At 68.6% G+C, this 54,638-nt stretch carries 57 protein-coding genes and 1 tRNA gene (2 of these 58 running past the window's edge); 35 read left to right on the plus strand and 23 right to left on the minus strand.

All coding sequences use genetic code 11. The features are described from left to right. The 4 genes from QTI45_RS06780 to QTI45_RS06795 all read right to left on the minus strand — a co-directional run. Positions 1–546: the 5' portion of a DMT family transporter gene (locus QTI45_RS06780; protein WP_286370971.1), read on the minus strand. 300 nt of this gene lie to the left of the window's left edge; only the first 546 of its 846 coding nucleotides appear in the window; its start codon is at positions 544–546; the stop codon falls past the left edge of the window. A 70-nt stretch (positions 547–616) separates the two neighbouring features. Continuing rightward, positions 617–1,324 carry an AraC family transcriptional regulator gene (locus QTI45_RS06785; RefSeq protein WP_286653851.1) on the minus strand — a complete coding sequence of 236 codons (708 nt, stop codon included), beginning with the start codon at positions 1,322–1,324 and terminating at the stop codon, positions 617–619. A gap of 36 nt (positions 1,325–1,360) precedes the next feature. Next, positions 1,361–2,491, minus strand: coding sequence for an SLC13 family permease (locus tag QTI45_RS06790; protein WP_286653852.1), 1,131 nt, complete (start codon positions 2,489–2,491; stop codon positions 1,361–1,363). After that, on the minus strand, positions 2,472–4,016 hold the full coding sequence (locus QTI45_RS06795) for a class I adenylate-forming enzyme family protein (protein ID WP_286653853.1): 1,545 nt from the start codon (positions 4,014–4,016) through the stop codon (positions 2,472–2,474). The genes QTI45_RS06790 and QTI45_RS06795 overlap by 20 nt, the downstream gene beginning before the upstream one ends. Before the next feature lie 172 nt (positions 4,017–4,188). Here QTI45_RS06795 and QTI45_RS06800 point away from each other — a divergent pair, with 172 nt between their 5' ends. Further along, entirely contained in the window at positions 4,189–5,268 is a 1,080-nt protein-coding gene (locus QTI45_RS06800; protein WP_286653854.1) for a hypothetical protein, read from the plus strand. A 59-nt stretch (positions 5,269–5,327) separates the two neighbouring features. Next, positions 5,328–5,897, plus strand: a complete 570-nt coding sequence (locus QTI45_RS06805) for a hypothetical protein (protein WP_286653855.1) — start codon at positions 5,328–5,330, stop codon at positions 5,895–5,897. 49 nt (positions 5,898–5,946) lie between these two features. Here the strand turns inward: QTI45_RS06805 and lipA are convergent, their stop codons facing one another. Genes lipA through QTI45_RS06825 form a run of 4 tightly spaced genes read right to left on the minus strand, consistent with a single transcriptional unit; the run spans position 5,947 to position 8,818 of the window. Beyond that, on the minus strand, positions 5,947–6,927 hold the full coding sequence (lipA, locus tag QTI45_RS06810) for a lipoyl synthase (RefSeq protein ID WP_286370977.1): 981 nt from the start codon (positions 6,925–6,927) through the stop codon (positions 5,947–5,949). 18 nt (positions 6,928–6,945) lie between these two features. Further along, complete coding sequence (lipB, locus tag QTI45_RS06815; RefSeq protein ID WP_286654305.1) at positions 6,946–7,626, minus strand: lipoyl(octanoyl) transferase LipB; 681 nt, start codon at positions 7,624–7,626, stop codon at positions 6,946–6,948. Beyond that, positions 7,623–7,916, minus strand: a complete 294-nt coding sequence (locus QTI45_RS06820) for a YbeD family protein (RefSeq protein WP_286653856.1) — start codon at positions 7,914–7,916, stop codon at positions 7,623–7,625. The genes lipB and QTI45_RS06820 overlap by 4 nt, the downstream gene beginning before the upstream one ends. Further along, a complete protein-coding gene (locus tag QTI45_RS06825) occupies positions 7,913–8,818 on the minus strand; it encodes an aminotransferase class IV (protein WP_286653857.1) in 906 nt (301 codons plus the stop codon). Before QTI45_RS06825 ends, QTI45_RS06820 begins: the two co-directional genes overlap by 4 nt. Positions 8,819–8,988: 170 nt before the next feature. Here QTI45_RS06825 and QTI45_RS06830 point away from each other — a divergent pair, with 170 nt between their 5' ends. From QTI45_RS06830 to pdeM, 18 genes are all read left to right on the plus strand, one after another. After that, a complete protein-coding gene (locus QTI45_RS06830; protein ID WP_286370980.1) occupies positions 8,989–9,477 on the plus strand; it encodes an ATP synthase subunit I in 489 nt (162 codons plus the stop codon). A gap of 12 nt (positions 9,478–9,489) precedes the next feature. Further along, on the plus strand, positions 9,490–10,347 hold the full coding sequence (gene atpB, locus QTI45_RS06835; protein ID WP_286370981.1) for a F0F1 ATP synthase subunit A: 858 nt from the start codon (positions 9,490–9,492) through the stop codon (positions 10,345–10,347). Positions 10,348–10,401: 54 nt separating this feature from the next. Then, complete coding sequence (atpE, locus tag QTI45_RS06840) at positions 10,402–10,665, plus strand: F0F1 ATP synthase subunit C (protein WP_007830191.1); 264 nt, start codon at positions 10,402–10,404, stop codon at positions 10,663–10,665. Between the two features lie 80 nt (positions 10,666–10,745). Beyond that, positions 10,746–11,216 (plus strand): F0F1 ATP synthase subunit B, encoded by a 471-nt coding sequence (locus QTI45_RS06845; protein WP_286370982.1) that lies wholly within the window; start codon positions 10,746–10,748, stop codon positions 11,214–11,216. Positions 11,217–11,223: 7 nt separating this feature from the next. Further along, complete coding sequence (locus QTI45_RS06850; protein ID WP_286370983.1) at positions 11,224–11,754, plus strand: F0F1 ATP synthase subunit delta; 531 nt, start codon at positions 11,224–11,226, stop codon at positions 11,752–11,754. 38 nt (positions 11,755–11,792) lie between these two features. Then, positions 11,793–13,346 (plus strand): F0F1 ATP synthase subunit alpha, encoded by a 1,554-nt coding sequence (atpA, locus tag QTI45_RS06855; RefSeq protein ID WP_286370984.1) that lies wholly within the window; start codon positions 11,793–11,795, stop codon positions 13,344–13,346. 24 nt (positions 13,347–13,370) lie between these two features. Continuing rightward, on the plus strand, positions 13,371–14,246 hold the full coding sequence (gene atpG, locus QTI45_RS06860) for a F0F1 ATP synthase subunit gamma (protein ID WP_286370985.1): 876 nt from the start codon (positions 13,371–13,373) through the stop codon (positions 14,244–14,246). A 43-nt stretch (positions 14,247–14,289) separates the two neighbouring features. Next, entirely contained in the window at positions 14,290–15,705 is a 1,416-nt protein-coding gene (atpD, locus tag QTI45_RS06865; RefSeq protein ID WP_286370986.1) for a F0F1 ATP synthase subunit beta, read from the plus strand. Between the two features lie 9 nt (positions 15,706–15,714). Next, on the plus strand, positions 15,715–16,134 hold the full coding sequence (locus tag QTI45_RS06870) for a F0F1 ATP synthase subunit epsilon (protein ID WP_286653858.1): 420 nt from the start codon (positions 15,715–15,717) through the stop codon (positions 16,132–16,134). Positions 16,135–16,355: 221 nt separating this feature from the next. Continuing rightward, positions 16,356–17,525 carry an ROK family protein gene (locus QTI45_RS06875; RefSeq protein ID WP_286371180.1) on the plus strand — a complete coding sequence of 390 codons (1,170 nt, stop codon included), beginning with the start codon at positions 16,356–16,358 and terminating at the stop codon, positions 17,523–17,525. Next, entirely contained in the window at positions 17,522–19,027 is a 1,506-nt protein-coding gene (locus QTI45_RS06880) for a sugar ABC transporter ATP-binding protein (protein ID WP_286653859.1), read from the plus strand. The genes QTI45_RS06875 and QTI45_RS06880 overlap by 4 nt, the downstream gene beginning before the upstream one ends. After that, complete coding sequence (locus tag QTI45_RS06885) at positions 18,996–20,021, plus strand: ABC transporter permease (RefSeq protein ID WP_444813253.1); 1,026 nt, start codon at positions 18,996–18,998, stop codon at positions 20,019–20,021. Before QTI45_RS06880 ends, QTI45_RS06885 begins: the two co-directional genes overlap by 32 nt. Positions 20,022–20,076: 55 nt before the next feature. Continuing rightward, positions 20,077–21,039, plus strand: coding sequence for a substrate-binding domain-containing protein (locus QTI45_RS06890; RefSeq protein WP_286653861.1), 963 nt, complete (start codon positions 20,077–20,079; stop codon positions 21,037–21,039). 210 nt (positions 21,040–21,249) lie between these two features. Beyond that, a complete protein-coding gene (locus tag QTI45_RS06895; RefSeq protein ID WP_286653862.1) occupies positions 21,250–22,416 on the plus strand; it encodes a Gfo/Idh/MocA family protein in 1,167 nt (388 codons plus the stop codon). Positions 22,417–22,508: 92 nt separating this feature from the next. Then, positions 22,509–23,558, plus strand: coding sequence for a ligase-associated DNA damage response exonuclease (locus tag QTI45_RS06900; protein ID WP_286653863.1), 1,050 nt, complete (start codon positions 22,509–22,511; stop codon positions 23,556–23,558). After that, the gene (locus tag QTI45_RS06905) at positions 23,555–25,201 is read left to right on the plus strand and encodes an ATP-dependent DNA ligase (protein WP_286653864.1); all 1,647 of its coding nucleotides are present in this window, start codon (positions 23,555–23,557) and stop codon (positions 25,199–25,201) included. The genes QTI45_RS06900 and QTI45_RS06905 overlap by 4 nt, the downstream gene beginning before the upstream one ends. Further along, positions 25,201–27,729, plus strand: coding sequence for a ligase-associated DNA damage response DEXH box helicase (locus QTI45_RS06910; RefSeq protein WP_286653865.1), 2,529 nt, complete (start codon positions 25,201–25,203; stop codon positions 27,727–27,729). The genes QTI45_RS06905 and QTI45_RS06910 overlap by 1 nt, the downstream gene beginning before the upstream one ends. Next, positions 27,726–28,403, plus strand: coding sequence for a ligase-associated DNA damage response endonuclease PdeM (gene pdeM / locus QTI45_RS06915; protein WP_286653866.1), 678 nt, complete (start codon positions 27,726–27,728; stop codon positions 28,401–28,403). Before QTI45_RS06910 ends, pdeM begins: the two co-directional genes overlap by 4 nt. 7 nt (positions 28,404–28,410) lie before the next feature. On the opposite strand, the gene QTI45_RS06920 is transcribed toward pdeM, so the two are convergent. Genes QTI45_RS06920 through QTI45_RS06930 form a run of 3 tightly spaced genes read right to left on the minus strand, consistent with a single transcriptional unit; the run spans position 28,411 to position 30,535 of the window. Then, entirely contained in the window at positions 28,411–28,950 is a 540-nt protein-coding gene (locus QTI45_RS06920; protein WP_286653867.1) for a TPM domain-containing protein, read from the minus strand. A gap of 2 nt (positions 28,951–28,952) precedes the next feature. Next, entirely contained in the window at positions 28,953–29,921 is a 969-nt protein-coding gene (locus QTI45_RS06925; RefSeq protein ID WP_286653868.1) for a TPM domain-containing protein, read from the minus strand. A gap of 17 nt (positions 29,922–29,938) precedes the next feature. Then, complete coding sequence (locus tag QTI45_RS06930) at positions 29,939–30,535, minus strand: LemA family protein (protein ID WP_444813162.1); 597 nt, start codon at positions 30,533–30,535, stop codon at positions 29,939–29,941. 45 nt (positions 30,536–30,580) lie between these two features. Between QTI45_RS06930 and QTI45_RS06935 the strand changes: the two genes are divergently transcribed. From QTI45_RS06935 to QTI45_RS06950, 4 genes are read left to right on the plus strand one after another with little or no spacing between them, the layout of a single operon-like run. Further along, positions 30,581–31,336 carry a hypothetical protein gene (locus QTI45_RS06935; RefSeq protein WP_286370998.1) on the plus strand — a complete coding sequence of 252 codons (756 nt, stop codon included), beginning with the start codon at positions 30,581–30,583 and terminating at the stop codon, positions 31,334–31,336. 47 nt (positions 31,337–31,383) lie between these two features. Then, complete coding sequence (locus tag QTI45_RS06940) at positions 31,384–31,836, plus strand: YybH family protein (RefSeq protein WP_286370999.1); 453 nt, start codon at positions 31,384–31,386, stop codon at positions 31,834–31,836. Between the two features lie 4 nt (positions 31,837–31,840). Further along, complete coding sequence (locus QTI45_RS06945) at positions 31,841–32,815, plus strand: YheT family hydrolase (protein ID WP_286653869.1); 975 nt, start codon at positions 31,841–31,843, stop codon at positions 32,813–32,815. 22 nt (positions 32,816–32,837) lie between these two features. Continuing rightward, on the plus strand, positions 32,838–33,383 hold the full coding sequence (locus QTI45_RS06950) for a DUF2946 family protein (protein WP_286653870.1): 546 nt from the start codon (positions 32,838–32,840) through the stop codon (positions 33,381–33,383). Between the two features lie 48 nt (positions 33,384–33,431). On the opposite strand, the gene QTI45_RS06955 is transcribed toward QTI45_RS06950, so the two are convergent. The 4 genes from QTI45_RS06955 to QTI45_RS06970 all read right to left on the minus strand — a co-directional run bounded on the left by QTI45_RS06955 (position 33,432) and on the right by QTI45_RS06970 (position 39,983). Beyond that, positions 33,432–34,040, minus strand: coding sequence for a c-type cytochrome (locus tag QTI45_RS06955; protein WP_286371002.1), 609 nt, complete (start codon positions 34,038–34,040; stop codon positions 33,432–33,434). A gap of 106 nt (positions 34,041–34,146) precedes the next feature. Then, positions 34,147–35,556 carry an efflux transporter outer membrane subunit gene (locus tag QTI45_RS06960; protein WP_286371003.1) on the minus strand — a complete coding sequence of 470 codons (1,410 nt, stop codon included), beginning with the start codon at positions 35,554–35,556 and terminating at the stop codon, positions 34,147–34,149. Continuing rightward, the gene (locus QTI45_RS06965) at positions 35,549–38,710 is read right to left on the minus strand and encodes an efflux RND transporter permease subunit (RefSeq protein ID WP_286371004.1); all 3,162 of its coding nucleotides are present in this window, start codon (positions 38,708–38,710) and stop codon (positions 35,549–35,551) included. The genes QTI45_RS06960 and QTI45_RS06965 overlap by 8 nt, the downstream gene beginning before the upstream one ends. Positions 38,711–38,723: 13 nt before the next feature. Beyond that, positions 38,724–39,983: an efflux RND transporter periplasmic adaptor subunit gene (locus QTI45_RS06970; protein ID WP_286371005.1), complete on the minus strand. Its 1,260-nt coding sequence runs from the start codon at positions 39,981–39,983 to the stop codon at positions 38,724–38,726. 167 nt (positions 39,984–40,150) lie between these two features. Between QTI45_RS06970 and QTI45_RS06975 the strand changes: the two genes are divergently transcribed. Together QTI45_RS06975 and QTI45_RS06980 are read left to right on the plus strand one after the other, a co-directional pair. After that, positions 40,151–40,789: a TetR family transcriptional regulator gene (locus QTI45_RS06975; protein WP_286371006.1), complete on the plus strand. Its 639-nt coding sequence runs from the start codon at positions 40,151–40,153 to the stop codon at positions 40,787–40,789. A gap of 40 nt (positions 40,790–40,829) precedes the next feature. Continuing rightward, a tRNA-Arg gene (locus tag QTI45_RS06980) sits at positions 40,830–40,904 on the plus strand. A gap of 87 nt (positions 40,905–40,991) precedes the next feature. Here QTI45_RS06980 and QTI45_RS06985 read toward each other — a convergent pair. Both QTI45_RS06985 and QTI45_RS06990 read right to left on the minus strand, forming a co-directional pair. Next, a complete protein-coding gene (locus tag QTI45_RS06985) occupies positions 40,992–41,792 on the minus strand; it encodes a DUF3943 domain-containing protein (protein ID WP_286653871.1) in 801 nt (266 codons plus the stop codon). 72 nt (positions 41,793–41,864) lie between these two features. After that, entirely contained in the window at positions 41,865–43,538 is a 1,674-nt protein-coding gene (locus QTI45_RS06990) for a hypothetical protein (RefSeq protein WP_286653872.1), read from the minus strand. 332 nt (positions 43,539–43,870) lie between these two features. Between QTI45_RS06990 and QTI45_RS06995 the strand changes: the two genes are divergently transcribed. From QTI45_RS06995 to QTI45_RS07010, 4 genes are all read left to right on the plus strand, one after another. Continuing rightward, entirely contained in the window at positions 43,871–44,245 is a 375-nt protein-coding gene (locus QTI45_RS06995) for a DMT family transporter (protein WP_286371010.1), read from the plus strand. A 43-nt stretch (positions 44,246–44,288) separates the two neighbouring features. Beyond that, positions 44,289–45,713 carry a UbiA family prenyltransferase gene (locus tag QTI45_RS07000; RefSeq protein WP_286653873.1) on the plus strand — a complete coding sequence of 475 codons (1,425 nt, stop codon included), beginning with the start codon at positions 44,289–44,291 and terminating at the stop codon, positions 45,711–45,713. A gap of 87 nt (positions 45,714–45,800) precedes the next feature. Then, positions 45,801–46,406 carry a hypothetical protein gene (locus tag QTI45_RS07005; protein ID WP_286653874.1) on the plus strand — a complete coding sequence of 202 codons (606 nt, stop codon included), beginning with the start codon at positions 45,801–45,803 and terminating at the stop codon, positions 46,404–46,406. A gap of 119 nt (positions 46,407–46,525) precedes the next feature. Continuing rightward, positions 46,526–47,431 (plus strand): LysR family transcriptional regulator, encoded by a 906-nt coding sequence (locus QTI45_RS07010; RefSeq protein ID WP_286653875.1) that lies wholly within the window; start codon positions 46,526–46,528, stop codon positions 47,429–47,431. Here the strand turns inward: QTI45_RS07010 and QTI45_RS07015 are convergent. Continuing rightward, positions 47,391–47,822, minus strand: coding sequence for a VOC family protein (locus tag QTI45_RS07015; RefSeq protein ID WP_444813254.1), 432 nt, complete (start codon positions 47,820–47,822; stop codon positions 47,391–47,393). The two genes, QTI45_RS07010 and QTI45_RS07015, sit on opposite strands and share 41 nt — an antisense overlap. Before the next feature lie 156 nt (positions 47,823–47,978). On the opposite strand from QTI45_RS07015, the gene QTI45_RS07020 reads away from it, so the two are divergent. Beyond that, positions 47,979–48,554 carry a flavin reductase family protein gene (locus QTI45_RS07020; RefSeq protein WP_286653877.1) on the plus strand — a complete coding sequence of 192 codons (576 nt, stop codon included), beginning with the start codon at positions 47,979–47,981 and terminating at the stop codon, positions 48,552–48,554. A 14-nt stretch (positions 48,555–48,568) separates the two neighbouring features. Here QTI45_RS07020 and QTI45_RS07025 read toward each other — a convergent pair whose 3' ends face one another. Continuing rightward, positions 48,569–49,411 carry an alpha/beta hydrolase gene (locus QTI45_RS07025; protein WP_286371016.1) on the minus strand — a complete coding sequence of 281 codons (843 nt, stop codon included), beginning with the start codon at positions 49,409–49,411 and terminating at the stop codon, positions 48,569–48,571. Between the two features lie 176 nt (positions 49,412–49,587). Between QTI45_RS07025 and QTI45_RS07030 the strand changes: the two genes are divergently transcribed. After that, positions 49,588–49,962: a hypothetical protein gene (locus QTI45_RS07030; protein ID WP_286653878.1), complete on the plus strand. Its 375-nt coding sequence runs from the start codon at positions 49,588–49,590 to the stop codon at positions 49,960–49,962. A gap of 22 nt (positions 49,963–49,984) precedes the next feature. Here QTI45_RS07030 and QTI45_RS07035 read toward each other — a convergent pair whose 3' ends face one another. Beyond that, positions 49,985–50,851 (minus strand): lipase family protein, encoded by an 867-nt coding sequence (locus QTI45_RS07035; protein ID WP_286653879.1) that lies wholly within the window; start codon positions 50,849–50,851, stop codon positions 49,985–49,987. Between the two features lie 84 nt (positions 50,852–50,935). Beyond that, the gene (locus QTI45_RS07040) at positions 50,936–51,268 is read right to left on the minus strand and encodes a c-type cytochrome (RefSeq protein ID WP_286653880.1); all 333 of its coding nucleotides are present in this window, start codon (positions 51,266–51,268) and stop codon (positions 50,936–50,938) included. A gap of 84 nt (positions 51,269–51,352) precedes the next feature. Here QTI45_RS07040 and QTI45_RS07045 point away from each other — a divergent pair, with 84 nt between their 5' ends. Further along, a complete protein-coding gene (locus tag QTI45_RS07045) occupies positions 51,353–51,721 on the plus strand; it encodes a hypothetical protein (protein ID WP_286653881.1) in 369 nt (122 codons plus the stop codon). A gap of 8 nt (positions 51,722–51,729) precedes the next feature. After that, on the plus strand, positions 51,730–52,119 hold the full coding sequence (locus QTI45_RS07050) for a hypothetical protein (protein WP_286371021.1): 390 nt from the start codon (positions 51,730–51,732) through the stop codon (positions 52,117–52,119). Between the two features lie 19 nt (positions 52,120–52,138). Here QTI45_RS07050 and QTI45_RS07055 read toward each other — a convergent pair whose 3' ends face one another. Further along, positions 52,139–52,759: an N-acetyltransferase gene (locus tag QTI45_RS07055; RefSeq protein WP_286653882.1), complete on the minus strand. Its 621-nt coding sequence runs from the start codon at positions 52,757–52,759 to the stop codon at positions 52,139–52,141. A gap of 329 nt (positions 52,760–53,088) precedes the next feature. Here QTI45_RS07055 and QTI45_RS07060 point away from each other — a divergent pair, with 329 nt between their 5' ends. Further along, positions 53,089–53,817, plus strand: coding sequence for a glutathione S-transferase (locus QTI45_RS07060; RefSeq protein WP_286653883.1), 729 nt, complete (start codon positions 53,089–53,091; stop codon positions 53,815–53,817). Between the two features lie 22 nt (positions 53,818–53,839). Here QTI45_RS07060 and rsmI read toward each other — a convergent pair whose 3' ends face one another. Further along, positions 53,840–54,638, minus strand: partial view of a 16S rRNA (cytidine(1402)-2'-O)-methyltransferase gene (gene rsmI / locus QTI45_RS07065; RefSeq protein ID WP_286371024.1) — the 3' portion only. 155 nt of this gene lie beyond the right edge of the window; only the last 799 of its 954 coding nucleotides appear in the window; the start codon falls outside the window, past its right edge; its stop codon occupies positions 53,840–53,842.

A 54,638-nucleotide genomic window follows, 5' to 3' on the forward strand; every position in this document is an offset into this window, starting at 1 on the left:
CAGGCCGAACAGGCCGATGGCGCTGGTCGGGAAAGCCGGCACGCGCCGGGTCCACAACGAATAGCTGGCCCAGATGAAGGCCGAGCCCAGCGCCGGCAGGAAGCCCCAGTAGCTGCCCGCCGCGGCGCCCGAGTCACCGCCGCGCGCGCCCAGAATCGCGATCGCCGCGCCGGCGAAGCCCAGCAGCGCCGCCACCACGTGCAAGCGCCGCAGCGACATGCCGGGCAGCAGCACCGGCGCCAGCACCACCATGAACAAGGGCCACAGGTAGTTGACCAGGTTGGCCTCGACCGGCGGGGCATGGCGCAGCGCGATGAAGAGCAGGAAGTGGAAGCCGAACAGGCCGTACACGCCCAATGCCAGCGTGCGCGCCGGCACGGCCCAGGCACGCCGGTCGCGCAATGCCAGCGGCCAGCTCAAGACGCTGCCGATGATCAGCGCCAGCCCGGTCAGCAGGAAGGGCGGCAGATGCGCGAGCGACGCCCCCAGAGAGGCGAGGGTGGCCCAGAGGGCGATGGCGGCAAGGGCGTTGAGGGTCGGGGACATGGCCGCCGAGCTTAAGCTGCGCGGTCGTCGCGCAACGCCGGTTACTCGTCGCGCGACGCCGGATCGAGCGTCAGGGTCGGGCGCCGAGGCGACGCAACGCGGCCGTGAGGGCCGAGGGCGAACGGTAGCCGCTGCGGCGGGCCGCCTCGGCGACGCTGAGCCCGCGCTGGCGCAACTGGCGCGCATGCAGCAGGCGCTGCCCGCGCAGCCAGTGCATCGCGCTCATGCCCTGCTCGTCGCGGCAGCGCTGCGCGAACTGGCTCGGGCTCAGGCAGGCGAAGGCGGCGAGGTCGGCGACGCAGAGGGGCAGATGCCAGCGCGCCCGGGCCCAGTCCGCGAGGCCGGGCCAGTCGATCGCGCGACCCCGGGCGTTCGGCACGGCCGGCCCCCAGGCCTCGAGCAGCAGGTCCGGCGCGTGGTGCAGCGCGGCCTGCGGAGGGGCGGGCTGCTCCAGGCACAGCGCGAGGTGACGGGCCAGCGACAACGACAGCGGCGCCAGCGGCGAGCGGCCGGCGCACTGCGCCCACAAGGCCTGCGCGGTGTCGAGCACCAGGCAGCGGCTGCCGGTCCTCGATTCGAAGTCGTGCCGGTCGCCGGGCGCGACGACCCAGCCGTCACCGGCAGCGATGCGGCGGCCGCGCCCCTCGACCTCGAGTTCGAGCACGCCGTCGAGCCCCACGAGCACCTGGAAATGCGCATGCGAATGGCTGCCGCGCGAGGCGCCGTAGCGGCGCAGGGAGAGGCCGTTCACAGGAGGCGAAGACGCTTCAGGTCGCATGGAGGACGCCGATTCTGCTCGTCCCGCGGTCCACTGTCACGCCAGCCGCAGCAGCAGCGCCGACGCGCCGCACACCAGCAGGAACGGGATGCTCAGGCGGTGGAACTCGCGCAGTCCGTTCGGCACCTTCGCCAGCCGCAGCGCGATCAGGTTGGCGAGCGAGCCCAGCACGCAGCCGAAGCCGCCGACGCTGACGCCCGCGGCCAGCGCCGGCAGGTCGTGCACGAAGCGGTCGAGCACGATCGTGGCGGGCACGTTGCTGATGACCTGCGACGTGAAGATCGCCGCCAGATAGGCGCGCCAGCCTTCGCCGATCGGCAGGCTGCCGAGCAGGGTCGCCACCGCGGGCAGTTCGGCCAGCTGGCGCAGATCGATGAACATCAGCGCGATGATCGCGAGCAGCGCCCAGTCGACCCCCAGCAGCACCCGCGGGCGCAGCAGCAGGAAGGCGCCGAAGACCACGCCCAGGCCTGCCAGCAACCAGTGGCGGTCGAGCGCGATCACGAAGCCGACGAACAGCAGGCCCGACAGCGCCAGCAGCCGCGGCTGCACCGGCGCCATCTCGCTCGACGGCTTGAGCGCGATCGGGATCCGCGGCACGCCGAGCCAGATCGCAGCGAAGAGCCAGAACAGCATCACCCCCACGGTCGGGCCCATCATGGCCATGAAAGACAGGAAGCTCTCGCCCGAGCGATGCCAGAGGAACAGGTTCTGCGGATTGCCGATCGGCGTCAGCGCCGAGCCGGCGTTGACCGCCAGCGCCTCGATCACCACCAGCCGCGCCAGCGGCAGGTGGGCCTGGGTCGCCAGCACCCGCGTCAGCGGCACCAGCAGGAACAGGCTGACGTCGTTGGTGACCAGCGCCGACAGCACGGCCGCGCTGGCGGCCAGCAGCAGCACCAGGGTGCGCAGGTCGTGGGTGCGTGCCAGCAGCCGCGCTGCGGCGGCCTGCAGCATGCCGCTGCGCTCGACGCCCTGCGTGATGGCCAGGAGGCCGGCCAGCGCCCCGATGGTCTGCCAGTCGACCAGCCGGAGGTAGTCCATCGGTGCCCGCGGCCGGACCAGGGCGAAGAGGATCGCCGCCGCCACCAGCACCCAGAGCAGGCCGTTGCCGCCGCCTTCGTGCGGCGCCCCCTCCGGGGTGGGTTCAGCGCGCGACGAGCTCACGCAGTTCGCGCTTGAGCACCTTGCCGATCGCGCTGCGCGGCAACTCGTCGATGAACTGCAGGCGAGCCAGGCGCTGGGTCTTGCCGAGCTGGTCGTTGGTCCATTGCAGGATCGTGTCGGAGGCGGTGTCGTCGCCGGCGCGGCGGACCACGAAGGCGACCGGCGTCTCGCCCCATTGCTCCGAAGGCACGCCGACCACCGCGACATCGGCCACTGCCGGATGGGCCCGCACCACGGTCTCGAGGTCGCTCGGATAGATGTTGAAGCCGCCGCTGATGATCATGTCCTTCTTGCGGTCGAACAGGGTCAGGAAGCCGTCGTCGTCGAAGCGGCCGACATCGCCGGTGCGGATGAAGCGCTTGCCGCTCGGGTCGAACCATTCGGCCTCGCGCGTCTTGGCGGGCTGGCGGTGGTAGCCGACCATCATGCCGGCCGAGTGCCCGACCACTTCACCCGCTTCGCCGCGCGCCACCTCGCGGCCTTCCTCGTCGATCAGCCGGATGTCGCTGCCCTCGGCCGCCTGGCCGACGGTGTGCAGCTTGTCCGGATGCAGGTGGGCCTCGAGGATGCAGGTGCCGCCGCCTTCGGTCATGCCGTAGAACTCGATCAGGCCGCCGGGCCAGCGCTCGAGCACGTCGGCCTTGAGCGCCGCGTTGAAGGGCGCGCTGGTGCTGAACTTGTACTGGAAGCTCGCGAGATCGTGCGCTCCGAAATCGGGGCGCGCCATCAGGCGCTGGTACTGCACCGGCACCAGCATGGTGTGCGTGACGCGACGGCTTTCGGCGAGCTTCAGATAGGCGGCCGCATCGAACTTCGGCATCAGCAGAACGCAGCCGCCGAAGGCCAGGGTCGGAAAGAACACGACCAGTGTGGTGTTGGAGTAGAGCGGCGTCGACAGCAGGGTGACCGTCTCGGGGCGGTACTCGTACCTGGCGCCGCGCTGCACGTGCGCCCAGCGCATGCCGTGGCCCTGGACGATGCCCTTGGGCTCGCCCGTGGTGCCTGACGAATAGATGATGTTGAAGGGCGACGAGCGCTGCAGCTCGACCGGGGCGGGCCGCACGCCGGCGGCTGCGAGCCAGGCCTCGAAGTCGCCGCCGGCGGCCGAGCCGTCGAGCGCGAGGCGAGGGATGGCGCCCGGCGCCGCCGGACCGATCACCTCGGCCGCCGCCTGGTCGACGAACAGGATGCGTGCGCCCGCGTCCTCGATCATGCGCGCCAGGCTGGCGGGTGTGGAGCCCGGCGCCAGCGGCGCGACCGCGACGCCGGCGCGCAGGGCACCGAGGAACACCGCCGCGTAGTTGACGCTCGATGCGGCGCAGATGGCGATCGCATCGCCGGCCGCCAGGCCGTCGCGCTGCAGGCTGGCCGCGATGCGGTCCATCAGCGCATCGAGCGCGCCGTAGCTCAGTTCATGCGTGGCGTCGGCCAGGGCGGGCCGTTCGGGCGCCTGCTTGGCATGGATGGAGATCAGTTCGGCGATCAGGCCGAAATCGCGCTGGATGGCGGCTTCGAAGTTGCTCATTTTTCGGTGGCTTCAATGGATCAGCAGTGCGGCAAGCGCTGCGCAATCTTACGCGTCGCACCCGTGGAGGGGCGGCGGGTGCGATTGCGACTTTTCTGATTTCCTTGCCTCTCTCCGACCCCTAGCATCCTGCGTTCGGTCGAGTTCATTCAGCTGTTTTTCCAGGAGTTTCATGTCTTCCAAGAAGGTCAGGGTGGTCGTCCAGGGCGGCGACGGCAGGAACGTCGTCCAGGACCTGGCCTTGCATGGCCCAGCCGCCCGGATCAAGGTCCAGTCCAAGGACAAGTACCTGCTCCAGGGCCATGACGATGGGTTCGGGCCCGAAAACGTCACGGCGACCCGGGTCGGCCACGATCTGCACATCGCGCTCGAAGGCGAATCGAGTCCGGGTCTGGTCCTCGAGGGCTACTTCTCCGGGTCGGATGTCGAGGGCCTCTTCGGCAGCGCCGAGGACGGCCAGCTGCACGCCTACGTGCCCACCGATGGCGGCGAGATCTTCGATCTGGCCGAAGGCGAGCCACTGCCGCTGGGCCTGGGCAGCGAATCTCATGGCGCCGGCGCGCCCTATCTGATCGCGGACAGCCAGGACGGCGGCTTCGGCTTCGCGCCGCTGGCGCTGCTCGGCGGGCTGGCGGGGCTCGGCCTGAGCGGGGCTTTCGGTGGCCGCGGCCCCGATGGGGTCGATCTTCCCGCCGGCGAGGCACCGGCGCCGTCGGCGCCGCTGGAACCCGAGGCGGACGCCCCTGCCGCCGAGGACCTCAGCCACCTCGTCACGGAGACCGGCGAATTCGCAGGCCTCGTCTTCGACGTCCAGGCGGGCGACCAGGTGGACGGAGGCTCGGGCGACGATCTGATGAGGATCCGCGCGACCGACTTCGCCCGGCTGGATGGCGGCGGCGGCATCGACATGCTGGTGCTGGATGGCAGCGACATGCATGTCGACCTCTCGGCGCTGGGCTCGAAGGTGCAGCAGATCGAGAAGTTCGACCTCGGTGCGGGCCACAACACGCTGGCGCTGAAGGCGGGCGATGTGCTGGCCAACGGACAGGCCGACATGGTGCTGCAAGACGGCAGGACGCAGATGGTGGTCAACGGCGCGCAAGGAGAGGTGGATCTTCTCGACGGCATGGCCGACGGCTGGAGCAGCCATGGCGCGACCACCGTGGGCGGCGTGACCTACAACGTGTACGCCAACCTGGCAGGCACGGCCGAGCTGCTGGTCGAAGACCGGGTGCAGGTCGCGATCCTGTAGGTGGAACTTCAACCTTCTTGAATCTCGCAGAGGCTCCGTCGAGCTTCCGACGTCTTCTCATGCCATCGAAATCCATTCCTTCTCTCGCGCGCCGGGTCTACGGCCGCCGGTTCCTTGCTTCGGTGCTGTCGCTGCTGTGTCTGGTGGCCGCGCCGGCTGTATCCGCCCGAAGCGGTCCGCGCGACGACGGGCCGGTCTACGTTCCGGTGCCCGCAGTCGCGTCGCACCAAGCCCAGCTGATTCTCTTCCGCGGCGCGGCACCGGATGCCGACGTCGGCAAGCGCGGCCTCGGCGCGCATGTCTACGTGGACGGTGAATTTCATGGTGCCCTGCTGCCCAACGGCTGGACCCGCCTGTGCGTGGCCCCCGGCGACCATTCGATCGAGGCCTACGTGGGCGACGCACCCCTGTACCGGGGCAAGGCGCGGCCGGCGACCCGTGTCAGCCTCGAGGGCGGCAAGACCTATTTCGCGGGCGTCCCGGAGCAAGGCGCGGCGGAGCTCCGGCCCTTCCGTCGCGCCGAAGCCGAGGGGGTGCTGGAGGGCATGCGCGAGCAGCGCCATCTCTTCAGCCGCGCGAGCGCGGTGGTGCCCTGCCAGGACCGGCCTGCATCGGCCTTGCTCCAATGAGTCTGCAGTTCGAGGATCGCGGCGCGAGACCGGACCTTCGTTACTCGCCCTAGACGCCCGCGGCGTGCGCCTGCTGGTCCGCGTGGTAGCTCGAGCGCACCATCGCACCGACCGCCGCGTGGCTGAAGCCCATCTTGTAGGCCTCTTCCTCGAACATCTTGAAGGTGTCGGGATGCACGTAGCGGCGCACCGGCAGGTGGCTGTTGCTGGGCGACAGGTACTGGCCGATGGTCAGCATGTCGATGTCGTGGGCGCGCATGTCGCGCATGACCTGCAGGATCTCTTCGTCGGTCTCGCCGAGGCCGACCATGATGCCGCTCTTGGTCGGCACGTCGGGGTGCAGCGCCTTGAACTTCTTCAGCAGGTTGAGGCTGAACTGGTAGTCGCTGCCCGGCCGCGCTTCCTTGTAGAGGCGCGGCGCGGTCTCCAGGTTGTGGTTCATCACGTCGGGCGGTGCGGCCTTGAGGATCTCGAGCGCGCGGTCGTCGCGGCCGCGGAAGTCGGGCACCAGGATCTCGATCTGCGTCGTCGGCGAGAGCTCGCGGATGTTGCGGATGCAGTCGACGAAATGCTGGCTGCCGCCGTCGCGCAGGTCGTCGCGGTCGACGCTGGTGATCACCACGTACTTGAGGCGCAGCTTGGCGATGGTCTTCGCGAGGTTGAGCGGCTCGTCCTTGTCGAGCGGGTCGGGCCGGCCGTGGCCGACATCGCAGAACGGGCAGCGCCGGGTGCACTTGTCGCCCATGATCATGAAGGTGGCCGTGCCGTTGCCGAAGCACTCGCCGATGTTCGGGCAGGAGGCTTCCTCGCACACCGTGTGCAGGTTGCTCTCGCGCAGGATCTGCTTGATCTCGTAGAAGCGGGTGGTCGGCGAGCCGGCCTTGACCCGGATCCACTCCGGCTTCTTGAGCACTTCGCCCTGCACCACCTTGACCGGGATGCGCGACAGCTTGGCCGCGGCCTTCTGCTTGGCGAGCGGGTTGTATTTTTCGGGGCCTTGGGCGTCGCGGACGACTTCGAGGGTGCTCATGGCTGGTCTTTGGCGGGGTCAGGGCGCGAGGTAGACGCCGAGCTTGTTGCCCAGCACCTGCGCGGCTTCGTCCCAGGTAGTTTGGACCCCGATTGTAGAAAGGTCGACGGTTTCGAGTCCTGCGTAGCCGCAAGGGTTGATTCGCGAGAAGGGTTCCAGGTCCATCGCGACATTGAGCGCCACGCCGTGGTAAGTGCAGTGGCGGCTGACCTTGATGCCCAGCGCGGCGATCTTGCCGAGCCCGCGGAACGGATCGGCCGGGTGCATCGGCCCGGTCAGCGCGGCATGCGAGAACGGGTCGTCCAGGCGCACGTAGATGCCGGGTGCGCCCGGGACCCGATGCCCCGTGACCTCGAAATGCGCCAGCGTGCGGATCACTGCCTCCTCGATCCGGTAGACGTACTCCTTGACGTAATAGCCGGCCCGCCGGAGGTCGAGCAGCGGGTAGGCCACCACCTGGCCGGGCCCGTGGTAGGTCACCTGGCCGCCGCGGTCGGTCTGCACCACCGGGATCGCGCCCGGGTTCAGCACATGGTCGGTCTTGCCGGCCAGGCCCTGGGTGTAGACCGGCGTGTGCTCGCAGACCCAGAGCTGGTCGGGGCTGTCGGGCGTGCGCTCCTGCGTCGCCTGCCGCATGGCGGCGTAGGTCGGCACATAGTCGACGCGGCCGAGCAGCGTCGTCGCGAGCTGGGAGGTCAGAGCACCACTTTCACCATCGGGTGGCTGGACAGCGCCCGGTAGATGTCGTCGAGCTGTTCGCGGCTGGTGGCCGTGACCGTGATGGTCACGCCGAGGTAGTTGCCGGCCTTGCTGTTGCGCAGCTCGATCGTCGTGGCGTCGAACACCGGGTCGAACTGCTCGGCGATCTGCGTCACGGCGTGCACGAAGCCGTCGGCCTTCGCGCCCATCACCTTGATCGGGAACTTGGAGGGGTATTCGATCAGCGATTCCTTGCGGGCGTCGAGCGGGGTGTCGGGTGCGGTGGTCATGCGGTTGCTCCTTGTTCCTGGGTGCTGCGGGCCAAGGCCCGCTGGTAGCCGGCGTAGAGTGCCTGGTAGATCGGGCCGGGCCTGCCGGTGCCGATGGCGCGGCCGTCGAGCGTCACCACCGGCAGCACTTCCTTGCTGGCGGAAGACAGCAGCAGCTCGTCGGCGCCGAAGACCTCGTCGCGCGCGATGCGGCGCAGCGTGAAGGGGATGCCGGCGTCGGCGCAGAGGCGCTCGATCAGGCCGTAGCGGATGCCGGCCAGCACCAGGTGGTCCCTGGGCGGGCCGCTGACGATGCCGTCCTTCACCACCCAGACGTTGCTGGAGGAGGCTTCGCTGAGCCCCTCGTCGCGGAACATGATGGTCTCCGCGACGCGCGCCTCGACGCTGATCTGCCGCGCGAGCACGGCCCCGAGCAGGCTGGTGGCCTTGATGTGGGCCTTCTGCCAGCGGAAGTCGGGTGCGCTCACGCAGGCGACGCCCTGGGCGCGCGCCGAGTCGGCCACCGGCTTCATGGGATTGAGCATCACGAACACCGTGGGCGCGAGGCCCTTCGGCATCGCATGGTCGCGCGGCGCCACGCCGCGCGTCACCTGGATGTAGAGCCCCTGCATGCCCGCCCGCTGGGCCTCGGGCGCGGCATCGATCAGGTGCCGGGCGATCGCGCGCCATTGCGCGGTCGACAGCGGATTGCGGATCTGGAGTTCGGCCAGCGAGCGCTCGAGCCGCGCCATGTGCTCGTCGAAGCAAAAAGGCCAACCGCCATAGATCGGCACCATTTCATAGATGCCGTCGCCGAAGATGAAGCCGCGATCGAGCACGCTGACCTTGGCGTCGCGCAGCGGCGTGTAGCTGCCGTCGAGGTAGCAGAGGGCGTCGGGAAGGGCGTCGGCGATGGGGTGCATGAAGGAATTATGGTGGGGGCGCAACGGCCTTTCCCAAGCGGGGACTAGCATCATCGAGCCGGGCCGGGGAACTTTTCCTCCTCCGCCGTACGGGCTGGCGGAACGCCATGGGTTTTTACTTATAATCAATGGCTTTGTAGAAATTCTGGGTCATCCGGGCTTCATTCGAAATGAAAACAATCGCCCGTCATGGATCGAGTGAAGTCCCTGAGGACATCGCTGGCCCGGAAGACGACTTCAAGCCGCTGACAGCCGAGGAGGCCCAGCGGCTGCGCGAGCTGAAGCCGCTGATCTCGCCCTGGCGGGTGATCGCGGTTCAGGTCGTTGGGGGGCTGCTGGTGGCATTGGCCGCCTGGGGCCTGACAGGGAGGCAAAATCTGGGATGGTCGGCCGGATACGGTGCGCTCGCGGTGGTCATTCCCTCCGCGGTGTTCGCACGGGGCTTGACCGGACGCTTTGCGTCCCTGAATCCGGGCACTGCGGTGTTCGGGTTCTTCTTGTGGGAAATGGTCAAGATGGCCTTGACGGTGGCGATGCTGATCGCCGCGCCAAGGCTGATTACGGCGCTGAGCTGGCCGGCGATGCTGATCGGCTTGGTGGTGACAATGAAGGCGGCTTGGGTGGCGGTGATGCTGGCCCCCAAGCGCCTGAAACTTTGAGACGAGTAACGGATGGCTGCTGAAAACGCTGCGGAACACGGAATGACCGCTGGTGAATACATCGTTCACCACTTGACGCACCTGCAAAGCTCCAAGCCTGGAGGTGTGGCCGATCTCTCCGTCTTCAACTTCGATTCGCTCATTTTCTCGATCGCGCTCGGCGTGTTCGGCTGCTGGCTCCTCTGGCTGGCCGCCCGCAAGGCCACCTCGGGCGTTCCGGGGCGCTTCCAGGCGGCGGTCGAAATCCTGGTCGAAGTCGTCGATCAGCAGGCCAAGGGCATCGTCCACAACGCCGAGAGCCGCAAGTTCGTGGCCCCGCTCGCGCTGACGATCTTCCTGTGGATCTTCCTGCTCAATGCCATGGACTTGCTGCCGGTCGACCTGCTGCCCGCCATCTGGGGCCAGATCCACGGCGATCCGCACCACGCCTACCTGCGTGTCGTTCCGACGGCCGACCTCTCGGTGGCGATGGGCTTCTCGGTCACGGTGCTGCTGATCTGCATCTACTACAACATCAAGATCAAGGGCCTGGGCGGCTGGGTGCACGAGCTCTTCACCGCGCCCTTCGGCAACCACTGGGCGCTGTACCCCTTCAACTTCGCCATGCAGATGATCGAGTTCGTCGCCAAGACGGTCTCGCACGGCATGCGGCTGTTCGGCAACATGTATGCCGGCGAACTGATCTTCCTGCTGATCGCCCTGATGGGCGGCGCATGGACGCTGTCCGCCACCGGCATCTTCCTGGCGCTCGGCCACATCATCGCGGGCACGGCCTGGGCCATCTTCCACATCCTGATCATCACGCTGCAAGCCTTCGTGTTCATGATGTTGACGCTGGTCTATGTCGGCCAGGCGCACGATCACCACTGATCGGCTGTTTTCGTTTTTCTTTTTCTCTTCAACCAAAGTCCTCTAGGAGTCATCATGGAAGTTATCAGCTTTGTCGCACTGGCCGCCGGCCTGATCATCGGTCTGGGCGCTGTCGGCGCATGTATCGGCATCGGCATCATGGGCAGCAAGTACCTCGAATCGGCTGCACGCCAACCCGAGCTGATGGGCGAACTGCAAACCAAGATGTTCCTGCTGGCTGGTCTGATCGACGCCGCGTTCATTATCGGTACCGGTATCGCGCTGTGGTTCGCAACGGCCAACCCCTTCCTCGCGCAAATCGCCAACCTGCCGAAGTAATCGGGTTCAGGCTTTCTCGTCGAACCCATGTCGTTCCGCGTTGAATGGCCTCGGATTCATTCCCAAAGAGAGGGTGAAAAGTGAGCATTACCGGTACCCTGATCATCCAGATGATCGTGTTCCTGATTCTTGTCGGGTTCACGATGAAGTTTGTGTGGCCGCCGATCGCGAAGGCGCTGGACGATCGTGCCCAGAAGATCGCCGAGGGCCTCGCAGCCGCCGACCGCGCCAAGAGCGAACTGTCCGCCGCCAACAAGCGCGTGGAAGTCGAACTCGGCCAGGCGCGCAACGAGTCCGCCCAGCGTCTTGCCGATGCCGAACGTCGTGCGCAGGCCATCGTTGAAGAGGCCAAGGGCCGCGCCACGGAAGAAGGCAACAAGATCGTTGCGGCCGCCCGTGCCGAAGCCGAGCAGCAAGCCGTGAAGGCGCGCGAGGCACTGCGCGAGCAAGTCGCCGCGCTGGCCGTCAAGGGCGCCGAGCAGATCCTGCGCAAGGAAGTGAATCCGGCCGTCCACGCCGATTTGCTGGCCCGCCTGCAGACCGAACTCTGATCACGCCATGGCCGAACTCGCCACCATCGCACGTCCCTACGCCGAAGCGCTGTTCAAGGCGTCGTCGTCCGACCTCGCCGGCACCGGCGCCTGGCTGGACAACGTCGCCGTCATCGCCGGCAGTCCCGATCTGCTGCAGTTCGCGGACAACCCCAAGGCCACGCCCGAGCAGGTGCTCGGGGTTGTCGCCGCCGCGCACGGTTCGCCGCTGCCGCCTGCGGCGAACAACTTCCTGATGGCGCTGCTCGAGAACGGGCGCTTCACCGCGCTGCCCGAGATCGCCAGGCAGTTCCGCGTGCTGGCCAGCGCGCAGAGCGGCACGTCGGATGCCGTGGTGTACAGCGCCTTCCCGATCGACGGCGCCGCCCTGGGCAACATCTCCGCCGCGCTCGAAAAGCGTTTCGGCCGCAAGCTGCAGTTCACGGTCCAACAGGACCCGTCGCTGATCGGCGGCATTCGTGTGGTGGTCGGTGACGAAGTGCTCGACACCTCCGTCAAAGCGCGCCTTGAACAAATGAAAGTTGCGCTGGCAGCCTGAAGGCCGCCAGCCCCTTACAAAGAAAGAAGGAAAGAGTCATGCAACTCAATCCCGCAGAAATTTCCGAACTGATCAAGAGCCGCATCGAGGGCCTTGGCGTCAGCGCGAACATCCGCAACGAAGGCACCGTGGTGTCGGTGACCGACGGCATCGTGCGCGTGCACGGCCTGTCGGACGCGATGCAGGGCGAAATGCTCGAGTTCCCGCCGTCGGCTGACGGCACGCCGTCGTTCGGCCTGGCGCTGAACCTCGAGCGCGACTCGGTCGGCGCCGTGATTCTGGGCGAGTACGAGCACATCTCCGAAGGCGACACCGTCAAGTGCACGGGCCGCATTCTCGAAGTGCCGGTGGGCCCCGAACTGATCGGCCGCGTGGTGAATGCACTGGGCCAGCCGATCGACGGCAAGGGTCCGGTCAACGCCAAGATGACCGACGTGATCGAAAAGGTCGCCCCGGGCGTGATCGCCCGCAAGTCGGTCGACCAGCCCATGCAGACCGGCCTGAAGTCCATCGACTCGATGGTGCCGATCGGCCGCGGCCAGCGCGAGCTGATCATCGGCGACCGCCAGACCGGCAAGACCGCCGTGGCGATCGACGCGATCATCAACCAGAAGGGTCAGAACATGACCTGCGTCTACGTCGCGATCGGCCAGAAGGCTTCGTCGATCAAGAACGTGGTGCGCGCTCTGGAACAAGCCGGCGCGATGGAATACACCATCGTGGTCGCCGCCTCCGCTTCGGAATCGGCCGCCATGCAATACGTCAGCGCCTACTCGGGCTGCACGATGGGCGAATACTTCCGCGACCGCGGCCAGGATGCGCTGATCGTCTATGACGACCTGTCCAAGCAAGCCGTGGCCTATCGCCAGGTCTCGCTGCTGCTGCGCCGCCCGCCAGGCCGCGAAGCCTACCCCGGCGACGTGTTCTATCTCCACAGCCGCCTGCTCGAGCGCGCAGCCCGCGTGAACGCCGACTACGTCGAAGCCTTCACCAAGGGTGAAGTCAAGGGCAAGACCGGCTCGCTGACCGCGCTGCCGATCATCGAGACGCAGGCCGGCGACGTGTCGGCTTTCGTTCCGACCAACGTGATCTCGATCACCGACGGCCAGATCTTCCTGGAAACCAACCTGTTCAACGCCGGCATCCGTCCCGCCATCAACGCCGGTATCTCGGTGTCGCGCGTGGGTTCGTCGGCGCAGACCAAGGTCATCAAGGGCCTGTCCGGCGGTATCCGTACCGACCTGGCGCAGTACCGTGAACTGGCTGCGTTCGCGCAGTTCGCCTCCGACCTCGACGAAGCGACCCGCAAGCAGCTCGACCGCGGCGCCCGCGTGACCGAACTGCTCAAGCAGGCCCAGTACAGCCCGCTGCCCATCTCGCTGATGGGTGCCACGCTGTTCGCGGTCAACAAGGGTTTCATGGACGACATCGAGATCAAGAAGATCCTGCCCTTCGAGCACGGCCTGCACCAGTTCCTGAAGTCCAGCCATGGTCCGCTGCTCGACAAGATCGAGCAGTCCAAGGCCCTCGACAAGGATTCGGAAGCCGAACTGAACACGGCAATCGCCGCGTTCAAGAAGTCGTTCGCCTGATCGACGACCAAGGAAGGAACGCTCATGGCAGCTGGTAAGGAAATCCGCGGCAAGATCAAATCGGTGGAGAACACCAAGAAGATCACCAAGGCCATGGAAATGGTCTCGGTTTCCAAGATGCGCAAGGCGCAGGAACGCATGCGCGCGGCCCGCCCCTACAGCGAGAAGATCCGCGACATCGCGGCCAACCTCGGCCAGGCGAACCCGGAGTACACGCACGCGTTCATGAAGTCGAACGAGGCCAAGGGCGTCGGGTTCATCGTCGTGACCAGCGACAAGGGCCTGTGCGGCGGCTTGAACACCAACCTGCTGCGCGCCGTGACGATCAAGTTGCGCGAGGCGCAGACCGCCGGCAAGACGATCGAATCGGTCGCCATCGGCAGCAAGGGTCTGGGCTTCCTGAATCGCATCGGCGCCCGCGTGGTGTCGCACGTGACCCAACTGGGCGACACGCCGCACCTCGACAAGCTCATCGGCCCGGTGAAGACCCTGCTCGACGCCTATGCCGACGGCAAGATCTCGGCCGTGCATCTCTGCTACACCAAGTTCATCAACACCATCAAGCAAGAGCCGGTGGTCGAGCAGCTGCTGCCTCTGGCGGCCGAAACGCTCCGCACCGAATCGGGCCATCACTCGTGGGACTACATCTACGAGCCGGATGCGCAGAGCGTGATCGATGAACTGCTGGTGCGCTATGTCGAATCGCTGGTGTACCAGGCAGTGGCCGAGAACATGGCGTCCGAGCACTCGGCGCGGATGGTGGCCATGAAGGCCGCGACCGACAACGCGGGCAACGTGATCGACGAACTCAAGCTGGTCTACAACAAGACCCGCCAGGCAGGCATCACCAAAGAGCTGTCGGAAATCGTCTCGGGCGCCGCGGCGGCCGCCGGCGTCTGAGCCTTTCGGCCCTCAACAGATTTAAATTTTTACCGGAGCAGACATGGCTCAAGCAGAAGCAGTTCAAGGCAAGATCGTTCAATGTATCGGCGCCGTGGTCGACGTGGAATTCCCGCGCGACAAGATGCCGAAGATCTACGACGCCCTCAAGTTCGAAGGCAGCGCGCTGACCCTCGAAGTTCAGCAGCAGCTCGGCGACGGCGTGGTCCGCACGATTGCGCTGGGTTCTTCCGACGGCCTGCGCCGCGGCCTGATCGTGACCAACACCGCAGCCCCGATCACCGTGCCCGTGGGCAAGGCGACGCTGGGCCGCATCATGGACGTGCTGGGCGCGCCGATCGACGAGCGCGGCCCGGTCGACCAGACCCTGACCGCCTCGATCCACCGCAAGGCCCCGGCCTACGACGAACTCTCGCCCTCGCAAGACCTGCTTGAAACCGGCATCAAGGTGATCGACCTGGTGTGCCCGTTCGCCAAGGGCGGCAAGGTGGGCCTGTTCGGCGGCGCCGGCGTCGGCAAGACCGTGAACATGATGGAGCTCATCAACAACATCGCCAAGGCGCACTCGGGCCTGTCCGTGTTCGCCGGCGTCGGTGAGCGCACCCGCGAAGGCAACGACTTCTATCACGAGATGGCCGACTCCGGCGTCGTGAACCTGGAGAACCTCGGCGAGTCGAAGGTGGCCATGGTCTACGGCCAGATGAACGAGCCCCCGGGCAACCGTCTGCGCGTGGCGCTGACCGGCCTGACCATCGCCGAGTCGTTCCGCGACGAAGGCCGCGACGTGCTGTTCTTCGTCGACAACATCTACCGCTACACGCTGGCCGGCACCGAAGTGTCGGCACTGCTGGGCCGCATGCCTTCCGCCGTGGGCTACCAGCCGACGCTGGCCGAGGAAATGGGCCGCCTGCAAGAGCGGATCACCTCGACCAAGGTCGGCTCGATCACCTCGATCCAGGCCGTGTACGTGCCGGCCGACGACTTGACCGACCCGTCGCCCGCCACCACCTTCGCCCACTTGGACTCCACCGTGGTGCTGTCGCGCGACATCGCCTCGCTCGGTATCTACCCGGCCGTGGACCCGCTGGACTCGACCTCGCGCCAGCTCGACCCGAACGTGGTCGGCGAAGAGCACTACAACGTGGCCCGCGCCGTGCAAGGCACGCTGCAGCGCTACAAGGAACTGCGCGACATCATCGCCATCCTGGGCATGGACGAACTGGCACCCGAAGACAAGCTGGCCGTGGCCCGCGCCCGGAAGATCCAGCGCTTCCTGTCGCAGCCCTTCCACGTCGCCGAAGTGTTCACCGGTTCGCCCGGCAAGTACGTGCCGCTGGCCGAGACCATCCGCGGCTTCAAGATGATCGTGAACGGCGAAGCCGACCACCTGCCGGAACAAGCGTTCTACATGGTGGGCGGCATCGACGAAGCGTTCGAAAAGGCCAAGAAGGTCGCTTAAGGAATCCCCATGGCAGGCACCATTCACGTCAACGTGGTCAGCGCCGAGGAGTCGATCTTCTCGGGCGAGGCCAAGTTCGTTGCTCTGCCCGGTGAAGCCGGCGAGCTCGGCATCTACCCGCGCCACACGCCGCTGATCACGCGCATCCGCCCCGGCGCGGTGCGCATCGAGACGGCCGACGGCGGCGAGGAATTCGTCTTCGTGGCCGGCGGCATCCTCGAGGTGCAGCCCACCACCGTGACCGTCCTGTCGGACACCGCGATCCGCGGCAAGGACCTGGACGACGAGAAGGCCAACGCCGCCAAGGCCGCGGCCGAAGAAGCGCTCAAGAGCGCCAGGACCGACATCGACATCGCGATGGCGCAGTCGGAACTCGCGGTCATGGCCGCACAGCTGGCTGCACTGCGCAAGTACCGCCAGAAGAAGTAAGCGCCCCGGCGCTTCGCGATCAAAGGCCGCCTTCGGGCGGCTTTTTCTTTTTCTGAATCTGCGCGGACGAGCTTTGGCCTTTATTTGGCCGAAGTTAAGACTTGTTCGGCTGAAGCCTCGCCTCTAGTATTCGCTTCGCTGCCGGCCCGAGGGCTGGCGGCACCGAAGAACGAGACGGAGACAAGCGCTTGGCCCCCTGGAGCCGATTGACCGCGGACGAGATGCAATTGCTGGAGACCACCTTCTGGTCGGCCGGCGGCTCTCGCCATGGCATGGCCGAACAGCTCGGATTCTCCAAGAGCAAGGCCAATGCCTTGATCGCGGGCCTGGTCGAGCAGGGCCTGCTGGCCGAAGCCGGCCTGCAGCGTTCCTCGGGCGGCCGCCGGCCCGAAAACCTCCAGCTGCATGCCGGCCTCGGCGTGGTGGTGGGCATCGACATCGGCGCCACCAGCGTCGACGTCGCGGTGCTGGGCCCGGACCTCGCCGTGCTGGCCCATCACGCGGAAGCCGCCGACGTGCGAGAAGGCCCGGGGGTCGTGCTGGCCCGCGTCCGGGTGCTGGTGCGCGAGCTGCTGGCGCGCGCCGGCTTCGCCGCCCGCCAGGTGATCGGCATCGGGATCGGCGTGCCCGGGCCGGTCAATTTCGAGATCGGCCAGCTGGTGAACCCGCCGCTGATGCCGGCCTGGGACAGCTTCTCGATCCGCGACTACCTGCGGGAAGACTACGCAGCGCCGGTGTTCGTCGACAACGACGTCAATCTGATGGCGCTGGGCGAGCTCTGGCGCCTCCGGCGCTCGCTCTCGAACTTCCTCGTGATCAAGGTCGGCACCGGCATCGGTTGCGGCATCGTCTGCCATGGCGAGGTCTATCGCGGCGCCGCCGGTTCGGCCGGCGACGTCGGCCACATCTGTGTCGACCAGGAAGGCCCGCGCTGCCATTGCGGCAACCTCGGCTGCGTCGAGGTGATGGCGGCCGGCCCGGCCATCACCCGGATGGCAATGCAGGCGGCCGAGGCCGGCGAGAGCGCCGCGCTGGCGGAATGCCTGCGCAGCAACGGCCGCATCGAGGCCATCGACGTCGGCGAGGCCAGCCGTGCCGGCGACGCCTCGGCCAACGCGATCGTGCAGCGCGCCGGCAGCCTGATCGGGCAGATGCTGGCCTCGATCGTCAACTTCTTCAATCCGTCGCACGTCTTCATCGGCGGCGGCATCACGCGCATCGGGCCGCTGTTCCTGGCCGCGGTGCGGCAGAGCGTCTACCAGCGTTCGCTGGCGCTGTCGACGCGGCACCTGGAGATCCAGTACACGCCGCTTGGGGCGCAGGCCGGGCTGATCGGCGCCGGCGTGCTGGCGATGCACGAGACGCTCAAGGTGCGCGGGGTGGCGCCATGACGAAAAGGCCTGTGGCGGTCGACTTCGACCATGTGGTGAAGGCCTTCGGCCCGGTGCAGGTGCTGCATGGCGTGAGCTTCTCGCTGGCGCCCGGGCGCGTCTACGGCCTGCTCGGCGAGAACGGCGCCGGCAAGTCGACGCTGATGAAGATCCTCGCCGGCTACGAATCGCTGACCGGCGGCAGCCTGCGGGTGAACGGGGAAGTGCGGCAGTTCGCGAGTTCGCGCGATGCCGAGGCGCTGGGCATCGTGCTGATCCACCAGGAGTTCAACCTCGCCGAAGACCTCAGCGTGGCGCAGAACATCTTCCTCGGCCACGAGAAGAAGAAGGGCTGGCTGCTCGACGATGCCGCGATGGAGCGCGATGCCGCCACTGCGCTGGCGCAGGTCGGGCTCGACATCGACCCGACCACCAAGGTGCGCCGGCTGATCGTGGCCGAGAAGCAGCTGGTCGAGATCGCCAAGGCGATCTCGCGCCATGCGCGGCTGTTGATCATGGACGAGCCGACCGCGACCCTCACGCCCGGCGAGACCGAGCGGCTGTTCCGGCTGATCGCGCAGCTGCGTGCCGATGGCGTGACCATCGTCTACATCTCGCACAAGCTGGACGAGGTCGAGGAGGTGACCGACGAAGTGATCGTGATGCGAGACGGGCGCTTCGTGACCCGGGCGCTGACCTCCGAAGTGACGCGCCACCAGATGGCGAACCTGATGGTCGGTCGCGAACTCGCCGACCTCTATCCGCCGCGCGACGTGGTCGTCACCGCAAGCGCGCCGGCGATGCGCGTGCGCGACTTCGTGGTGCCGGGCTGGGCGCAGAACGCGAGCTTCGAAGTGCGGCCGGGCGAGATCCTCGGCTTTGCAGGCCTCGTGGGTGCGGGGCGCACAGAGCTCTTCGAGGGCCTGCTGGGCCTGCGGCCCGGGACCGGCATGGTCGAGATCGAAGGCCGGACGCTTGCCTTTCGCAATCCGCGCGAGGCCGCGAAGCACGGCCTGACCTACCTGAGCGAGGACCGCAAGGGCAAGGGCCTGCACGTCAACTTCGGCCTGCGCCAGAACCTCACCCTGATGGCGCTCGAACGCTATGCGCAGCCCTGGCTCAAGCCCGAGGCCGAGCGCGCCGCGCTGGCCGAGGCGGTGAAGGACTACGGCATCCGCACCGGCGACCTCGATGCGCGTGCGTCCTCGCTGTCGGGCGGCAACCAGCAGAAGCTCGCGCTGGCCAAGGTGCTGCAGCCGCAGCCCAAGGTGGTGGTGCTCGACGAGCCCACGCGCGGGGTCGACGTCGGCGCCAAGCGCGACATCTATTTCCTGATCCAGCGGCTGGCCCGGCAGGGGCTGGCCGTGATCGTCGTCTCGTCCGAGCTGATGGAACTGATCGGCCTGTGCCACCGCGTCGCGGTGATGCGCGCGGGCCGCATCGTGACCACGCTCGATGCGGAGCACCTGACCGAGGAGGAGCTCATCGCCCATGCCACCGGAACCGCCAATGTCCACGCCTGAGACCCCCGCAGCAACCCACCGTGGCGAATCCCGGCCCAGCTGGACCGAACGCCTGCACGGCTTCGGCCCGGTCATCGGCCTGGTGCTGCTGTGCATCGCCGGCACCTTGCTGAATGGCGATTTCGCCACGCTCGACAACGCCATGAACGTGCTCACGCGCACCGCCTTCATCGGCATCATCGCGGTCGGCATGTGCTTCGTGATCATCTCGGGCGGCATCGACCTGTCGGTCGGCTCGATGGCGGCGCTGATCGCCGGCTGCGTGATCATGTTCATCAATGCGATGGGCCCGGCGCTCGGCTCGCCGCTGCTCGCCGTGGTGCTCGGCGCCGTGCTGGCGGTGGTGCTGGGCGCCGTGTTCGGACTGGCGCACGGCCTCCTGATCACCAAGGGGCGCATCGAGCCCTTCATCGTGACGCTCGGCACGCTGGGCATCTTCCGCGCCTACCTGACCTACTTCGCCGACGGCGGCGCGCTCACGCTCGACAACGAGCTGTCGGACCTCTATGCGCCGGTGTACTACGCGAGCCTCGCGGGCATCCCGGTGCCGGTGTGGGTGTTCATGGTGGTCGCCGTGATCGGCGGCCTGATCCTCAACCGCACCGCCTACGGGCGCTACGTGCAGGCGATCGGCTCGAACGAGCAGGTGGCGCGCTATGCGGCGGTCGGCGTCGACAACGTGAAGATCATGACCTACGTGCTGCTCGGCGTGTGCGTGGGCATCGCGACCCTGCTCTACGTGCCGCGACTGGGTTCGGCATCGCCGACCACCGGCCTCTTGTGGGAGCTCGAGGCGATCGCCGCGGTGATCGTCGGCGGCACCGCGCTGAAGGGCGGCGCCGGCAGCATCACCGGCACCGTGATCGGCGCCGTCCTGCTCTCGGTGATCAGCAACATCCTGAACCTCACCAGCATCATCAGCGTGTACCTGAACGCCGCGGTGCAGGGCATCGTGATCATCGTCGTGGCCTTCCTGCAGCGCGGCAAGCGCTAGGCCGCGCGCTCTTTTCCCGTCCGTTCCACTTCTTTCACAACAGGAGACAAGCAGCATGACTTCATTCACTCGACGCCTGGCGCTCGGCGCCGTCGCCGCCGCGAGCCTCGTGGCCTTCCCGGCACTGGCAGCCGAGCCGGTCCATCTCGGCGTCTCGATCCCGGCCGCGACGCACAGCTTCATGGGCGGCATCAACTACTGGGCCAACCAGGCCAAGAAGGACCTCGAGAAAGAGCACAAGGACCTGAAGATCACGATCAAGACCGCGGCCAACGCGCCCGAGCAGGCCAACCAGCTGCAGGACTTGTCGACGGTGAGCAAGATCAACGCGCTGGTGATCTTCCCCTTCGAGTCGGCGGCGCTGACCAAGCCGGTGGCCCAGGTCAAGGCCAAGGGCACCTACGTGACGGTGGTCGACCGCGGCCTCACCGACACCAGTGCGCAGGATGCCTACGTGGCCGGCGACAACACCGCCTTCGGCAAGATCCCGGCCGAGTACATCGCCAAGAAGCTGGGCGGCAAGGGCAATGTGGTGGCACTGCGCGGCATCGCGACCACGCTGGACAACGAGCGCATGGACGCCTTCAACAGCGTGCTCAAGAACTACCCGGACATCAAGCTGCTCGACGCCAAGTACGCCAACTGGAATCGCGACGATGCCTTCAAGGTCACGCAGGACTACCTGACGCGCTTCAAGAAGATCGACGCGATCTGGGCCGCCGACGACGACATGGCGGTGGGCGTGCTGAAGGCGATCGAGCAGGCCAAGCGCGACGACATCCTGGTGGTGTTCGGCGGCGCGGGCGCCAAGGGCATGGTCAAGACCATCATGGACGGCAAGGACCCGCGGATCCAGGCCGACGTGAGCTATTCGCCGAAGTTCATCTACGACGCGATCAAGCTCACGGCCGAAGCCCGGCTGAAGGGCGAGAAGCTGCCGGCGACCACGATCATTCCCTCGGTGCTGATCACGAAGGAAAACGCGAAGAGCTTCTACCACCCGGACTCGCCGTTCTGATTGTTGCTCGCCCCCAGGTTGCCCGGCACTTCGTGTCCGGGCGCCTCGAGTCGCTGCCAGAGGCATCGGCCCTTCGGAGCCGTCCAAGCCTGCGCCGGCAGGCTTGGAGCCGCGGCTTCTCAGCCCCCTACCGGGGGCAACACCGGCGGCCCGGCGAAGCCGGTTCCGCGGTGTTTCACCAAGGGCGCGCTTCGCGGCGCTTGAAACTGCATGACACACGACATTTTTGCGCGCAAGTTGCGCTACGCCATGGTCGGCGGCGGGCGTGATGCCTTCATTGGGGCGGTGCACCGCAAGGCGATCGCGCTCGACGGGCAGATTGAACTGGTGGCCGGCGCGCTGTCGTCGAGCGCCGAGAAGGCCCGGGCCTCGGGGCGCGACCTGTTCCTGGCCGACGCCCGCAACCACGGCGACTGGCGCGCGCTGCTCGATGACGAACTGAAGCGGCCTGCCGATGAGCGGATCGACTTCGTCTCGATCGTGACCCCGAACCACGTCCATTTTCCGGTCGCCCAGGCCTTCGTCGAGGCCGGCTTCCACGTGGTCTGCGACAAGCCGCTGGTGCACACGCGCGAGCAGGCCGATGCGCTGGTCGCGGCGGTGGCGCGGCAAGGCACGGTGTTCGGCGTCACCTACAACTACACGGGCTACCCGATGGTCCGCCAGGCCCGCGAGATGGTGCGCGCGGGCGAACTCGGCGAGATTCGCAAGGTGGTCGTCGAATACAACCAGGGCTGGCTCGCCACGCGGCTCGAAGGCGAGGGCAACAAGCAGGCCGCATGGCGCAGCGACCCGGCGCGCAGCGGCGCGGCAGGGGCCATCGGCGACATCGGCTCGCATGCCGAGAACCTGATGGCGGCCGTCACCGGCCTGGAGATCGAGAGCCTTTGCGCCGACCTGAGTTCGCTGGTGGCCGGGCGGGCCCTCGACGACGACGGCAGCCTGCTGCTGCGCCTGCGCGGTGGTGCGCGCGGCGTGCTGATCGCCTCGCAGATCAACACCGGACTCGAGAACGACCTGCGGCTGCGGGTCTCGGGCACGCTGGGCACGCTGGTTTGGCGGCAGGAGCAGCCCAGCGAACTCACGCACCTCCCGCACGACGGCCCGAAGCGCATCTTCACGCGCGGATCGCCCTGGCTCAGCGAGGCGGCGCAGCGCGCGAGCCGGCTGCCGAGCGGGCATCCCGAGGGCTTCATCGAGGCCTTCGCCAATGTCTATGCCGGGGTGGCCGCGGACATCCGGGCGCGGCTCGCGGGCCAGCCGGCCGATGCGCTCGCGGCCGACTACCCGCGGGTGGAAGACGGCGCGCGCGGCGTGCGCTTCATCGAGCGCACGGTGGCCTCGGCCGCCAGCGACCGGAAGTGGACGGCCTGGTAGCGCATTTGTCGCGGTCGTAGGCCGCGGCCCACACGGCGTCGCGCCTGCGGCAGGGCACGGGCAGCCGCTGCGCGGCCTACCATGGCGGCTCCATGGTCACCGCGCCGCCTGCTCCGACTTCTTCCCCCGGCGATCTCGTCGTCGCTCGCCCCGAGGGCCTCTATTGCCCGCCGGGCGATTTCTACATCGATCCCTGGCGCCCGGTCGACCGCGCGGTCATCACCCATGCGCACTCCGACCATGCCCGCGTCGGCCATGGGCACTACCTGGCCCACGCCGACAGCGCGGGCACGCTGCGCACACGGCTGGGCGAGATCGCGCTCCAGACCCTGGCCTACGGCGAGGTCGTCGTTCATCACGGCGTGCGCGTGTCGCTGCATCCGGCCGGCCATGTGCTCGGGTCGGCCCAGGTGCGGCTCGAACATGGAGGCCGCGTCTGGGTCGCCTCGGGCGACTACAAGACCGAGCCCGACGGCACCTGCACGCCCTTCGAGCCGGTGCCCTGCGACACCTTCATCACCGAGTCGACCTTCGGCCTGCCGATCTACCGCTGGCCGACGCAGGCCGCCTTGTTCGCCGAGATCAACGACTGGTGGCGCCTCAATGCCGAGCAGGGCAGGGCCTCGGTGCTGCTCTGCTATGCCTTCGGCAAGGCGCAGCGCATCCTGCATGGCGTCGATCCGGCCATCGGGCCGATCGTGGTGCATGGCGCGGTCGAGCCGCTGAATGCGGTGTACCGGGCGGCCGGCGTGCCGCTGCCGCCCACGCTGCGAGTGACGGATCCGGGCGTCGATGCCGCGCTGCTCGGGCGGGCGCTGGTGCTGGCGCCGCCGTCGGCCCAGGGCACGCCGTGGCTGCGCCGCTTCGGCAACTACTCGGATGCCTTCGCGAGCGGCTGGATGCAGCTGCGCGGCACGCGGCGCCGGCGCGGCGTCGATCGCGGTTTCGTGATGTCCGACCACGCGGACTGGCCGGGCCTGCAGCAGGCCATCGCCGGCACCGGCGCGGAGCGCGTCTTCGTGACCCACGGCAGCGTGGCCGTGCTGGTGCGCTGGCTGACCGAGAACGGACTGGAGGCGCAGGGCTTCAAGACCGAGTACGGCGACGAGGATTCGGAGCCTCTCGCCGCGACCGCGCCATGAAGCAATTCGCCGCGCTCTATCGCGAGCTCGACGCGACCACCTCCAGCCTCGCGAAGCAGGCCGCCCTGCAGCGCTACCTGCAGGCCGCTCCGGCGCGCGACGCGGCCTGGGCCGTGTACTTCCTCGCGGGCGGCAAGCCACGCCAGCTGGTCCCCGCCAAGCTCCTGCGCCTGCTCGCGCAGGAAGCCGCGGGCCTGCCCGAGTGGCTGTTCGACGAGAGCTACGAGGCGGTCGGCGATCTGGCCGAAACCATCGCGCTGCTGCTGCCGCCGCCGACCGATGCGCACGACATGGGGCTGGCGGACTGGCTCGAGCAGCAACTGCTGCCCTTGCGCAAGATGCCGCCCGAGGCCCTGGCCGATGCGCTGCGTGCCCAGTGGCGGCAGCTCGCCATCGACGAGCGGCTGGTCTGCTTCAAGCTCATCACGGGCGGTTTCCGCGTCGGCGTCTCGAAGCTGCAGGTGACGCAGGCGCTGGCCGCGGTCGGCGCGCTCGACCCCAAGCGCGTGGCCCAGCGGCTCATGGGCTACACCCACATCGGCGGCCAGCCGACGGCCGCCGACTATGCGGCGCTGATCTCGCCCGAGAGCACCGGCGAGCGCGACCAGAAGACCAGCGGCCAGCCCTATCCCTTCTTCCTCGCGCACCCCTTCGGCCTGCCGCTCGAGCAGTTCGACGCCGCGCTCGGTGCGCCGGCGCAATGGATCGTCGAGTGGAAGTGGGACGGCATCCGGGCCCAGCTGGTGAAGCGCGCGGGCCAGGTCTGGCTCTGGTCGCGCGGCGAGGAACTGGTGACCGAGCGTTTCCCCGAACTGGCCGTGATGGGCGATGCGCTGCCCGACGGCAGCGTGCTCGACGGCGAGATCGTGGTCTGGCGCGAGGACCGCGTGCAGCCCTTCGCCGAGCTGCAGAAGCGCATCGGCCGCAAGACGCTGGGCGCGAAGCTGCTGCGCGAGATCCCGGTCGTACTGCTGGCCTACGACCTGCTCGAATGGCAGGGACGCGACCTGCGCTCGCTGCCGCAGCACGAGCGGCGTTCGCTGCTCGACGAGCTGCTCGCCGGCGTGCAGCATCCGTCGCTGATCGCGAGCCCGATGCTGCATGGCGACGACTGGCAGGACCTGGCGCGGCAGCGCGAGGCCGCACGCTCGATGGGCGTCGAGGGCTTGATGCTCAAGCAACGCGCTGCGCACTACGGCGTCGGCCGCACCAAGGATGTCGGCGTCTGGTGGAAGTGGAAGATCGATCCGCTCTCGATCGATGCGGTGCTGGTCTACGCGCAGCGCGGCCATGGCCGGCGCGCCAGCCTCTACAGCGACTACACCTTCGCGGTCTGGGATGGGCCGCCCGAGGCCACCGATCGCAAGCTGGTGCCCTTCGCGAAAGCCTACTCGGGGCTGACCGACGCCGAGATGGCGAGAGTCGACGCCCTGATCCGCAAGACCACGGTCGAGAGCTTCGGGCCGGTGCGCAGCGTCAGGCCGACGCTGGTGTTCGAGCTCGGCTTCGAGGGCATCGCGCGCAGCACGCGCCACAAGAGCGGCATCGCGGTGCGCTTTCCGCGCATGCTGCGCTGGCGCGAGGACAAGCCCATCGCGGAGGCGGACAGCCTGCAGACGCTGGCTGCGCTGCTGCCTTCGTGATGACGACGAAGCAGGCGCTCGATGCCTGGTTCGCGGCGCGCGGCTGGAAGCCCTTCAAGTTCCAGCGCGCCGTCTGGAAGGCGGTCGCGCAGGGCCGCTCCGGCCTGCTGCACGCGACCACCGGTGCCGGCAAGACCTACGCCGTCTGGCTGGCCGCGCTGCTGGCCTTCGGCGCCGTGCCGCCGAAGCGATCCGCAGCGAAGCGGCCGGAAGTTGCGCCGCCGCTCACGGTGCTGTGGCTGACGCCGATGCGCGCCCTGGCCGCCGACACGCTGCGCGCGCTGCAGCAGGCGCTCGATGCCGCCGCTGCCGGGATGCAGCCGTGGAGCTCCGGCGTGCGCAGCGGCGACACCGGCTCGGCGGAGCGCAGCGCCCAGAACCAGCGCCTGCCGACCGTGCTCGTCACCACGCCCGAGAGCCTGTCGCTGCTGCTCGCGCGCGCCGATGCGCAAGAGGTCCTCGGCGCGCTGCGGCTGGTGGTGGTCGACGAATGGCACGAGCTGCTCGGCAACAAGCGCGGCGTGCAGGTGCAGCTGGCGCTGGCCCGCCTGCGGCGCTGGAACGACGGGCTCTGTGTCTGGGGCATGTCGGCCACCCTCGGCAATCTCGAAGAAGCGATGCAAGCCCTGCTCGGCGCGCAGCAGGGCTTGCTGGTGCAAGGCGAAGTGCCGAAGAAGCTGCTCGTCGATTCGCTGCTGCCGGGCCGGGCCGAGCGCTTCCCATGGGGCGGCCACCTGGGCCTCACGATGCTGGCGCAAGTCATCGGCGAGATCGACGCCAGCACCACCACGCTGGTCTTCACCAACACGCGTTCGCAGTCCGAGATCTGGTATCAGGCGATGCTCGAGGCGCGGCCCGACTGGGCCGGCCGGATCGCGCTGCACCATGGCTCGCTCGACCGCGCGGTGCGCGAGTGGGTCGAGCTCGGGCTGAAGAACGGCGAGCTGAAGGCGGTGGTCTGCACCTCGAGCCTGGACCTGGGCGTCGACTTCCTGCCGGTCGAGCGCGTGCTGCAGATCGGTTCTCCCAAGGGCGTGGCGCGGCTGCTGCAGCGCGCGGGCCGCTCGGGCCACGCACCCGGCCGGCCGTCGCGCATCACGCTGGTGCCGACCCACAGCATCGAGATGGTCGAAGGCGCCGCGGCGCGGGCCGCGATCGCTGCCGGCCACATCGAATCGCGCAGCTCGCCCGAGCAGCCGCTCGACGTGCTGGTTCAGCACATGGTCACGGTCGCCCTCGGCGGCGGCTTCAGGCCCGACGCCCTGTACGACGAGGTGCGCGGCACCGCCGCCTATGCCGGGCTGTCGCGCGAGAGCTGGCAGTGGTGCCTGGACTTCGTCTCGCAGGGCGGCGCGTCGCTGGCGGCCTATCCGGACTACCGGCGCGCGGTGCCGGATGCGCAAGGCGTCTGGCGCGTGCCCGATGCGCGGCTGGCGCGCCGGCACCGCATGAACATCGGCACCATCGTGAGCGATGCCAGCCTGTCGGTGCAGTTCCTCGGCGGCGCGAAGATCGGCAGCGTCGAGGAGGGCTTCGTCGCCCGCATGAAGCCCGGCGACTGCTTCCTGTTCGGCGGGCGGCTGCTCGAGCTGGTGCGCATCCACGACATGACCGCCTGGGTGCGGCGCGCCAGCGGCAAGCGCTCGGCGGTGCCGCGCTGGAACGGCGGCCGGATGCCGCTGTCTAGCACGCTGGCCGATGCCGTGGTGCAGCAGCTCGCGCTGGCCGACCAGGGCCGCTACGAGTCGCCCGAGCTGCGATGCCTGCGTCCGCTGCTCGAGATCCAGCAGCGCTGGTCGGCACTGCCGACGCCCCACACCCTGCTGGCCGAAGTGCTGAAGTCGCGCGAAGGCTGGCACCTGTTCCTCTATCCGTTCGCGGGCCGGCCGGTGCACCTCGGGCTGGCGAACCTGATCGCCTGGCGCATCGCGCAGCACCAGCCGCGCACCTTCTCGATCGCGGTCAACGACTACGGCTTCGAACTGCTGAGCGCCGGAGAGGTCGACTGGGCCACGCTGCTGCCGCAGGTGCTGGTGGCCGGGCACGACGCGAAGGCGCAGGAGGCGGTCGCGCACGACGACGAGCGCACGGCGCTGCTGCACGAGGTGCTGGCCTCGCTCAACGCCACCGAGCTCGCGCGCCGGCGCTTTCGCGAGATCGCGCGCGTCTCGGGCCTGATCTTCCAGGGCTATCCGGGCGAGAAGCGCAGCAACAAGCAGCTGCAGGCCTCCTCGTCGCTGTTCTACGAGGTGTTCCGCAAGTACGACCCGGCCAATCGGCTGCTGCGGCAGGCCGAGGCCGAGCTGCTGGCGCAGGAGCTCGAGATCGGCCGGCTGCGGGCCAGCCTGGCGCGCATGCGCGCCCAGCGGCTGGTGCTGCGCAAGCTGGACAGGCCCACGCCCTTCGCTTTCCCGCTGATGGTCGAGCGCTTTCGCGAGAAGCTGTCGAACGAGAGCGTGGCTGACCGCATCGCGCGCATGGTTCAGCAGTTCGAGAGCGCTGCCGCTTCGGGGACACTCGCTCCGTGACGCCGCCGCCTGCCGCCGCCTGCCGGATCGAACTGGCCGGCGAGACCATCGAACTCCTGCCCGATCCCGCGCTCTGGTGGCCGGCCGCGGGCGTGCTGTTCGTGGCCGATCTGCACCTGGGCAAGGCGGCCGCCTACCGGGCCCTGGGCCAGCCGGTGCCGGGCGGCACCACGCAGGAAAACCTGGCGCGCCTCGACCGCGCGATCGATCTGCATGGGCCGCGGCAGATCGTTTTTCTCGGCGACTTCCTGCATGCGGCGTCGGCCCGCACGGCCTCGCTGCTGGCGGCGGTGCACGCCTGGCGCGAGCGTCATCCGGCGCTGGCCTGCATGCTTGTGCGCGGCAACCACGACAGCCGCGCGGGCGATCCGCCGGCCGCGCTGCGCTTCGAGGTGGTCGACGAGCCGCATCTGATCGGGCCCTTCGCCGCCTGCCACCATCCGCAGCGCCATGCCACGCACGCCGTGCTGGCCGGCCATCTCCATCCGGCCTGCCGGCTCCACGGCCGGGGCCGCGACAGCCTGCGCATGCCTTGCTTCGTGCGGGAGGGCGGGCAGCTGATCCTGCCGGCCTTCGGCGAATTCACGGGCGGCTGGCTGGTGGAGCCGACGCCCGCGCGCCGCTTCTACGCGGTCGGTGGCAATGGGGTCTGGGCGCTTCCCGCGTCGGGCTGAAGCGGGGCTACAGCAGCACCGGCGCGTCCGGCAGTTCGTTGCGGTCGGCCTGGCCGTCGGCCAGCGGGAAGTGCTCGACCAGCAGCGCCGACACCTCTTCGAGCGCCTGTGTCAACCCGTCCTCGAAGCGCCCCTCGCGAAAGGCGGCGCCCATGCGCCCGGCCATGGCCGCCCACTGCGCGGCGTCGACCCGCGCATCGATGCCGCGGTCGGCCACGATCTCGATCGCGTGCTCGGCCAGCAGCAGGTAGATCAGGACGCCGTTGTTGTGCTCGGTGTCCCAGACGCGCAGCTTGCCGAACAGCATGATCGCGCGCTCGCGCGCCGGCGCGTCGCGCCACAGGTAGGACAGCGGCAGCCCGGCCTCGACGCAGACGCGGATCTCGCCGCTGTGGCGCCGCTCGCTGGCCGCCACGCGGCGCGTGAGCCGATCGAGCATCTCGGGCGGCAGCGCGCGCCGGAGGTCGGCCTCGTCGGTCCAGCGGTGGCGCCAGATGCGGCCCAGGCGCGCGAACAGCGACACAGAGGATTTGGAAGCAGATGCCATGGCTACCAGTCCCCCGAGGCGCCGCCGCCGCCGAAATCGCCGCCGCCACCGGAGCCGAAGCCGCCGCCGAAGCCGCCTCCGCCGGAGGACGAGCCGCCGCCCCAGCCACCGCCGCCACGACTGCCGCCCAGTCCGCCCAATCCGCCGCCCAGCGCGCCGCCGAAGCCGCCGCCGCCGCGCCGGCCGATCGATGGTCCGGCGCCGAAGGCGGTCGACAGCAGCGTGAAGAGCAGGGCGGCCAGCGCGGCCAGCACCGCGATCACGAGGCTCGACGTGAGCACCATCACCCCCACGCCGGTCAGGCCGCCGAGCGCCAGCGAGCCCGGGATCTTGCCGAGGATGCGGCGCGCGATCGGCCCGCCCACCAGCACCACCGCGAACAGGAAGATGCCCAGGTCCTGCCAGTTGAAGCCGCTGCCCGAAGCGCGGCCGTCGCCGAAGTCGCCGCCGCGCGCATCGACCTGGGGCAGGGCCTCGCCGTTGACGCGTGCGATCAGCTGGTCGGCCGCGGCATCGAGGCCGCCGGCAAAGTCGTTCTGGCGGAAGCGCGGCTTCATCGCCTCGTCGATGATGTGGGCCGCGGCCAGGTCGGGCACCGCACCCTCGAGGGCCTTGGCGACCTCGATGCGCATCTTGCGGTCGTCCTTGGCGACCACCACGAGGATGCCGTCGCCGACCGCCTTGCGGCCGATCTTCCAGGCGTTGCCGACCCGGTTGGCATAGCTCGCGATGTCCTCCGGCTGGGTGGTCTTGACCATCAGCATGACGATCTGCGAGCCCTTCTTCTGCTCGAAGGCCTGCAGCTTGGCGTCGAGCGCACTGCGCTCGGCAGCGCTCAGAGTGCCGGTCTGGTCGATCACGCGGGCATCGAGCGCGGGCACCGGCAGCAGGCCCTGCGCCTGCGCGCCGACCAGCGCCGCCGCCATCAGGAGGAGTGCCGTCAGCGCCTGCCGGATGCGGGCAGCGGTCATCGCCTGGCCGCTCTCGCCTACTTCTTCGGGGCGCTGAAGTCGACCGTCGGAGGCGTCGAGATCTGGGCTTCGTTCTGGACCGAGAAGTTGGCCTTGGGCGGATAGCCCATGACCTTGGCCGTCAGGTTGGTCGGAAAGCTGCGGGCCAGCACGTTGTACTCCTGCACCGTCTGGATGTAGCGGTTGCGCGCCACCGTGATGCGGTTCTCGGTGCCTTCGAGCGTCACGCGCAGGTCGCGGAAGGCCTGGTTGGCCTTCAGGTTGGGGTATTGCTCGGCCACCACCATCAGGCGCGACAGCGCGCTCGACAGCTCGCCCTGCGCCTGCTGGAACTTGCTGAAGGCCTCGGGATTGTTGAGCGTCTCGGGCGTCACCTGGATCGAGGTCGCCTTGGCGCGGGCCTCGATCACCTTGGTCAGCGTCTCCTGCTCGAAATTGGCTTCGCCCTTGACCGAGGCGACGATGTTGGGCACCAGATCGGCGCGCCGCTGGTACTGGTTGAGCACCTCGCTCCAGGCCGACTTGCTGGCCTCGTCGAGGCGCTGGAAGTCGTTGTAGCCGCAGCCCGCGAGCGACAGCGTCGCGACGATGATCAGTAGCCAGCGTTTCAACATGTCCGAACCCTCTCAGTGCGAAGTCGGCAAAGGTAGCATAGATGGATGGCGCCAGACCCTCTGCAGGCCCTTCAGGCTGCGAACCGCCGGCCCTTCGACGGCCGGCCGGCCGCGGGCACGCTGCTGATCGCAGGCGCCACCGGCGCCCTGGGCCACGAGCTGGTGCGCCGGCTCGCCGGCCGCCATCGCTTCGACCACACGCTGGTGCTGGCGCGCGAACCGATCCGCGCCGGACTGCCGGGCGTCGAGCCGGTGCAGGTGCCGGCGCTGCCGATCGCGCAGTGGCCGACCGTGGCGGCGCACACCGCCCTCGTGCTGTTCGAGCCGCCGCGGCTCTTCTATGACCGGGAGCGGGCGCTGTGGACGCCCGAGCCCGCGCAGCTGCCGGCGCTGGCGGGCTGGCTGCGGGCCTGCGGCGTCCGCACCCTGGCGGTGGTGCAGCCGCACGACCAGGGCCGGCTCCCCGAGGCGCTGAAGCACGGCCTGGCCAGCCTCGACGAGCAGGCCGTGGTGGCGCTGGGCTTCGATCGCGTGCTGCTGGTGCGCTCGGCGCAGAAGCCGGCCGCCGTGCGCTTCGCCAACCCGGGCGAGCGGCTGGCGGCCTGGATGCTGTCGATCACGCGCTTCATGGTGCCGTCCAGCGAGCAGCCGGCGCGGGCCTCCAAGGTGGCCGAAATGGTCGATGTCGCCCTGGCGCTGGCGCCGCCCGGCGTCCACGTGGCGGCGCCCGAGCTGGTCTGGCGCGCGACCCAGGGCGAACTTCGCGCGGTCGTGCAGGGCTGGGTGGCGGCGCGCTCTTGAGCCGCTGCCCGACCGAGGCAAAATCGCTACTTCCGGCAGCACCATCCATGTCCACCAAAGCCAAACTCCGCGCCAGCGCCATCGGCGGCACCGCCGACGACATCGAAGCCGCCTTCTACGAGGCCCTGCAGCGCGGCGACATCGACGCCCTGATGGACTGCTGGGCCGACGAGGAAGAGGTGTTCTGCGTCCACCCGGGCGGCCCGCGGCTGGTCGGGGCCGAGGCGATCCGCGCCGCCTTCGAGCACATGTTCGGCAACGGCGCCATCCAGGCCACGCCGGCGCGGGTGCGCAAGGTCGAGTCGCTCGCCAGCGCGGTGCACAACGTGCTGGAGCGCATCGAGGTGCTGACGGCCGAAGGGCCGCGCCACGCCTTCGTGCTGGCCACCAATGTCTACCACCGCACCGCCCAGGGCTGGCGCATGGTCGCGCACCATGCCAGCCCCGGCAGCTCGCACGAGCCCGGCGACGCCGTCGAGCCGCCGCAGACCCTGCACTGAGCCGATGCAGTACGTCGCGCCACGCTGGCTGCCTGGCGGCAACCTGCAAACCATCTGGCCCGCGCTGTATGCCCGGCGCGCCGAGGCGCCGCTGCCCGCCTTGCGGCGCGAACGCTGGGCCACGCCCGACGGCGACTTCATCGACGTCGACTTCCTGGATGCCCCCGGGGCCGGCCCGAAGCCGCTGCTGGTGCTGTTCCACGGCCTCGAGGGCTCGTCGAGCAGCCACTACGCCGAGGTCTTCGCGGCTTTCGCCCACGCCCGCGGCTGGGACTATGCCGTGCCGCATTTCCGCGGCTGCAGCGGCGAGCTGAACCTGGCGCCCCGGGCCTACCACTCGGGCGATTTCGAGGAGATCGGGTGGATCCTGGCCCGGCTGCGCGCGCAGCGGGACCCGGGGCAGCCCCTGCTCGCGGCCGGCGTCTCGCTCGGCGGCAATGCGCTGATGCGCTGGGCCGAGGAGGCCGGCGGCGAGGCATCGAAGGTGGCGAGCGCGGTGGCCTCGATCTCGGCGCCGCTCGACCTCGCGGCCGGTGGCGCCGCGATCGGCCGCGGGTTCAACCGCCTCGTCTACACGCGCATGTTCCTGTCGACCATGAAGCCCAAGGCGCTGGCCAAGCTGGCCCAGCACCCGGGCCTGTTCGACCGCGACAAGCTGCTCGCGGCGCGCGACCTCTACGCCTTCGACGATGTCTTCACGGCGCCGCTGCACGGCTTTCGCGGCACCGACGACTACTGGTCGCGCGGCTCGGCCAAGCCGCACCTGCACCAGATCCGGATTCCGGCGCTGGTGGTGAATGCGGCCAACGACCCCTTCGTTCCGGCCGCCAGCCTGCCGCGCCCGGGCGAGGTCGGGCGCCACGTCACGCTCTGGCAGCCCGCGCATGGCGGCCATGTGGGATTTCCGCTGGGCCCGCCGCCGGGCCACGTCCGCGCCATGCCCGAGCGCGTGATCGACTGGCTGAAAGACCACGCCTGATCCGCGGGAGCAGAATCCCTTCATGGATGACATCGTCTTGAAGGCCCTGGCCAAGTGGCCGAATGTGCCTCACTGCTACGGCTGGCTCGGGCTCGATGCCCGCGGCAACTGGTTCCTGCGCGACGACCGCACCCAGGCCATCGGGCCGTTCAGGCAGGCCAAGGGCTCGCAGCTGCGGCACGAGAAGCTGATCGACTTCATCCAGCGCAACTACGAGCATGACGACGCCGGCCAGTGGTTCTTCCAGAACGGACCGCAGCGGGTCTACGTCGAGCTCGAAGCCGCGCCGTGGGTCTGGCGCATCGCCGAGGACCTGTCGGTCAGCTCGCACGCCGGGGTGGCGGTCGAGCCCACCGCCTGCCTGCTCGACGGCGAGGGCAGGCTCTACCTGGTGGCCGACATCGGGCTTGGCCTGGTCCATACGCAGGATGTGGGGCTGGCGGCCAAGGCGATCGAGCAGGGCCGCTGGGTGCCCGAGGATGTCCGCGCCGAGGACCTTCCGGCCCGGTTCGGCTTCGTGCCCAGCCCCGCGGCGGGCCAGCCGGCCCAGCCTGCGCGCTCGCACTGAAAACAAAAAAGCCCGCATCGCGGGCTTTTTGCTGGGGGGTAGAAGCGCCTACTTGCCGGCCGCGACCGCGGGGGCTGCGGCATCGGCGGGAGCGCCTTCGGCTGCCGGCGCCGGCCGGTCGGGCACCGGGAAGGTGGCGCCGCCCGAGTTCGCCAGGAAGACCACCGCGCGGCCGATCTCGATGTCGTCGAAGTCGCCGCCGCCCTGGGCCGGCATCGCGCCCTTGCCCTTGAGCGCGTGCTCGAGCAGCGTGGCGTAGCCCTGGCCGATGCGCGGGCCCCAGGCAGCGGCATCGCCCTGGTGCGGCGCGCCGGGGATGCCGGGAGCGCCGTGGCAAGCCACGCACTGGGCCTTGAAGACGGCCTCGCCGGTGGCCAGCGGCCGGTTGGCGTCGCGGATCTCGATGCTGCCGACCTTCTTGAGCCTTTCGGCGACATCGCGATCGCGGCTGTCTTTGGACACGCCGTAGAGCGACATGCTGTCGCCTTGCGCCGAGCCCGAAGGATGGGTGCCCGACACGACGAACGACACCAGGCCGACGATGATGAGGATGGGAACGATGAAGGAGAAAAAGACCGCGAGCAGCAGCTGCTTCGGATTCTTGATCGGGCCGGTATGGGCTTCTTCTGTGGCCTGGTAGTGCGGGTCGTCGCTCATTGCGTCCTCAGTATCGGGGGCTCGGTGGGGCTTTTCGAATCAACCGCGGATTATAGAGAGACCCTTGGCCCCGGCCGTCCAGGGACGACCGGGCCCCCGGACAGCGTCACTTGGTGGCCCAGCCGCCGCCCAGCGTCTTGTAGAGAACCACCTGGTTCTGCAGCCGCTGCTGCCGGATCTGTGCGGTCGCCAGCTGCGAGGTGAACAGCGAGCGCTGGGCATCCAGCAGGTCGAGCCCGCTGGCGACGCCGCCGCGGTAGCGCATGTCCGACAGCTGGAAGCGCGTCTCCTCGGCCTTGGCCTGGGCCACCAGGGCGCGCAGTTCCTCGTCGTAGGTGGCGCGGCCCGCGAGCGCGTCGGCGACCTCGCGGAAGGCCGACTGGATCGACTTCTCGTACTGCGCCACCGCGATCTTCTGGCCCGCGCGCGCCGAATCCAGGTTGGCCTGGTTGGCGCCTGCATTGAAGATCGGCAGCGTGATCTGCGGCGCGAAGGCCCAGGCCTTCGTGCCGCTGCTGAACAGGTTGGAGAACTCCGAGCTCGTGGTGCCGATCGAGGTGGTCAGCGTGACCCGCGGGAAGAAGGCGGCGCGCGCGGCGCCGATGTTGGCGTTGGCCGCGATCAGCTGCTGCTCGGCGGCGCGGATGTCGGGCCGCTCGACCAGCAGGTCGGAGGGCAGGCCGGCCGGCAGCTCCGGCATCGGCGCCAGCGCCTGCAGGCCCTGGGCGCCGCCGGTGATGGTGTCGGGCGGCACCGGCGCGCCGAGCAGCAGCGCCAGCGCATTCTCGTCCTGCAGCCGCAGTCGCTGCTGCTGCGCGTAGGTGGCGCGCGCGGTCTCGGCCTGCGCCTCGGCGAAGCGGAAGTCGATCTCGGAAGCCACGCCGTTGTCGAAGCGCAGCTTGGTCAGCTTGAGCGAGTCGTCCCGCGTCACCATGGTCTGGCGCGTGATCTCGAGCGCCTCGTCGTCGCCCAGCACCGCCAGCCAGCCATTGGCCACGGAGGCGATCAGGCTGATCTGGGTCGCCTTGCGGGCTTCCTCTGTCGCCAGGTACTGGGCCAGCGCGGCATCCTTCAGGCTCGCCACGCGGCCGAAGAAGTCGAGCTCCCAGGCCGTCACGCCCAGCCCCACCGTATAGACGGAGCTCACGCCTTCGCCGGTCAGGGACGGCCGCTGGCGGGTGCCGCTGGCGCTCGCATTGAGCGCCGGGTACAGCGCCGATCGCGTGATCTGGAACTGCGCCCGCGCCTGCTCGATGTTGAGGATCGCCACCTGCAGGTCGCGGTTGTTCGTGAGCGCGAGGTGGATCAGCCGCTGCAGCCGCGGGTCGGTGAAGTAGTCCTGCCAGGCCACGGTCGCGGCCGGCGGCTGGCCGGGCGCGGTCGGTGCCGCCGCCGCGTTGGGGAAGGTGGCCGGCACCGGCGCCGCCGGGCGCTCGTAGGTCGGGATCAGCGAGCAGCCCGCCAGCATCAAGGCGGCGGCGCCTGCCAGCGCGGTAGTGATGAATCGCTTAGTCATGCTTTGTTTCCTCGATGCCGGCGGCCTGGGCGTGCCGCTTGTCGGCCTCGTGCTGTCGGGCGCTGCCCTTGAAGAATCCGCGGACGATCACGAAGAACACCGGCACGAAGAACACCGCCAGGGTGGTGCCCGTGACCATGCCGCCGAGCACGCCGGTGCCGATCGCGCGCTGGCTCGCCGAGCCCGCGCCGGAGGCGAACACCAGCGGCATCACGCCCAGCCCGAAGGCCAGCGAGGTCATCACGATCGGCCGGAACCGCAGGTGGGCGGCTTCGAGCGCGGATTCGAGCGCGCCCTTGCCCTGCGCCTGCAGGTCCTTCGCGAACTCGATGATCAGGATCGCGTTCTTTGCCGACAGGCCGATGATCGTGATCAGCCCGACCTGGAAGTACACGTCGTTGGAGTAGGCCCGCAACAGGGTCGCCAGCAGCACGCCCAGCACGCCCAGGGGCACCACCAGGATCACCGCCAGCGGAATCGACCAGCTCTCGTACAGCGCGGCCAGGCACAGGAACACCGCCAGGATCGCGAAGCCGTACAGGATGATGGCCTGCGAGCCGGCGAGCTTTTCTTCGCGCGACTGGCCGGTCCATTCGTAGCCGAAGCCGGCCGGCAGCTGGGCTGCGAGCTTCTCCATCTCGGCCATCGCCGCGCCGGTGCTGAAGCCCGGCGCCGCGCTGGCGCTGATGCGCATCGCGGGGTAGCCGTTGTAGCGCACCGTCTGCTGCGCGCCGGTGATCCAGCGCGTGGTCGCGAAGGCCGACAGCGGCACCGGCTTGCCCTGGGCATTGGCCGCGTTCAGCTTGAGCAGGTCGTCGGGCTGCATCCGCGCCGGCGCGTCGGCCTGCACCACCACGCGCTGCAGGCGGCCCTGGTTCGGGAAGTCGTTGACGTAGCTCGATCCGAGCGCGGTCGACAGCGTCGTGTTGATGGCGTCGAAGGTCACGCCCAGCGCATTCGCCTTGTCGCGATCGATGTCGATCTGCAGCTGCGGCGCGTCCTCGAGGCCGTCGGGCCGCGTCTGCGTCAGGATCTTGCTCTGCGAGGCCATCCCCAGCAGCTGGTTGCGCGCGTTGACCAGCGCCTCGTGGCCGGCGCCGGAGCGGTCCTGCAGCCGGAAGGTGATGCCGCTGGCGTTGCCCAGTTCCGGGATCGGCGGCGGGCTCAGCGGGTAGATGAAGGCATCGCGCACGCCCGACAGCGCACCGAAGGCGCGGCCGGCCAGCGCATCGGCCGACTCGCCGGGACCCTTGCGTTCGTGCCAGTCCTTCAGCGTCACGAAGGCGAGGCCGGCGTTCTGGCCCTGGCCCGAGAAGCTGAAGCCCATCACGCCCACCATGCTCTGCACTTCGGGCTGCTTGAGGATGAAGGCCTCGACCTGCTTCATGACGTCGAGCGTGCGCTCCTGGGTCGCACCCGGCGGCAGCTGCACGTTGACGATGATGTTGCCCTGGTCTTCCTGCGGCAGGAAGGAGGTCGGCACGCGCAGGTAGGCGATCACGACGACGCCGATGATCGCGACGTAGATCACCATGTAGCGCAGGGCGCGCCGCAGGATGCGCGACACCATGCCCTCGTAGCCCTTGGCGGTGCGCGTGAAGCCGCGGTTGAACCAGCCGAAGAAGCCCTTCTTCTCGTGGTGGTGGCCGGCTTCCACCGGCTTCAGCAGGGTTGCGCACAGCGCCGGCGTGAGCGACAGCGCCATGAAGGCCGAGAAGCCGATCGAGGCCACCATCACCGCCGAGAACTGGCGGTAGATGTTGCCGGTCGAGCCGGCGAAGAAGGCCAGCGGCACGAACACCGAGATCAGCACCACGGTCACGCCGATGATGGCGCCCGAGATCTGCTTCATCGCCTTGCGCGTGGCCTCCAGCGGTGGAAGCCCTTCCTCGCTCATGATGCGCTCGACGTTCTCGACCACCACGATGGCGTCGTCGACCACGATGCCGATCACCAGCACCATGCCGAACATGGTCAGCACGTTGATCGAGAAGCCCAGCGCCAGCAGCACCGCGAAGGTACCCAGCAGGGCGATCGGGACCACGATGGTCGGGATGATGGTGTAGCGCCAGTTCTGCAGGAACAGGAACATCACCAGGAACACCAGCACCACGGCCTCGACCAGCGTCTCGGCCACCTGCGAGATCGAGATCTTGACGAAGCGCGAGCTGTCGTACGGGATCTCCCACTTCACGCCCTGCGGGAAGAAGCGCGAGAGCTCCTCCATCTTGGCGCGCACCAGCTTGGCCGATTCGAGCGCATTGCCGCTGGGGGCCAGCTGGACGCCGATGCCGACCGCCGGTTCGCCGTTCAGGCGCGCCGAGGTCGAGTAGGCCTGGCCGCCGAGCTCGATGCGGGCGACGTCGCGCAGCCGCACGGCCGAGCCGTCGGTGTTGGCGCGCAGCACGATGTTGCCGAACTGCTCGACATTGGTGAGCTGGCCGTTGACCACCACCGTGGCCGCGATCGCCTGGCCGGCCACGTTCGGCAGGTCGCCGATGGTGCCCGAGGCCACTTGCGCGTTCTGCGCCTTGATGGCGTTGGTGACGTCGGCCGACGACAGGTTGAAGCCCTGCAGTTTCGCCGGGTCGATCCAGACCCGCATCGCCCGCTCGGTGCCGAACAGCTGCGCCTGGCCGATGCCGGACACCCGCTGCAGCTCGGGCACCACGTTGCGTGCCGCATAGTCGCCCAGCGCGATCGGGTCATAGGCCGGGTTGTCGGACGACAGGATCGTGAACAGCAGGAAGTTGGATCGCGACTTGTCGACCCGCACCCCCTGCTGCGTCACCGCCGCGGGCAGCCGCGGCGTGGCGCGCGAGAGCCGGTTCTGCACGTCCACCTGCGCCAGGTCGGCGTCGGTGCCGGGCGCGAAGCTGATCGTGATCGCGCCGGTGCCGTCGGCCTGGGCCACCGACTCCATGTAGATCATGCCGGGCGAGCCGTTCATCTCGCGCTCGATCACCGACAGCACGCTGTCCTCGAGCGTCTGCGCAGAAGCGCCGGGGTAGGCGGCGTTGATGACGATGGCCGGCGGAGCCACCGGCGGGTACTGGGCGATCGGCAGCTGCGTGATCGCGACGCCGCCCACCACGAGGATGAACAGCGCGATCACCCACGCGAAGATCGGACGGTCGATAAAGAACTTGGCCATGCGGGCGGGCTCCTTACTTCGCGGCCGCAGCCGGTGCGGCCGCAGCGGAAGCAGCCGGCGCCGGGGTGGCGGCGCCCTGCGGCCCGGTCCACGGCACCGCCTTCACCGGCGTGCCGGGCGGCATCATCTGCAGCTTCTGGAAGCCGTCGACCATCACCTGCTCGCCGGCCTTCAGGCCGTCGAGCACCACCCATTGGTTGTTCTGGGCGGCGCTGATCTTCACGGTGCGCTTGCTGAGCTTGCCGTCGGCGCCCACCACGGTGAGCGTGTCGCCCTGCTGGGTCCGGGTCACGGCCTGCTGCGGCACGGTGATCGCGTTGGTCGCCTGGGCCTGCTCGAGCCGCACGCGCACGTACAGGCCCGGCAGCAGCTCGCCCTTCGGATTCGGGACCTCGGCGCGCAGCGTGATCTGGCCCGTGGTCTGGTCGACCGTCAGGTCGGAGAACAGCAGCCGGCCGGGCTGCGCGTATTCGGAGCCGTCCTCGAGCACGATGCGCACGCTGGCCGCCTCGCCGCCGGGGGCGTGCTTGAACTGGCCGTCCTGCAGCGCGCGGCGAAGCCGCAGCACCTCGGTGGCGGATTGCGTGAAGTTCACGTACAGCGGATTGATCTGCTGGATCACGGCCAGCGCCGTGGCGTCGCCGCTCTGGCCCACCAGCGCGCCCTCGGTCACCAGCGAGCGGCCGATGCGGCCCGAGATCGGCGCCGTCACGGTGGCGTAGCCCAGGTTGATCTTCGCGGTCTGCAGGGCGGCGCGGCTGACCGCGATGTCGGCCTCGGCGGTCTTCGCCGCCGCCACCGCGTTCAGGTATTCCTGCTTGCTGACCGCATTGGCGTCGACCAGCGGCTTGTAGCGCTGGGCCAGGGCCCGGGCCTGCACCGCATTGGCCTCGGCGCGCTGCAGGCTGGCCTCGGCGCTTTGCGCGGCGGCGGCGTAGGGGGCGGGGTCGATGCGGAACAGCACCTGGCCGGCCTTGACGTCGCTGCCTTCCTGGAACACGCGCTGCAGCAGGATGCCCGCGGCGCGGGCACGGACCTCGGCCACGCGCGTGGATTCGAGCCGGCCCGGAAGCTCGGTCACCAGCCCGACGTTGGTCGGCTTGGCGATCACCACGCCGACTTCGGGCGCCGGATGGGCGCCCGCGCCGCCGGCGCCGTTCTGGCCCTCGCTCTTGCCGCAGGCGGTCAGCGCGAGCAGCATGACGGAGGCGGCGGCCACGGCCGCGAGGCGCGGAGAGAACAACGAATGACGCGAGACATGCAAGTCGGGCATGTGATTCCTTTGAAGGGAGGACAGAAGACGGAGGCGTGACCGCGCGAGTGCCTAAAGCAACGCGGCGATCTTGACTATCGGCAAAAGGCCTCTAGTTTACATACATTCATGGATGTATAGTCGCGACCTTGCCAGGCCGATGGATTTTAGGAAGGGGGTTCAAAAAAATGGTCAGACGCACCAAGGAAGAAGCCCTGGAGACGCGCAATCGCCTGCTCGACGCGGCGGAAGTGCTGTTCCAGGCCCAGGGCGTGTCGCAGACCTCCCTGCAGCAAATTGCGCACCAGGCGGGAGCGACCCGGGGGGCGATCTACTGGCATTTCAAGGACAAGGCCGCGCTCTTCAACGCCATGATGGACCGCGTCACGCTGCCGCTGGAGGCCGAGGTGGCCAGGGCATCGGCAGGCACCGGTGCCGAGCCCATGGACGAGGTCGAGCACCAGATGGTCGAGGCCCTGAAGCTCATGACCACCGACATGCAGGTGCGCCGCGTGTTCGACATCGCGACCCACAAGGTCGAGTACACCCACGACATGGAGTCGGTGCAGCAGCGCCACCTGTCGGCGCGCAACGGCTGCGTGGTCGAGTTCGAGAAGGCGATGGTGGCCGACGCCCGCCGCACCCGCAAGCGGCTGCCCATTCCGGCGCCGGCGGCGGCGCAGGGCCTGCATGCGCTGATCAGCGGGCTGATCCAGAACTGGCTGCTCGACCCGGCTGCCTTCGACCTCGTGGCAACCGGGCGCCAGGCCTTTCGGGTGTACCTCGCGGGGCTCGGATTCACCCGGCCCGCGGGAGACCCTTCCTGATCGGCGATAATGGAGAGCTTCCGATATTCCGGAAGACTTTCTCGCTGTATTTCAACGGATAGAATTCGGCCCTCCGAAGGCTGAGATCCAGGTTCGATTCCTGGCGGCGGGACCAAATCCAAGGCCGGAAGCATGCAAATGCTTCCGGCCTTTTCCATGGGTGCCCCGACCCCGGCATGGCCGGTCCGGCCGCGGCTATCGCCTACCAGCGTACCTGCAGATGGAGGCCCCAGGCCACCGCCCGCGGGCCCGGGCGATGCGGCGCTGGCAGTCGACCCTGGGCATCGGCCAGCGCGGCCGTCGCCCCGGGCCCCGAGGGCCCGATCGGCGCCAGGCTGACTTGCGTCTCGACGCCGAAGATTCGGTCGGTCAGGTCATTGAGCGCGCCCAGGGGGTCGGTGAGAACCAGCGCGACCTGGTCCAGGGTGTCGGGATCGCCCGGCTTCGCCTTGATCGACTCGCGGATGGGCGAGAAAACGTACTCCCCGAGCAGCCAGCCCACCAGCGGCGTGACGATCAGGTCCTGGTACGAAACCGGCTCGAACATGGCCTCGGCCCCGAATTCATAGACCGCCGAAAGCAGCGCCGAGTAGCCCAGGGACTGCCAGCGGTCCAGGCCGCGCTCCCGGGCCCGGATGTAGTACGCCGCACCCCAATAGGGATGGAGCACGTAGTTGACGACATGATCGTCCCGGTCCCAGACCGGGTTCGTGACGTTGTCGCGCCACTTGGAGAAGCTGACGCCGCTGCGGTCGAAATTGGTTTGCTCGGAGGGCATCGCGCTGAGCGCCGCGACCGTCACGGCCTGGTAGCCCACGAAGTACCAGGTGTCGCGCCGGAGGCCCTCCCAGTCCGCAGTCGCGATGACGGCAGGCTCCGGCGGGGCCGGGATGTCGAGAGTCGCATGGTCGTTCCCGGGCGAGGCACAGGAAACCGGCCTCGCGAGCCATGGCAAAAGCGCGAGAACGACAAGAACGGCGAAGGCGAAGGAGCTCCGCGGCATCCAAAAGGATTCGATGCAAGTATGGCAGTCGCGCGTCGATGTGAAAAGGCCGCCGCTTCGGCCCGGTGTGCGCTATGACGACGAGCTGCACCACAGGTAGCCGTCGGTCTTGAGTCTGGGCTTGTATCCGTCGCCGCAGGCTTGCGCCGGGTCTTTCAGTATCACCTCGGGAATCCCATGGGCCTTGGCGTACGCCAGCAGTTGCTCCGGTGAATGCAGCTCACGCAGCGCTTTCCAGCGCGACGACCATTGCGCGTAGAAGCCCGGGTACCACATGACCGCCGCGCCTTCCTTCCAGCTGACCCATAGCCGGCGTTCGGCCAGGGCGACAAACAGGTCGGCCTCGTCGCCGAGCGGGGCCAGATACGGCCCGCTGCCGCCTTCGCGCTTGATCGCTTCGGCCATGGCGCGCCAGCCCGGATCGAGATCGTTGTCGGCACGGACCAGGCTCACGCTTCCCCTGTAGGCGGCCAACGATATGACCACGGTGGCGATCGCGATCATGGCGATCGAAGCCATCGACAGCAGGCGAGGCCGCTCGCCGCCAAGCTTGTCATGCCATCGGGCGAGAAAGCTCCGAATCGCCGGCGCATGCCCAAGGAAGAGCAAGGTGGAGGCGAGCGCAAAGAACAAGCTGTGCGGCAGCACGAACGTTCCGATCGCGACCTGAATCGCCAGAAACTTGTGCAGGCGACTCGATGCGCCGGACATGATCGCCATGAAGGCCATGCTCTGGACGATCAAGCTGGTCGCGGTCAGGACGCCTTCGGATCTCAGCAGGTGCAGATTGAAGATCAGGCGCGCATCCAGAAATTGGGGCGCCGCGCAGCCAGCAAGGAAGATTAGCAGCAGGCAGGCGATGCCCCGGCGCCAGAAGCCCGGATCTCGCAACAGGCCGGAAGCGAACCAGGCGGCGAGAAAGTAGAGGCCGACGCGAATCAAAGACGCCCTCGATGCCGCTTCCACCAGGAAGTGATCTGGAAAATACTCCCCGATGTACTGCTTGTAGCTGAACGGGGTAGCGGCGCCGGTATGGGCGATGGAACTCAGGATCCAGACGGCCACGGGAGCGACGATCAGGAGAAACAACGCGATGGATTGGATCTTGATCTTCGCGGAGCTCCGCCAGAACTCCTCTCCGCGTTGAAAGATGGCCACCGCCAGCATCCACAATGCAACGAAGGCATTGATGTCGAAAGTCAGTGCCAGGGCCACCGAAGCCGAGCGAAATCTCCGGGCCACCAGGCTTCTGAAAGTGAAGAAGATGAGCGGCCATGTGACTACCGAGTGGGTGAAGTAGTCGAGAAACATCTCATGCCGGCCCACCGGTGAATCCGGCATCAGGGCCATCGAGGTGGCCACCAGCGTCGCGGAAATCGTGGCGCCCCACAGACCCAGCCCGCAGGTCTGTGCCAGCAGGAGGAGGGTGTAGACCGAAGCGAACCTGACCACCACGTGGGCAAAAAGAAAGGTCAGGCGCGCATCGAAGGTGTCAACCAGCGCGCGAATCACGGGCCATACCGCAGTCGTGAAATTTTCGAGCGACAGGACGAATGGGTCGGCGGCAAACTCGGGCCGGTCGATGAAACGCATCACGTAGGGAATGTGAAAGACGTTCAGGTTCTTGCCGAACTTGAATCCCGTCAGTTCCAGCGACCACCATGTGATCAGGACAGCCAGGCATGCAATCTGCAGAGGCAAACCGAATCCGCTGCCGTTCGTCGAAGCATGCTTGGAGTGGGTCATGGCGGGGCGATGGGGAATAGTTGACGGACGGGCACCAAGCGCAGGCTCAAATTCCCTGTTTGCATGAAGATACAGGATATTCTTTACATAATGAAACGTTTTGTTTTCAGCTCATGCCAAGGACGCCGGGTGTCCAAGGGTGGCGGCGCTCCCTTTCCGGCACCGGCGGCCGCAGCCACGCAAAGCCCGTGCCGTCGAAATCGCCGGGGAGAGCCAGCGGCGAAACCATCCTCTCGCCGGCCAGTTTGGCCAATCAAAGTGAATCCAATAGTATTATTCGTAACCTGCCGCACTGCACAAAAACGTGGGCGCACCCACCCTGACTGTCTCCAATGAACCTCGGTACTTTCTCGATCATCCTGTCGGGCGTGGTCCTCAATTCGGTAGCCCAACTGCTGCTCAAGGCGGGAGCGAAGGCCATCGGCTCGGTGTCGATGACCAGCAGCGCATCGCTGATGTCGGCGGTGATGGGGGCAGCGACGCAACCCTGGATCGCCTTGGGGCTGTTGTGCTATTTCGTCAGCGCAGGACTGTGGGTCGTCGCGCTCACCCGTGTGGACGTGACCATTGCCTATCCGATGTTGTCGCTCGGCTACGTCATCGCGGCGGTCTTCGCATGGCAGCTGTTCGGCGAGCAACTCACGGCGATGCGTGTGCTCGGCATCCTGATCATCCTGATCGGCGTGGTCGTCCTGGCTCGCAGCTGAGGCGATCCCGGCTCCGTTGGCAGACATTTTCGAGGGAGTTCCATTGGCGTCATCAAGCACACTCTATGTCGACCTGGACGGGTCGTTGATCGCCACCGACCTGCTGCACGAGTCGCTCTTGAGCCTCGTTCGCGTGGAGCCCCTGGCGTTCCTGCATCTGCCCCGGTGGCTGATGCAGGGCAAGGCGGCGCTCAAGCGCGAGCTGGCGTCGCGCGCGGAGATCGATGTCACGACGCTTCCCTACCGTCCGGAGGTGCTCAAGTTCGTGCAGGATGCGCGCGCCGACGGTCGACGCGTCGTGCTGGCCACCGCGAGCGATTCCGGCCTGGCACTCAAGGTGGCGGAGCACCTCGACATCTTCGATGGCGTGCTGGCATCCGATGGCGAACACAATCTGGGTGGCGCAAGAAAGCTCGAGGCCATGCAAGTCGACGCTGCAGGCAAGGATTTCAGCTATCTTGGCGATCGTCCGGTCGACCTCGCAGTCTGGCGCGGTGCGGAAAGCGCAGTGGTCGTCAGCCGCTCCGATGGGCTGGCGCGCCGCGCGGCAAGCGTGACTCGGCTCGATGCACACATCAAGCCGGCAGCCGTGTCGCTCAAGCGGTATCTCTATGCCCTGCGCGTTCATCAATGGCTCAAGAACGTGCTGGTCTTCCTGCCGCTCATGCCGGTCCTGCATGCGCTCGACTGGCGCGTCGTCTTCCACGCCGGCGTGGCCTTCTTCGCATTCGGCCTCATGGCTTCGAGCATCTACGTGCTCAACGACCTGCTCGACCTGAGTTCGGATCGCCGGCACAAGCGCAAGCGGTTCAGGCCTTTCGCCTCCGGCGAGATCTCGGTCCCGACCGGACTGTGGATGTGCGCTGGCCTTTGCTCCGCCTCCCTGCTGCTATCGCTGCTCCTGCTGCCGCCGATGTTCATGGGAGTCTTGCTGATCTACCTGGTGCTGACGACGACGTATTCGTTCTATCTGAAGCGCCGGGCCATCGTCGATGTCTTCTCGCTGGCCGGCCTGTACACCGTGCGCGTGGCGGCTGGCGCGGCGGCCACCGGCCTGCCGCTCTCGTTCTGGATCCTGTCGTTCTCCCTGTTCATTTTTCTCAGCCTGGCGCTGGCCAAGCGCTACGTCGAGCTGTCCGGCACGCCCGCCGAGGTCTATCAGATGACGCAGGACCGCAACTATCACCCGGTCGATCTTCCTCTCGTGCTGTGCGCAGGGGTCGCAGCGGGGCAGATGTCGGCCTTGGTGCTGAGCCTCTATCTCAACGATCAGCAGATGCTCGCGCGCTACAGCAATCCGGCCTTGCTGTGGGTCCTGATCCCCGTGTTCCTGTTCTGGATCATGCGCATCTGGCTCAAGGCCGTTCGAGGCGCGCTGCACGACGATCCGGTGGTGTTCGCGGCGCGCGACTGGGTCAGCCGGCTGGCGCTCGTCATCGGCGCGGCCGCATTGTGGGCAGCGGGTTGAGAGGGGTCGACTGCACTTAAGTGCAAGTGACATTTGGGCTTCGTGCGCGTAAGGTGGCGCCGCTTTCCTCATCAACGCAGGTCCAACATGAACACACTCCGTAGACAGGCATTGCTCGCGGCATGCGCCGCAATCACCCTTTTCGCCGGCACCGCTGCCGCGCAGACGCCGCCCGAGCGCAAGACCATCGAGATCGAGGACGCCCGCGGCCGTGCCGCCGTGCTTTCGGTCACCGGCGAGATCACCGCGGTCGACGTCGCGAACCGCATCGTGTCGATCAAGGGGCCCAAGGGCAACATCAACGACCTGCGGGTGGACCCGGCCGTGAGGAACCTCGAGCAGGTCAAGGTCGGCGACCGCGTGCGCCTGAGCTACCGCGTCGGCATCGCGCTGGCGCTGGTCAAGGGCGGCGACGGCATTCGGGAGCGGGTCGAGACAGAATCCGCAGCGGTGGCCGCGAAGGGCGCCCGGCCGGGTGGCGTCGCCACCTCGCGCACGACCATCGTCGCCAACGTCTTCGCGGTCGACCGCAAGAAGAGCGTCGCCACGCTGCGGGGGCCGAGCGGCCAGCTGGTCGACGTGCATGTGCGCGATCCGCAGGTGCTGCGTGAAGTCAAGGTGGGCGACCAGGTGGTGGCGAACATCACCGAATCCGTGGCCTTGAGCGTCAGGCCGGCCGCCAAGGCGAAATAGGGCGAGCACCCTCCGGGCGCGCCGGCTGCGCCTCGGCGGGCAGTCGGCGGCACGCCTGCATCGATGACGGATATCGATGCATCGTTGACCCGAGCATCGATCCTTGAGATGCTCGCTCGGTGATCAGCGAACTCAAGACCTTCATCGCCGTGTGCCGGCACGGCACCTTCGCGGCCGCGGGCGAGCACATCGGCCTCACGCAGTCGGCGGTCAGCAGCCAGATCAGGCGGCTCGAGGAATCGCTTGGCTTCGCGCTCTTCGACCGCACCGGGCGCTCCGCCACTCTCAACGCCGCGGGCCAGACCACGCTGGCCCGGGCGGAGGAGATCTGCGCCCTCTACGCCAGGCTCGGCGACCCGCCCAGCGACCACTCCACCCGCGGACTGCTGCGCGTCGGGGCCATCGCGTCGGCGCAGCCGACCCTTCTCGCACGCGCGCTCGAAGGATTCCGCAAGGCGCTGCCGCTGGTTCGGGTCCATGTGTCGCCCGGCGTGTCGATGCGCCTGATGGACGAGCTCGATGCCGGCCAGATCGATGCCGCGCTGATCATCCGGCCGCCGTTCGGCACGCTGCCCGACATGAGCTGGCAGCCCCTGGTGCAAGAGCCCTATGTGCTCATCGCGCCGAAGGGCTTGCCCGGCAGGGATTGGCGGCAGCTCATCGAGGCGCAGCCCTTCCTGCGCTATGACCGGGCGTCCTTCGGCGGCCGGATGGTCGAAGCGTTTCTGCGCCGCGAAGGCCTGTCGGTCGACGATGCGATCGAGGTCGACGAAATCGCGGGGCTGATCCATCTGGCGGCGAAAGGCCTTGGCGTCGCTCTGGTGCCGCTGGTCGAGGCGCATCTGCCGCTGCCCGCCGGCGTGCGCGCGGTGTCGCTGGGCGCATCGACTTTCCATCGCGAGATCGGCCTGCTCCAGCGCAAGTCGCGGTCGAGCCCGCCGATCGTCGTGCAATTCGCCCGCAGCCTGCGCGAGGCCGCCGCGGTCAGACGGCGAACAACGCGTCCAGGTTCGCGAACGACTTGAATTCGAGCGCGTTGCCCGAAGGATCGAGGAAGAACATGGTCGCCTGCTCGCCCGGCTCGCCCTTGAAGCGGATGTAGGGCTCGATGACGAAGTCGGTCTTGCGCGCGATCAGCTTGTCGGCCAGGGCCTGCCACTGGTCCATCGGCAGCACGGCGCCGAAATGGCGCACCGGCACGTCGTGGCCATCGACGGGGCTGTGCTGCCGGTGGCCGCATTCGTCGGGGGCCAGGTGCGCCACGATCTGGTGGCCGTAGAAATTGAAGTCGACCCATTCGGGCGCGCTGCGGCCTTCCGGGCAGCCGAGCAATTCGCCATAGAAGGCGCGGGCCTCGGCAATGTCGCGCACGGGAAAGGCCAGGTGGAAGGGGATCGGCGTGGGGGTCGTGGTCATGGATGTCATTGCGGCGCGGTGTGAACGATGCCACGACTCTAAGCAGCGACGCTCATGATCGAAAGCGATATGTTTTCGTGCTCAGCAACACGATTCCCGATGAATCGACCGGGTCGCAGAGCGCGGACAATGGCGGCTGCCTCACGAGATTGCACGATGAACCACTACCTGCCGGTCGCCCTCGAGCATGCGAGCCGCCTCGTCAACCACGGGCCGACCGTGTGGGTGACGAGTGCCGACGGCGCCCGCCGCAACGTCATGGCGGCCGCCTGGTCGATGCCGGTGGAGTTCACGCCGCCGCGCATCGCGGTGGTGATCGACAAGAACACCCACACACGCGAACTCGTGATGGCCAGCGGCGCCTTCGCCATCTGCCTGCCGGGCGCGACGCTCGTCGACCTGACCTACGCCATCGGCAACACGAGCGGCCGCACGCTCGACAAGTTCGCGCACTACGGCATCGAGGCAGGCCGCGGCCCGGTGCTGGGCATGCCTGTTCCGCAGGCGGGCTGCGCCGCCTGGCTCGAATGCCGCCTGATCCGGGAGCCGCATGCCGAGGACGCCTACGACACCTGCTTCGGCGAGGTGGTGGCCGCGGCGGCGGATGCGCGCATCTTTGCCGGCGGGCACTGGCGCTTCAGCGAGCACAACGCCGATCTGCAGACCATCCATCACCTGGGCGGCGGCAACTTCGTGCGCGCCGGCGGTGTTCTGAAGGCCCGGACGGCGTAGCCGCGCCGCAGCCCTCAGGCGCGTGAATCGCGCAGCGGCTCCGGGAGCACGGCCGTCAGCGCGAAGTCGACCAGGTGAAGCCAGGTCGCTTCGAGGCCCATGATGCTGCGGTGGTCGGAGCCGGGGACGGTCTGCACCGAGATCGGCGTCGGCCAGGCGGCGATGAGCTTCTGCGAGCGCTCCGGAAGCACGACATCGTCCTGCTCGGCCAGCAGGACCTGGGTTTTCGCCGCCACCTCCTTGCTGTGGGCCAGGGAGTTGAACTGATGGCGCAGCAACAGTGACAGCGGCACCAGCGGGAAGCGCTTCTTCGCGACTTCCAGCATCGAGTCGTACGGCGTCACCAGCTGCAGGCTGGCGAAATCCTGCCGTGCCACGAGCTGTATCGCCACGCCCGTCCCCAGGCTTCGGCCGACCACATGCAGGCGTGCATGCGGCAAGGCCCGGCGCAGGTGGTTGGCGAACTGGCAGGCGTCGGTGACGGAGGCGATCTCGGAGGGATGGCCTTCCGAGTCCGCCACGCCCCGGTAGTTGAGCGCAGCGAATCCGAACCCCTCCGGCAGCCAGTGCAGCGCCTGCGCCGTGGCGCGGACGTCCTCGCCCCGGCCGGCGAAATAGATGAAGAGGTCCTGCAGCGCGTCCTCGCCCTGGGGGTGGTAGACGTAGCCGCGGACCATCCCGCCGGGCACGGTGTGGGAGTACGTGGAGAAGTCGTCGGACAGGTGGACCACGGGATGCTTGCGGGCGTCGAACAGGATGTGTCCCTGGCGCAGCGCCAGCAGTGACCAGTAGGCCGCGATGCTGCCGAGCGCGGCGGCCGAAGCGGAAAGGGCGACGCGAAACACTTTGGATGACAAGGGGAGCTCCGGGGGGTGGTCGTCGCTCGATGGTAGTCAAGTCGCGAGGCGCCCGATGCCACCGGCCCCCGAGGCGGCGAGCTCCTCCATCGGGGTGAGCCGGGCGCTGGGGCGGCCTGGAAATCCGGCATCGCCTGCCCTAGGCTTCAGGCATCGGTCACTCCCGGGAGGCAGTCATGAGACACACCGGCCAGCCGTGGTCCGGCGCATTCAGGGCGTTCGCATCGCTCGCGGTGTGCACGCTCGCGACGACCTCGTCCTTCGCGCTCGAAGGCAGCTTCAACCACCCCACCTACAAGAAACTCGCGCGTCTCGACCAGTGCTACGTCTGGGGCCGGTACTGCGGCAAGATGGCCGCCGACACCTACTGTCGTGCGCAAGGCTACGAGCGCTCGCTGCGCTTCGACACCGAGCCGGCGCGCCCGACGCGGCTGGCCTCCGATGGCCGGGTCTGCGATGCCGACTTCTGCGTCGGCTTCAAGAGGATCACCTGCTACACATCGGCGGAGCAGCGGGGCAAGGGCGGCAATTGGCCGCAGCGCATCGACTGAAGGGCCTGCAGCGGGCGCCAGCTCAGATGAAGGCGCGCAGGTAGTTGACCGGCGAATGGTCCGCCAGCGACCGCAGCGGCAGGTCGCCCGGCTCGGCGACGAGTCGCGCGGCGTATCCGGCCTGTCCGGCGATGCGGTCCCTGAGCACGAAGGGGGTGTCCGGGTTCTCGTGCCGCAGGCCGTCCCGGTCGATGTAGAGCAGATGGCCGACGTGGTGGTACGGCGTGATGCGTGGCGGCAGGGTCGGCACGATGTCGGCGCAGTTCACGATGCGGGTCATCGCCTGTGCCGGCAGCGATCCGACGAAGTCCATGTCGCCCACGCGCGGCGAACCGATCGTGATGACGTGCGTGGGTTCGACCAGGGCGGCGAAGATCGTCGCCATGGCGGCGCCCAGGCTGTGGCCGCACAGCAGCAGCCGCCTCCGATGCGAAGCGCCGTTGGCCAGCCACTTCAGCACTTGCGTCTCCAGCGACTCGGCCGCGCGGCAGAATCCCGCATGCACTTGGCCGCCGGCCCAGGGCGCCGGCACGGACGCCAGGTCCGCCATGACGCTCTTCGGTTCGTCGGGCTGGGCGCCGCGGAAGGCGAGCATCGCCAGCCCGTCGCCGGGACGCAGCGATGCGTACGCATAGGCGCCCGTGGCGAGGTCGAAAAAAGTGGCAGGCGCGCCAAAGCCCGCCAGCTGCAGTGCCTCCCCCAGCCGGCGTGATTCGCCCGCATCGGATTCGGCGCGCAGGTAGGCCAGCCGCGCCGCCTCGACCGCGAGCCCCGAGAGCGTGAGCGTCGTGCCCTCTCCGAATACCGTCGGCCGCCTCTCCGGATGATTCAGTGCGTCGCGGGATGCGTCGTATTCGATGGATACCTGCGCATCGGCCCCGCTGCTCATCGCTTCCCCTCTGTTGTGCTGAGGGCATTGTGGTCTGGCTCGATGGCGGACCGCCTCATCAATGGGGGGGAGGTCCGGGGCGCTTCACGGCGGCGGCTGCACCAGCACCCATTGCGCGAGCAGCTTCGCCTGTGCTTCGCTCAGCTGCGACTGCCGCGGCATGATGACGCGGCCCCAGGTGCCGACGCTGCCGTCGCGGATCCGGCCGGCGAGCCGGCCCGGCGCCGTGGGGTCGTCGCGATAGCGTTCCGCCACTTGCGCGAAGCCCGGGCCGACCTGCTTGTGGACCATGCCGTGGCAGGCCATGCAGCCGTTCTTGCGCGCCAGGGCCTGCACCAGCACCGGGTCCTGGGCCGAAGCCGGGCCGGAGAGCAGCAGCAGTAGCCCGGCCAGGATCTGGACTGTCGTCAAGCGCATCGGCCTGGATTCTGCGCCATCGCGACCCTGGAAACAGGGTGAACACGCCCTTAAGATGATCGGCCCGCCCAAGGAGCACCAGACATGCATCGACTCAAGGCTTTGGCAGCGATCGGATTCCTCTTCATGGGACAGGCCGCGATGGCGCAGGCGCCCGCCGTGGCGGACGATGCCTCGACGCTCTCGTGCGCCGACTTCAACGCCGCGGCATCCCAGGTGCTGCCGGGCGCGAACGCCTCGGAGGCGCGGCGGCGGCGGGCCATCGAGGCGCAGGACTACCTCGGCAACGGCATGGTGTGGCTGCACGGCTACCTCACCGGCCGCAACGGGCCCGCGATCGGCAAGCTGACGCGCGAATGGATCAGCACCCAGGTCGCCCGGCTCGGCAAGGAATGCGCCGCCGCCGCCGATCCGGCAGCCACGCGCATCGTCGACCTGGTGCAAAAGCCATGAGCCCACCCATGAGCACTGGCAAGGCCCTGCGGGCCCTGGCCATGGTGGCGCTGGTGCTCGCAGCGGGCACGGCCGACGCGCAGCGCCACGGCTCGCGGCATCGCCCGCCGCCCCATCACTGGAACAGCGGCTGGAACAACAACCACTGGAACAACGACTGGCACAACCGGCGCGACGCGCAGCGTGCCGGCGTGGTGACGGGCGTGGTGGCCGGCGGAATCGCGGGCTCGGCGGAGCGCAACCGGGCCGACCAGCGCCATGCCGACTGCCTCTGGATCACCGGCAACACCTGGGAATGCGACCGCCGCCGCTGGGATGACGAGATGCGCGCGCGCGACCGCGCACGCCGCACCGGCGTGGTCGCGGGCGTGGCCGCCTACGCGATCGTGCGCAACTGATTCCCGGCGCCGCACGCGCTCAGCGCATCCCGGCGGCCGCCGAGAACTTGCCGAGCGTCCAGCCGCGGCCCAGCAGCAGCATGCGCGTGTGCAGGTCGCCCAGCACTTGCGGCGAGATCTCGGGGCCCAGATAGGTCAAGGTCTTGTCGCGCAGGTCGACGTAGCCCAGCTCGTACTGGGCGGCGAGCTTGTGCCACAGCGCATGGGCGGCAGGCGACTGGCGCGCACCGGTGAGCATGCACAGGCCCGCATCCAGCCCCCAGCGATAGATGGCGGTGGCCAGCCCGCGCCGCTGGTACTGCGGGTCGTACTTGGAGTGCGGGGCGCGCACGTAGCGGTCGGCGCGCCGATGCACTTCGATCAGGCGGTTGAAGACCGTGTAGCCGGCCAGCTGCCGGCGGCGGACGTCCTCGACATAGACATAGAACTCGCCATCGGCCTCGCGATGGCGGATCACCAGGTCGGGGTCGTCCAGCGGAATCCGCGGAATGCCGTGCAGCCGGTCGCCCGGCTTGCGGATGCGGTCGTAGATGGAAGCGATCTCGCCGTCGAGCCTCTTGGGGCCATGGTGGACGTCGATGCGCAGTTCCGTGAGTCGCGACAGCCAGGGTGGCAGCGCGAGGGGCAGCGTGAGGATCACGAGGAGCTTCTCCGGTCGAACGCGAACCGGCCCCCGGGGAGGCGGTCGCTGATGCGCGGCTGGGATGCCCGGCGGTCGAGGTTCGCGCTGAAAGGGGAAGAAGCGGACTGCCGGGCCTAGGAATCTGCGGCCGGCTGGAGGTCCGGCAACAGGGCACGCGACGCGCGGCGCGCGCACGCGGCCGCGATCGCCGCGCGAGGCGGGATCGTGGCGGCGGGCCGCAGCAGGCGAAGGGTGGCCGAAGCAAGCATGGGGCCGGAGTTTAGCGGCCGCTGCGGCGCTCGGCCCCGTATGCTTGGAATCCCCCCAAACCTTCATCCGGAGGACGCTTGGCCTATCAGCTCCACTACTGGCCCACGATCCAGGGTCGCGGCGAATTCGTGCGTCTCGCGCTCGAGGCCGCCGGCGCCGCCTACGTCGACGTGGCGCGCGAACCGCCCGCGAAGGGCGGCGGCGAGTCGCGCCTGGGCCGCCGGCTCGACGATCCGGACAATCCCCGCCCCGCGTTCGCGCCGCCCTTCCTGGTCGACGGCGACATCGTGGTCGGCCAGACGGCGGCGATCCTGCTGTACCTCGGGCCGCGGCTCGGGCTGGCCGGCGTGGGCGAGGCCGACGGCCTCTGGACGCACCAACTGCAGCTGACCATTGCCGACTGCGTGGCCGAAGCGCACGACACGCACCACCCCTTGTCGACCGGGCTCTACTACGAGGACCAGCGCGAAGCGGCGCTGGCCCGCGCCAAGGCCTTCAGGGAGGAGCGAATTCCGAAATTTCTTGGTTGGTTCGAGAAAATTCTGAAGCGCAATCCGGCCGGCGACTTGCACCTCGTCAGCAACGTCCTGACCTACGCCGATCTCTCGCTGTTCCAGCTGGTCGCGGGGCTGCGCTATGCATTCCCCACGGCCGCCGCCCGTGCGCTGGCCGACGCGCCGGCCGTCGCGAAGCTGCATGCCAATGTGGCCCGCCGGCAGCGCATTCACGACTACCTTCACAGCTCGCGGCGGATCGCCTTCAACGAGGACGGCATCTTCCGCGCCTACCCCGAGCTCGACGGCTGATGCCAGCGGGTCGGCGGTCGCGCTACGGGGCGACGGCCTCGTCCCCGTCCCCGTCCTTGCGCAGGCGCAGCGCGGCTTCGTAGAGTGCGTTGCGCGGGGCGCCGCTGATCTCGGCCGCGACGCGTACCGCGCTCTTCACCGGCAGCTCGGCCAGCAGCAGGCGCAGCACGCGCTCGCCCTCGGCACCGTCGTCGACCGCCGCGGACCGGGGGTGCAGCACCAGCGCGAATTCGCCGCGCGTCCGGTCGCGGCTGGCGGCGAACCAGTCGGGCAGGGCGGCGGCGGCGACGGTCGCGATCTCCTCGAACTGCTTGGTGAGCTCGCGGCCGACCGTGACCTTGCGCTCGCCCAGGCTGGCCAGCGAGCGTGCCAGCGCCTCGATGCGGTGCGGCGCCTCCAGCAGCACCACGCTGCGCGGCTCGTCGGCCAGCCGCAGCACCGCGGCATCGCGCTCGCCGGCCTTGCTCGCCAGGAAGCCGGCGAACACGAAGCCGCTGCCCGGATCGCCGGCGGCGACCAGGCCGGCGGCGCCGACCAGCGTCGTCACGCTGCTGGCGCCCGGCAGCGGCAGCACGCGATGGCCGGCCTCACGCACTGCGGCCACCAGCCGCGCACCCGGGTCGCTCACGCCCGGCGTGCCGGCGTCGCTGACATAGGCGATGCGCTCGCCCGCGGCCAGCCGGGCGATCACCGACTGCGCCGCCTCGCTCTCGTTGTGCTGGTGCAGCGCCAGCAGCTGCGCGCCCGGGCGGTCGATGCCGTAGGCCCTCAGCAGGCTCTGCGTGTGGCGCGTGTCTTCGCAAGCGACCGCATCCACCAGT

Source organism: Variovorax saccharolyticus, from assembly GCF_030316765.1.
In the GTDB taxonomy this organism is placed as follows: domain Bacteria; phylum Pseudomonadota; class Gammaproteobacteria; order Burkholderiales; family Burkholderiaceae_C; genus Variovorax; species Variovorax saccharolyticus.

Excerpts from the sequence above, each read along its gene's own strand:
- QTI45_RS06785 (WP_286653851.1), bottom strand. The coding sequence starts at position 1,324 with ATGCGACCTGAAGCGTCTTCGCCTCCTGTGAACGGCCTCTCCCTGCGC.
- QTI45_RS06795 (WP_286653853.1), bottom strand. The coding sequence starts at position 4,016 with ATGAGCAACTTCGAAGCCGCCATCCAGCGCGATTTCGGCCTGATCGCC.
- QTI45_RS06800 (WP_286653854.1), top strand. The coding sequence starts at position 4,189 with ATGTCTTCCAAGAAGGTCAGGGTGGTCGTCCAGGGCGGCGACGGCAGG.
- QTI45_RS06805 (WP_286653855.1), top strand. The coding sequence starts at position 5,328 with ATGCCATCGAAATCCATTCCTTCTCTCGCGCGCCGGGTCTACGGCCGC.
- lipA (WP_286370977.1), bottom strand. The coding sequence starts at position 6,927 with ATGAGCACCCTCGAAGTCGTCCGCGACGCCCAAGGCCCCGAAAAATAC.
- QTI45_RS06820 (WP_286653856.1), bottom strand. The coding sequence starts at position 7,916 with ATGACCACCGCACCCGACACCCCGCTCGACGCCCGCAAGGAATCGCTG.
- QTI45_RS06825 (WP_286653857.1), bottom strand. The coding sequence starts at position 8,818 with ATGCACCCCATCGCCGACGCCCTTCCCGACGCCCTCTGCTACCTCGAC.
- QTI45_RS06830 (WP_286370980.1), top strand. The coding sequence starts at position 8,989 with ATGAAAACAATCGCCCGTCATGGATCGAGTGAAGTCCCTGAGGACATC.
- atpB (WP_286370981.1), top strand. The coding sequence starts at position 9,490 with ATGGCTGCTGAAAACGCTGCGGAACACGGAATGACCGCTGGTGAATAC.
- atpE (WP_007830191.1), top strand. The coding sequence starts at position 10,402 with ATGGAAGTTATCAGCTTTGTCGCACTGGCCGCCGGCCTGATCATCGGT.
- QTI45_RS06850 (WP_286370983.1), top strand. The coding sequence starts at position 11,224 with ATGGCCGAACTCGCCACCATCGCACGTCCCTACGCCGAAGCGCTGTTC.
- atpA (WP_286370984.1), top strand. The coding sequence starts at position 11,793 with ATGCAACTCAATCCCGCAGAAATTTCCGAACTGATCAAGAGCCGCATC.
- atpG (WP_286370985.1), top strand. The coding sequence starts at position 13,371 with ATGGCAGCTGGTAAGGAAATCCGCGGCAAGATCAAATCGGTGGAGAAC.
- atpD (WP_286370986.1), top strand. The coding sequence starts at position 14,290 with ATGGCTCAAGCAGAAGCAGTTCAAGGCAAGATCGTTCAATGTATCGGC.
- QTI45_RS06870 (WP_286653858.1), top strand. The coding sequence starts at position 15,715 with ATGGCAGGCACCATTCACGTCAACGTGGTCAGCGCCGAGGAGTCGATC.
- QTI45_RS06875 (WP_286371180.1), top strand. The coding sequence starts at position 16,356 with ATGCAATTGCTGGAGACCACCTTCTGGTCGGCCGGCGGCTCTCGCCAT.
- QTI45_RS06880 (WP_286653859.1), top strand. The coding sequence starts at position 17,522 with ATGACGAAAAGGCCTGTGGCGGTCGACTTCGACCATGTGGTGAAGGCC.
- QTI45_RS06885 (WP_444813253.1), top strand. The coding sequence starts at position 18,996 with ATGCCACCGGAACCGCCAATGTCCACGCCTGAGACCCCCGCAGCAACC.
- QTI45_RS06890 (WP_286653861.1), top strand. The coding sequence starts at position 20,077 with ATGACTTCATTCACTCGACGCCTGGCGCTCGGCGCCGTCGCCGCCGCG.
- QTI45_RS06895 (WP_286653862.1), top strand. The coding sequence starts at position 21,250 with ATGACACACGACATTTTTGCGCGCAAGTTGCGCTACGCCATGGTCGGC.
- QTI45_RS06900 (WP_286653863.1), top strand. The coding sequence starts at position 22,509 with ATGGTCACCGCGCCGCCTGCTCCGACTTCTTCCCCCGGCGATCTCGTC.
- QTI45_RS06905 (WP_286653864.1), top strand. The coding sequence starts at position 23,555 with ATGAAGCAATTCGCCGCGCTCTATCGCGAGCTCGACGCGACCACCTCC.
- QTI45_RS06910 (WP_286653865.1), top strand. The coding sequence starts at position 25,201 with ATGACGACGAAGCAGGCGCTCGATGCCTGGTTCGCGGCGCGCGGCTGG.
- QTI45_RS06920 (WP_286653867.1), bottom strand. The coding sequence starts at position 28,950 with ATGGCATCTGCTTCCAAATCCTCTGTGTCGCTGTTCGCGCGCCTGGGC.
- QTI45_RS06925 (WP_286653868.1), bottom strand. The coding sequence starts at position 29,921 with ATGACCGCTGCCCGCATCCGGCAGGCGCTGACGGCACTCCTCCTGATG.
- QTI45_RS06930 (WP_444813162.1), bottom strand. The coding sequence starts at position 30,535 with ATGTTGAAACGCTGGCTACTGATCATCGTCGCGACGCTGTCGCTCGCG.
- QTI45_RS06935 (WP_286370998.1), top strand. The coding sequence starts at position 30,581 with ATGGCGCCAGACCCTCTGCAGGCCCTTCAGGCTGCGAACCGCCGGCCC.
- QTI45_RS06940 (WP_286370999.1), top strand. The coding sequence starts at position 31,384 with ATGTCCACCAAAGCCAAACTCCGCGCCAGCGCCATCGGCGGCACCGCC.
- QTI45_RS06945 (WP_286653869.1), top strand. The coding sequence starts at position 31,841 with ATGCAGTACGTCGCGCCACGCTGGCTGCCTGGCGGCAACCTGCAAACC.
- QTI45_RS06950 (WP_286653870.1), top strand. The coding sequence starts at position 32,838 with ATGGATGACATCGTCTTGAAGGCCCTGGCCAAGTGGCCGAATGTGCCT.
- QTI45_RS06955 (WP_286371002.1), bottom strand. The coding sequence starts at position 34,040 with ATGAGCGACGACCCGCACTACCAGGCCACAGAAGAAGCCCATACCGGC.
- QTI45_RS06960 (WP_286371003.1), bottom strand. The coding sequence starts at position 35,556 with ATGACTAAGCGATTCATCACTACCGCGCTGGCAGGCGCCGCCGCCTTG.
- QTI45_RS06965 (WP_286371004.1), bottom strand. The coding sequence starts at position 38,710 with ATGGCCAAGTTCTTTATCGACCGTCCGATCTTCGCGTGGGTGATCGCG.
- QTI45_RS06970 (WP_286371005.1), bottom strand. The coding sequence starts at position 39,983 with ATGCCCGACTTGCATGTCTCGCGTCATTCGTTGTTCTCTCCGCGCCTC.
- QTI45_RS06975 (WP_286371006.1), top strand. The coding sequence starts at position 40,151 with ATGGTCAGACGCACCAAGGAAGAAGCCCTGGAGACGCGCAATCGCCTG.
- QTI45_RS06985 (WP_286653871.1), bottom strand. The coding sequence starts at position 41,792 with ATGCCGCGGAGCTCCTTCGCCTTCGCCGTTCTTGTCGTTCTCGCGCTT.
- QTI45_RS06990 (WP_286653872.1), bottom strand. The coding sequence starts at position 43,538 with ATGACCCACTCCAAGCATGCTTCGACGAACGGCAGCGGATTCGGTTTG.
- QTI45_RS06995 (WP_286371010.1), top strand. The coding sequence starts at position 43,871 with ATGAACCTCGGTACTTTCTCGATCATCCTGTCGGGCGTGGTCCTCAAT.
- QTI45_RS07005 (WP_286653874.1), top strand. The coding sequence starts at position 45,801 with ATGAACACACTCCGTAGACAGGCATTGCTCGCGGCATGCGCCGCAATC.
- QTI45_RS07015 (WP_444813254.1), bottom strand. The coding sequence starts at position 47,822 with ATGACCACGACCCCCACGCCGATCCCCTTCCACCTGGCCTTTCCCGTG.
- QTI45_RS07020 (WP_286653877.1), top strand. The coding sequence starts at position 47,979 with ATGAACCACTACCTGCCGGTCGCCCTCGAGCATGCGAGCCGCCTCGTC.
- QTI45_RS07030 (WP_286653878.1), top strand. The coding sequence starts at position 49,588 with ATGAGACACACCGGCCAGCCGTGGTCCGGCGCATTCAGGGCGTTCGCA.
- QTI45_RS07035 (WP_286653879.1), bottom strand. The coding sequence starts at position 50,851 with ATGAGCAGCGGGGCCGATGCGCAGGTATCCATCGAATACGACGCATCC.
- QTI45_RS07040 (WP_286653880.1), bottom strand. The coding sequence starts at position 51,268 with ATGCGCTTGACGACAGTCCAGATCCTGGCCGGGCTACTGCTGCTGCTC.
- QTI45_RS07045 (WP_286653881.1), top strand. The coding sequence starts at position 51,353 with ATGCATCGACTCAAGGCTTTGGCAGCGATCGGATTCCTCTTCATGGGA.
- QTI45_RS07050 (WP_286371021.1), top strand. The coding sequence starts at position 51,730 with ATGAGCACTGGCAAGGCCCTGCGGGCCCTGGCCATGGTGGCGCTGGTG.